This is a genomic window from Synechococcus sp. Lug-A (genome assembly GCF_024345655.1).
GTDB lineage: Bacteria > Cyanobacteriota > Cyanobacteriia > PCC-6307 > Cyanobiaceae > MW101C3.
This window is the reverse complement of sequence record NZ_JAGQBN010000006.1, coordinates 56,498-110,746: the sequence shown is the minus strand read 5'-3', so window position 1 is coordinate 110,746 and position 54,249 is coordinate 56,498. Positions and strand designations below refer to the sequence as shown.

The window sequence follows — 54,249 nt, the reverse complement described above, 5'->3', positions numbered from 1 at the left end:
GGTAGGAGCCAGCGAGGCCCGCACCCGGGACATGATCCGCCGCGCCGAGGCCATGGCCCCCTGCGTGCTCTGGATCGACGAGATCGACAAGGGCTTCGGTGGCGACAGCCGCAGCGACGGCGGCACCAGTCAGAGGGTGCTGGCCAGCCTGCTCACCTGGATGGCGGAGAAAACCTCCGCCGTGTTCGTGGTGGCCACCGCCAACGGGGTGGACAGCCTGCCCCCCGAGCTGATGCGCAAAGGACGCTTCGACGAGATCTTCCTGCTCGATCTGCCTGATGTGGCTGAGCGGCTGGCGATTCTCGATCTGCAGCTGCGCCGGCGGCGCCCCGACCACCGCATCCCCCTGGATGTGCTCGTGGACCGCACCGCTGGCTTCTCCGGCGCAGAACTGGAGCAGGTGGTGGTGGAGGCCATGCACCTCGCCTTCGGCGACCACAGGGAGTTCGGTGAGCCTGATCTGATTGCCGCCGCCAGTGATCTGGTGCCCCTGTCGCGCACGGCGCGGGAACAGTTGGAGGCGCTCAAACACTGGGCCGAGAGTGGCCGGGCCCGCCCGGCCTCCAGATTGCGCGGCGTAACGAAAACAGACGCCGAGTAACGAACCCCGACGCCGGGTAACGAAACCCGGGGAATGGCGAAGTCTCCGCAATATCCATCCCTACGGTTCCGTGCAGTTGTACAGAACACCGTGGATCGTCCCGCCGTCGCTACCCAGATCGCCGTGGCTTGTCTTGGTGCCGGTGTGGTGACCACCTTCGCCGTGGCCCAGGGTCAGAACCCCCTCACCGCCCTCGGCATCACCCTGTTTTCCGCTCTCGCCGCTGTGATGGTGGGCCAGGTTCTCTGAACCCACACAGGCCAGGGTTGACGGTCGCTGTGGCTGGTTAGGGTCGCCTGGATGATCCATCCAGTGCGGTTCGTTTGGTCATGGATGCTTCGAAGCCTTCGCTGAACGTTGAGGCCACGGCGACTCACGTTCAGCCTTCGCTCACACACCCAGAGCCTTCGCCCACACAGCTTCTGCCATCTGTCACCCCTCCGGACCCTGCCGCCACGACGTTGACCGTGGCGGTGTTTGATGCGAAGCCCTACGACCGGCTCCATCTCCCAGCGGCCACAGGCGCAGATGTGCAGCTTCGCTTTCTTGCCTTTCGCCTCACTGCGGATACTGCCGCCGCCGCTGAAGGGGCCAAGGCTGTCTGTGTCTTCGTCAACGATGTGGTCGACCGGGCCTGTATCCAGCAGCTGGTGGCGAGGGGCATCACACTGGTGGCCCTGCGTTGCACCGGCTTCAACAATATCGATCTGGATTCAGCCAGGGAACTGGGGCTCACGGTGACCCATGTTCCGGCCTATTCCCCCTATGCGGTGGCTGAACATGCGGTGGCGTTGCTGCTGAGCCTGAACCGCAAGGTGCACCGGGCGTACAACCGGGTGCGCGAGATGAATTTCTCGCTGCAGGGCCTCGTGGGGAGCGATCTGCATCGCAAGACGGTGGGAATCGTGGGTACGGGCAAGATCGGCAAGATCGTGGCGCGCATTCTTCACGGCTTCGGCATGGTGGTGGTGGCCTACGACCCCTATCCCGACCCCGCCTGGGCGGCGCGGGAGGGCATCACCTATCTCGATCCGATCACATTGGCCTCGATGAGTGATGTGATCTCCCTGCACGTTCCGCTCACGCCGGAAACCCATCACATCATTCGGCGCGAAACTATTGAGCGCATGAAGCCGGGCGTGATTCTCGTCAATGTGAGCCGTGGCGGCCTGATTGACACCTCCGCGCTGATCGAGGCGCTCAAGTCGGGCCGGCTCGGTGGAGTGGCACTCGATGTCTATGAGGAAGAGGAGGGGGTGTTCTTCGAGGATCTCTCCAGCCATGTGCTTCAAGACGATCTGCTCGCCAGGCTGCTCACCTTCCCCAATGTGCTGATCACCGCCCACCAGGCCTTCCTCACCCACGAGGCGCTCGGTGATATCGCCCACGTGACCGGTGTCAACCTGCGGGCACTGGCGGCGGCGCACCCCTTCCTGAAGGGCTCCGTGCTCACCTGACGACGGCATCGTTTCCCCCATGGATCCACACACCCCTGCCCAGCTGCGGCAGCTCATGCCAGCGCTGGCGAACAAGAGCTATTTCAACTACGGCGGGCAGGGCCCGCTGCCGACGCCCTCGCTCGCGGCGATCACCGCCAGCTGGCAGCGGCTGCAGGAGCTGGGCCCGTTCACGGCAGACGTCTGGCCCTGGCTGTCAGCCCAACTGAGCAGCCTGCGCGGGGTTCTGGCGGCCGGTTGCGGCGTTCCTCCCGATCGGTTGGCGCTCACCGAGAACGTGTCGAGTGGCTGCGTGCTGCCGCTCTGGGGGCTCCCCTGGCAGCCCGGCGACACCTTGCTGATCAGTGATTGCGAGCACCCCGGCATCGTGGCGGCCTGCCGCGAGCTGGCGCGCCGCGAAGGCCTCAGCCTCGACACCCTGGCGGTGAAGGAGATCCGCGGCGATTCCCCCGCTGCTGTGGATGACGCTGTGCTGGCGGCGCTCGAAGCCGCACTGACGCCGCGCACGCGCCTGGTGGTGCTCTCCCATCTGCTCTGGAACACCGGCCTGGTGATGCCGATCGCGGCCGTGGCCGCGCGGCTGCGGGAGCATGGGCGCCAGCCATGGTTGCTGGTGGATGCGGCCCAGTCGGTGGGAAGCCTGCCCGTGGCTGAAGCCGCCAGCCAGGCCGACATCTACGCCTTCACAGGCCACAAGTGGTGCTGCGGCCCTGAAGGGCTGGGTGGGGTGGCGCTGTCGGCGCGGCTGCTGGTGGAGTCGCAGCCCACGCTGGGAGGCTGGCGCAGCCTGGCGAACGAATCCCAGGGGGGCAGTGCCTGGCACACCGACAGCCGCCGCTTCGAGGTGGCCACCTCCTGCACGCCGCTGCTGGCAGGGTTGCACACCTCGCTGGCGTTGCTGGAGTCGCTGGGCTCGTGCGAGCAGCGGCTTTCGCTGATCCAGGAGCGCAGCGGCCAGCTGTGGCAGGGGCTGCAGGCGATTGATGGGATCACGCCGCTGCTGAGTGCAGCGCCACCCGCTGGCCTGGTGAGTTTCACCGTGGCCGGTCAGACCCCTCAGGCGGTGGTGGAGGCGCTGGGGAAGCAGGGACTTTGGCTGCGCAGCCTCGACGACCCGTCCTGTCTGCGTGCCTGCACCCATGTGACCACCAGCGCAGCCGAAGTGGAACGGCTGCTCGATGCCCTGTGTCAGCTGGTGTGAGGCGCCGGCGGTGACCCAGGAGGGCTCCGCCGGCGGTGACGTGAGCCAGGAGCGTTCAGCCGACCGTGTCGGAGGCCATCAGGGTGCGGTGAACCCAGCCCGCCAGCAGGGCGCCGGCAATCGGTGCCACCCAGAACAGCCACAGCTGAGCCATGGCATCGCCGCCGACCCACACCGCCACGGCGGTGCTGCGGGCGGGGTTCACGGAGGTGTTGGTGACGGGGATGCTGATCAGGTGAATGAGGGTGAGGCTGAGACCGATCGGCACCCCGGCAAAGCCGCCGGGAGCCAGGCGATCGGTGGCGCCCATGATCACCAGCAGGAACACGAACGTGAGGATCACCTCGATCACCAGCGCGGCCAGGAAGCCGTAGCCGCCGGGGGAGTGGGCTCCCCAGCCGTTGGTGGCCAGCGGATTGCCACCAGTGAGGGCGAAGCCCTGCCTGCCGCTGGCCACGAGCAGGATCACACCGCCGGCGACCACGCCGCCGAGCACCTGGGCGATCACGTAGGGAAGCAGCTGGGAGCCGGGAAACTTGCCGCCGGCCCACAGCCCGAAGCTGACGGCCGGGTTGATGTGACAGCCGGAGATGTGCCCGAAGGTGTAGACCATGGTCAGCAGGGTCAGACCGAAGGCGAGCGAGACGCCGAGGAAGCCCAGGCCCAGAGGGTTGGCGGCGGGGTTGTCGTAGGGGAACACCGCTGCCAGCACGGCGCTGCCGCAGCCTCCGAGCACCAGCCAGAAGGTGCCGATCAGTTCAGCGAAGAACTTCTTCGCCAGTGGAACACTGGAGGCCATGCGGGTTAAGCGGCGGTATCGCGGTTGATCTTCTCACCGCCTGGTGCTGGTTTTCGGCCGTTTGTGTGTTCAAACGCACAGTTTTCAGGGGGGCGGTCAGTGTGCCTGCCGGCCCCTGGCAGGGTCGTTTCCTCCTCAGACGGTTCTGAGCTGCAGCGCCTTCTGCGCTTCTTCCCGGTCGTCGAAGTGGATCTTGGTGGTGCCAAGAATCTGATAGTCCTCATGGCCCTTGCCGGCGATCAGCACCAGATCGCCGGGCGCGGCGCTGGCGATGCCGAGGGCGATGGCGGTGGCCCGGTCCCCCTCCACCACCAGGTCGGTGCCGGCGGGAATGCCGGCCACCACGTCGTCGAGGATGCGCTGGGGGTCTTCCGTGCGCGGATTGTCGGAGGTGACCACCACCCGATCCGCCAGCCGGGCGGCGATCGCCGCCATCTGGGGCCGCTTGCCGCGGTCACGGTCACCGCCGCAGCCGAACACGCAGATCAGCCGGCCGGAGCAGAAGGGCCGGCAGGCGGCCAGGGCGTTCTCCAGCCCATCGGGGGTGTGGGCGTAGTCCACCAGCACCGCCGGCAGGTCAGTGCCGGCACCACCAGCCAGCACCACCCGCTCCATGCGGCCGGGCACCCCGCGGAAGCTGTCGATCGCCGCCAGCAGCGGGGCCAGCTCCAGCCCCTGCTGCAGCAGGGCGCCCACCGCCTCCAGCAGGTTCATCAGGTTGAAGCGCCCCACCAGCGGCGAGCAGAACGGCCCTGAGCCCAGCGGGCTCACCAGGGTGCCGCTGACGCCATCGGCCCCGACCACCAGATCACGCACACCCAGCTCCGCCACGCCCGCCCCCGCCGGCGCTTCGGCCGGTGTCGCCAGGGAGCAGCGCCAGAGTCGCTCGCCGAGGGTTTCCGTCAGGCGCTCCGCCAGCTGCGCGCCCCACGGGTCGTCGATGTTCACCACGGCGCCCCCTGCCAGCCGCTCGGAGGCGAACAACAGCGCCTTGGCCTCGAAGTAGGCCTGCATCGACGGGTGGTAGTCGAGGTGGTCCTGGGTGAGGTTGGTGAACACGGCACCGGCGAAGCGGCAGCCCGCCACCCGCGCTTGATCAAGGGCATGGGAGCTCACCTCCATCGCCCCGACCCGGGCGCCTGCGGCCACCGCCTCGGCCAGTTGCCGCTGCAGCTCCTCGGCGAAGGCGGTGGTGTGCGAGGCGGTGGCGCTGTGTCCGGGCCAGCGGTTGCTGAGCGTGCCGAACAGGGCGACCGGCTGGCCGCAGGCGGCTGCTAGATGTTCGATCAGATGGGTGGTGGTGGTTTTGCCGTTGGTGCCGGTGACGCCGATCAGGGCCAGCTGCTGGCTGGGCTCCCCCCAGAAGGCCGCGGCCAGCCGTCCGGCGATTTCCGCCAGCGGTCCCTGCACCACCAGCACTGGGTCGGTGGCGGAGGGCGGGCACTGGGCGGCGGCCGCCGCGCCGATCACCGCAGCCACCGCGCCATTGCTCAGCGCCTTGGGCCAGAACACGCCGCCGTCCACCTGACCACCGGGCACCCCCACGAACAGGGTGCCGGCGCCCACATGGCGGGAATCGCAGCTCACGCCGGTGACGGTCTCATCCCCCAGGGTGCGGGGCACCTCCAGACCGCTCTGGTGCAGGAGGGAATGGAGAGGCTGGGTCATGGGGGTGGGGGCAGCCGCTGCCGTGGGATCGGGGTTCGCAGGGTTTTAGGCGGATTCGGGGGCATCCGATAGCGCTGCCAGACACTTCCTCAGCCAGCGGTCGAGGGCGGCCCCGCTGAGCCGCGGCGATGCCCGCGGCAATTCCTGCAGCTGATCGGCGCGCCGCACAGCCAGCACCGGAATCTCCAGCCCGTAACGGGCCTCGAGCGCGGGGTCGCTCGCCACATCCACCAGCACCAGGTCGGGACGGGGTTCAAGCGCCCGCAGCCGTTGCTCCAGCCCGTCGCAGAGGCAACAGCCGTCGCGCCGGTAGAGCGTCAGAGGGGGCAGGCCGGCCGTGGCGGTCATCAGCAAGGGAGGGTGTGGGGGGAGAGCTTCAATCGGGAACCGGATCGCAGCCGCACGGGGTGAAGGGGTGACAGCGCAGCAGGCGGCGGGCCGTGAGCCAACCACCCCGCCAGGGGCCATGGCGTTGGATGGCCTCCAGGCCATAGGCGCTGCAGCTGGGGATGAAGCGGCAGCGGGGCCCCAGCAGGGGAGACAGCCACTGCCGGTAGGCCTGGATCAGGCCCATAAGCACCCTCGCGACCAGGGCGGAGAGGGCGTTGGCCCCGAAAGATAGAGTGATGGGCTGGCGTTCCACTGCCGGGAGCTGCCGAGGGAAACCTCCAGCATGCTCCCAGGTCAACGGCGGCGCCGGTCCATCCCTTTGAACAGCTTTCCCCGATGTCCCGATACCGCGGCCCTCGCCTGAGGATCACGCGGCGCTTGGGAGACCTCCCCGGTCTCACCCGTAAGTCCGCCAAGCGGGCTTATCCCCCCGGTCAGCACGGCCAAGCCCGTCGCAAGCGCTCCGAATACGCCATCCGCCTGGAAGAGAAGCAGAAGCTTCGCTTCAACTACGGCATCTCCGAGCGCCAGCTCGTGCGCTACGTGAAGAAAGCGCGCGCCCAGGAAGGTTCCACCGGAACCAACCTGCTCAAACTGCTCGAGAACCGTCTCGACAACGTCTGCTTCCGTCTCGGCTTCGGCCCCACCGTGCCCGGCGCCCGCCAGCTGGTGAACCACGGCCACATCACCGTGAATGGCCGCGTCGTTGACATCCCCAGCTATCAGTGCCGAGCCGGTGATGTGATCATCGTGCGTCAGCGCAAGGCCAGCAAGCAGCTGGCTGAAGGCAACCTGGAGTTCCCAGGCCTCTCCAACATCCCCCCCAACCTCGAGCTCGACAAATCCAAGCTCTCGGCCAAGGTCAACGGCCGCATTGAGCGTGAATGGGTGGCGCTGGAGATCAACGAACTGCTGGTGGTGGAGTACTACTCCCGCAAGGTGTGATCCTCGGGATCCTCCCCCACCAGGATTTTTCTCACCACCACACCCCGCCCTCGGCGGGGTTTTTTCATGGTCGAGCTCTGGATTGCACTCTCACAGTTCCGCCAGGGCTGACTGAGCCGTCGCAGACGACGGCCAAGCCTCAGCCGGCGCGGCCAGCCGCCTTCAGCCGCTGATCAGCTGCTCCAAGGCGGCGGTCACATCCGGCTGGCGCATCAGCGCTTCCCCCACCAGCACCGCATCGGCGCCGGCGCTCTGCACCCGGTCGAGGTCGTCGCGGCTGAACAGCCCCGATTCGCTCACCAGCAGTGCTCCCCGCTGCCGCACCTGATCGCCGAAACGGACCATCAGTTGCTCGGTGGTGGCGAGATCGGTGTGGAAGCTGGTGAGGTCGCGGTTGTTGATGCCGATCAGGGTGTGAGCCGCCGTGATTGGCTCCGACCAGATGGGCAGGCGCAGCATCCGCTCCAGCTCGTCGGCGTCATGCACCTCCACCAGCACGGCCAGCCCCAGGGCACGGGCCACCTTCATCAGGTAAACCACGTCCTGGTCGGTGAGAATCGCCGCGATCAGCAGGGCCGCATCGGCGCCGGCGGCGCGTGCCTGGTGCAGCTGGTAGGGGGAAAGGATGAAGTCCTTGCAGAGCAGGGGCAGATCCACCACCTGGCGCACCTCAACCAGCACCTCAAAGCCGCCCTGGAAAAACCTCTTGTCGGTGAGCACCGACAGGCAGCTGGCGCCACCGGCCGCATAGCCCCTGGCAATGGCCACCGGATCGAAATCGGCGCGGATCACACCTTTGCTGGGGCTGGCTTTCTTGATCTCGGCGATCACCGCGGGCTTGCGGCAGCTCGCCCGCAGCGCGGCGACGAAATCACGGGTGGGGGGCAGGTCGCGCAGTTGGCGCTGCAGCGTTTCCAGCGGCACCCGCTCCCTGGCGGCGGCCACCTCGCGATCTTTCTCCCAGACGATCCGCTCGAGGATGTGCTGGGGCTCCTGCTCGGGATGGGGAATGCCGAACTGAAGATTGGCCACCTTCACCGGCGGATTGGGTGGACGGCGACGAATCTCCAAAGCCTCAGGGCATCAGGAGCCGATCGTAAGGGCGGGCACCGAGACGGCCCGTGAGTGGGCCAGGCCTCATCAGGCCACGGCCATGGCCGCCTGCTTGTAGGCCACCTCCACCACTTCACTGAGGGTGGGGTGGGTGTGCACTTCCGTGGCGAGGTCCCCCACCCGCTGGCGGCGGGCCACGGCGTTGGCGACCTCCTGAATCAGGTCGGCGGCGTGCAATCCATAGATGTGGGCGCCCAGCACCTCGCCGGTGTCCTTGCGGAACAGCAACTTCATCAGCCCATCGCTTTCCAGTTCCGCCAGCGCCTTGGAGTTGGCCTTGAAGTAACTGCGCACGCTGCCTAGCTCAAACCCCTCAGCCGCCGCCAGCGCCTTGGCGTCGGCTTCGCTCAGGCCCACCGAGCTGATCTCGGGATGGGTGAAGGTGGCTGCCGGGATCGAGCGGTAGTCGATCGCACGCGCATGGCCAAGGATGTTGTCCACTGCCACGGTGCCCTGGGCGGCGGCGGTGTGGGCCAGCATCATCTTTCCGGTCACGTCGCCCACGGCCCAGAGATGGGGCACGGGCGTCTCGCCCGCCAGCACCTGGAGCTGGTCGTTCACGGGGATGAAGCCGCGGTTGGTTTCCACGCCCACGCTGGCCAGGTGTAGATCCTTGCTCACCGGCACCCGCCCGGTGGCCACAAGCACCGCATCCACTTCCAGCACCTCCACCAGCTCCTTGGTCGCCATGGCGGCCAGTTCGATCCGTACCGGCGCCCCCGGGGTCACCTTGCGGGCCAGCAGACCGGCGCGGGTGTCGATGTCCCGGCCGTCGATCAGGTGGCGAGCGGCGATCTTGGCGATGTCGGGATCAAAGGTGGGCATCACCCGATCGAGCGCCTCGATCATCGTGACCTCGCAACCCAGTGCCGTGTACACATCGGCGAATTCCAGGCCGATGTAGCCGCTGCCCACGATGGCAATCCAGCGGGGCAGCCACTCCAGGCTGATCGCTTCGTCGCTGGTGAACACCGTGCGTCCGTCGGTTTCGATTCCGGGCGGCACGAAGGGATCCGAGCCGGTAGCCACGATCACATCGCGGGCGGTGAACACCTGCTTCACCCCGTTGCTCTGGCGCACCGCCACCCGCTGATGCCCGTCGAGGCGCCCCTTGCCCCGCAGGATCACGGCCCCCGACCGCTCCAGGGTCTTGGTGAGATTGGTGCGGATCGTGGCCACCAGCTGATTGGCGTGATCGGCGATCTTCTGCCGCTCGAAGCGCACCGGCGCGGCGTGGATGCCGAAACCTTGCAGGTGCTTGGCATCAGCCAGCTCCCGCACCCGGCCACTGGCGGCCAGCAGCGCCTTGGAGGGCACGCAGCCGCGGTTCACGCAGGTGCCGCCCATGTCACGCGATTCGATGATCGCCGTGCGCAGGCCATGGTCGGCCGCATGCTTGGCCGCATCGAAGCCGCCGTAGCCGGCGCCGATCACGATCACGTCGTAGTCGAAGGAAGAGGCGCTGCTGTCGCTCACCGGGGCGTGTCTCAGGGAGTGACCGGCATTCTCTCCTGTTGCTGGCGCCAGCGTTCAAGCAACAGGGGCCCGGCCGCCACGGCCACGTTGAGGGATTCCACGGCGGCGCTGTGGGGAATCGTGACCCGGTGGCTGCAACAGCTGAGCAGCTCGGCGCTCAGCCCTGCACCTTCGTTGCCCAGCAACAGCACGGTTGGCAGCGTCCAGTCGAGCTGCCAATAGGGAATCGCGGCAGTGTTGGCCCCAGAGGCGCTGGCCTCAGAGGCGGTGGGTGCGCTGCGGGCCATCACGGTGGTGGCCACCACCTGGGCCCCTTGCGCGCGGGCCTGCTGCAGGCGCAGGGCGAGGCCTTCGAGGCGCTCAAGCGGCAGGGTGAGGGCCGCGCCGGCGGAGGCGCGCACCACTTTCGGTTGCCAGGGGTCGGCGCCACCGGCCAACCACAGCGCCTCGACCCCGGCCGCCAGGGCCGTGCGCATCAAGGTGCCCAGGTTGCCCGGATCCTGCAATTGCTCCAGGGCCAGCACGAACCCCGGCCTGGCGGGTGCGGCGGGACGGGGCAGGGCCAGGCTCAGCACCACCCCATCGGGATGCTGGGTGGTGGCCGCGGCCGCCAGCACCGCCTCATCCACCGGCTGCAGCACCGCCGCCATCGACGGATGCTGGTGCAGCAGGGCCTGATGGGCCTCGATCCAGGCGGGTGTGGCGAGCAGTTCGCCCGCGGCCAGGCCAAGTCGGGCGGCTTCCTCGATCAGGTGGGTGCCTTCCAGCAGCACGCGTCCCTGGTCGCGCCGTCCACGGGATTCATGCAAGGCGCGGAAGCGCCCCACAACTGGATTGCGCCGGCTGGTGATCAGCGGACGAAAGAACGTTGCTGGCTCCCGCGACTCTGAAGGCTGGCCAGTGGCCTCATAGTGGCTCTGCTCGGCAGATTGGCCAGATTGTCTTGGCTCTGCAGATTGCAGTGGCTCACCAGGTTGGCTGGGGTCACCGGATTTCCGGAGTTCTTGGGCTGGCCAGGGGCCGCCGGCCTGCGGGAGTTCAGAAGACCTGATGTTTTCTGACATGCATGGAATCCTTCATCACCAGTTCGGTGGCATGAAGATCCATTCCTTTGACCGCCGCCACTTCGCCGCGGATGCCCTCCTCGCGGAGGTTTTCAACGAGCTTCTGCAGCACAATGTCCTCGACGGTGGTTTCGTCGAAACCGCCAGGGGTGAGGCGTTCAAGAAAGCGCCCGATCTTCCCCGCCACGACCTCGGAGGAATTGCTGATCTTGAGGACGATCATGGAAACGGGAGCGCGACGGAGGAGAACCCGGATTGGAGGTTCCTACAGGACAGAGGGAGTGGGCTGAAAAATGATGCGGATGGGGAGACTTGAACTCCCACGACATTGCTGCCACTAGTACCTGAAACTAGCGCGTCTACCAATTCCGCCACATCCGCTGGCGTGCCGCCGCAGCGACCGAGCAACCCTAGATCATCGCCTGCACGGCCGGCCACCGGCTACCGCGTCACGCCACGGGGTACTCCGGAAGACAGTTCAGGGGGCGGACGGCTAGACGGTGCGCCTCTGAATTGTCAAGATGCCGGCACCATCGGCTATGTAATCAGCCATGACCGTGACCGCCGCCGTGGCTCCCCAGCTGATGGTCAATCCCCGCCTGGAGATCCTGGGGGGACACCGTCTGGCCGGCGAGCTGCGCGTGAGCGGCGCCAAGAACTCGGCGCTGGTGCTGATGGCTGCCTGCCTGATGAGCACCCAGCCCCTGCGCCTGCGGAACATCCCTCCGCTCACCGACATCGCGGCGATGGGCGAGATCCTCGGTGCCTTCGGCGTGAAGGTGAAGCGCGGTCCCGACTGGATCGAGCTTGATGGGGCCCATCTCACCCACTCCACCGCCCCCTACGAACTGGTCAACAGCCTGCGGGCCAGCTTCTTCTGCATCGGCCCGCTGCTGGCTCGCCTGGGTGTGGCGAAGATTCCCCTTCCTGGTGGCTGCCAGATCGGTTCCCGTCCGGTCATTGAGCATGTGCGGGGCCTCAAGGCGCTCGGCGCCCAGGTCACCATTGATCACGGTGTGGTCTCGGCCGTGGTGCCCGGCCGCAGCCATCGGCTCCACGGCGGCCACATCCACCTGGAATGCCCCAGCGTCGGCGCCACCGAAACGTTGATGATGGCCGCGGCTCTGGCCGAAGGCGAAACGGTGATCCACAACGCCGCTCTCGAGCCTGAAGTGGTGGACCTGGCCGGCCTGCTGATCGCCATGGGGGGCAAGGTGCGCGGCGCTGGCACCCCCACGATCACGATTGTTGGCGTCGAGCGGCTCCATGGCGCCGATTACGCCGTGATTCCCGATCGCATCGAGGCCGGCACCTTTCTGCTGGCAGCGGCGATCACCCGTTCCGAGCTGCGCGTCGCCCCGCTGATCCCCGACCACCTCGGTGCCGTGATCAGCAAGCTCGAAGAAGCCGGCTGCTCGCTGGAAGCGGATGGGATCGGCATGACCATCCGCGCCGACCGGATTCAGGCCCTCGACCTGCGCACCCAGCCGTTCCCTGGTTTCCCCACCGACCTGCAGGCCCCATTCATGAGCCTGCTGGCCACGGCCTCGGGCACGAGCATGGTCGTCGAGACGATCTTTGAAAACCGCCTGCAGCATGTGGCTGAGCTGCAGCGCATGGGGGCTTCGATCCGCATGCAGGGCAATACGGCGTTCGTGGAGGGGGTGGCCCGGCTCAGCGGCGCTCCCGTGCAGGGAACCGATCTGCGCGCCTCGGCGGCGATGGTGCTGGCGGGTCTGGCCGCCGATGGCACCACCAGCGTGCAGGGCCTGGAGTTCCTCGACCGCGGCTACGCCGATCTGGAAGGGAAGCTCAACAGCGTCGGCGCGGTGATCCGCCGCGTGAATGGCTGAGCGGAGCTTCGGGCGGTTGCCCGTTGCTCGGGCGAGGGGCTGATTCCCGCCTCCCCCTACAGTCGTTGAGCGGGAGCGTGCCGGAATTGGTAGACGGACTCGACTCAAAATCGAGCGCCTTCGGGCATGTGGGTTCGAGTCCCACCGCTCCCATCCCTCCAGCCTCAGCCCCATGTCCGTAGAGATCGCCGCTCCACCGCGGCCCGCTCCCACGCTGGTGCTGGTGCCCGACCCGGTGATGGACACCTACGCCCGCTTCCCCCTGGAGTTGGCGAAGGGCAAGGGCGTCTGGGTGCAGGACACTGCCGGCCGCCGCTACCTCGACTGTGTCGCCGGCATCGCCACCTGCACCCTCGGTCACAGCGACCGTGTGATGCGCAAGGCGCTGTCACGGCAACTGGGCCGCCTGCAGCATGTGTCGAACCTCTACCGGATTCCCGAGCAGGAAGAGCTGGCCGCCTGGATCACCAGCCGCAGCTGCACCGATCGGGTGTTCTTCTGCAATTCCGGCGCCGAGGCCAATGAGGCGGCCATCAAGCTGGCCCGCAAACACGGCCACACCGTGCGGGGCATCGAGCGGCCGATCATCCTCACGGCCCAGGCCAGCTTCCACGGCCGCACCCTGGCGGCGGTGAGCGCCACCGGCCAGCCGAAATACCACCACGGCTTCGAGCCCATGGTGGAAGGCTTCCGCTTCTTCCCCTATAACGACATCGCCGCGTTCGAAGCGCTGCTGACGGCCTGCGAGGCCGACGGCCCCCGCGTTGCCGCCGTGCTGATCGAGCCGCTGCAGGGCGAAGGGGGGGTGAACCCCGGGGATCCCGCCTTCTTCCGTCGCCTGCGGGAGCTCTGCGACCGGCACAGCATCCTGCTGATCTTCGATGAGGTGCAGATCGGCGTGGGCCGCAGTGGTGCGCTGTGGGGCTACGAGCAACTCGGCGTCGAGCCCGATGCGATCACCCTCGCCAAGGGCCTCGGCGGTGGCATCCCGATCGGAGCCCTGGCCGTGAAGCGCTCGGTGGATCACTTCCGCCCGGGCGACCACGCCAGCACCTTCGGCGGCAATCCCTTTGCCTGCCGCGCCGCCCTCACTGTGGTGCAGGAGCTGGAGCGGCGCGCCCTGGTGCCGCACGTGGCGGCCATGGGCATGGTGCTGCAGTCGCTGTTGCGGGATCTGGTGGACCAGCGCCCCCACCAACTCGAGGGGGTGCGCGGCTGGGGGCTGCTGCAGGGTCTGGTGCTCAAGGCCGACAGCGAGCTCACGGCGCCGGCGATTGCCCTGCGGGCGATCGAAGCCGGCCTGCTGGTGGTGCCCGCCGGCCCGCGTGTGGTGCGCTTCGTGCCGCCGCTGGTGATCCGGCCCAAGCACCTGCGCCTGGCGGTCAGCCGCCTCGCGCAAACACTCGATGCGTTGGCCGGCGCCTGAAGCTCTCGAGCGCCACGGTTTCTCATCGGTTCCCACCCATCGACGACTTCGCCGACCTGATCGAACCGTTCAGCCGTCGCGGGGTGGACCTGGGCCTGGAGCGTCTGCGGGCGGCGCTGGCGGAGCTGGGCCATCCCGAACGCCGCTTCGCCGCCGTGCAGGTGGCTGGCACCAACGGCAAGGGCTCGATCTGTGTGCTGCTCCATGCGGCGCTTCAGGCCGCCGGCCATCGCTGCGGGCTCTACACCTCGCCCCATCTGGTGAGCTGGTGCGAGCGGATCCAGCTGGGGGCCGGTCCCATCGCTCCCGCCCACCTGCGCCATCTGCTGACGGCCCTGCAGCCGCTGGCGTGCCGTCACGATCTCACCCCGTTCGAGCTGGTGACGGCGGCGGCTTTCGTGGCCTTCGCCGAAGCCGGGCTGGAGATCGTGGTGCTGGAGGTGGGGTTGGGGGGACGGCTGGATGCCACCACGGTCCACCCTGATCGCCGCGTGCTGGGATTCGCCAGCATCGGCCTCGACCACGCTGAATTCCTTGGTGACAGCGAGGCGGCGATCGCCGCTGAAAAAGCCGGCGTGCTGCATGGGGCCGCTGCGGCCGTGTCTGGCCCCCAGCGGCCCGATGTGGCGGCCGTGCTGGCGCAGCGGGCGCAGCTGCAGGGCTGCCCACTTCACTGGGTGAAACCGCTGGAGCAACAGGGGCAGGAGCTGGTGGCGGGTCGGTTGCGCTGGCGCCATGGTCTGCCGGGCGACATGCAGCGCACCAATGCGGCGGTGGCGCTGGAGATGCTCCAGGTGCTGCGCCGCCAGGGCTGGCACCTCCCCGATGGGGCGATCAGCGCGGGGTTTGCCGCCGCCCGCTGGCCAGGCCGCCGGCAGCGGGCGCGCTGGGGCCAGCTGCCCCTGCTGCTGGACGGGGCGCACAACCTGCCGGCGGCCCAGGCGCTGCGGGCCGAACTTGACGGTGGCGGCAGGGGCAAGCCGGCGCCGCCCCAGCTCTGGGTGCTGGGCATGCTGGCCAACAAGCAGGGCCCGGAGATGGTGCACGCCCTGCTGGCCCCCGCGGATCGCTGCTGGCTGGTGCCCGTTCCCGGCCACGCCTGCTGGAGCGCCGCCGAGCTGCGCAGCGCCTGCCCCGAGCGGGCCAGCGCCCTGCTGGCTGCCGCCAGCCTGGAAGAGGGACTGGCGGCGGCGTCCACCGCCTGGAAGGCCGTTTCCGGGGCCCCGCCGGTGGTGGTGGCGGGCTCGCTCTACCTGCTGGGCAGCCTGCTGGCGGCTGGCACGCTGGACCTGGTCCCCGGGGCAGGGGAGAGTGAGGACGGCATGTCCGGGCTGGAGCGATGACAGTGAGGCATCAAGAGGGAATGACGCAGAGAGAGGTGGTGGTGCGTAAAGAGGCAGTGGAAGCGGCCACGCTGACGGGCTGGCGCTGGCTGGCGGTGCGCCCAGCCCTGGCCGTGAACACGCGCTTGGCCGCCCTGGCCGTGCTGGTAGCGGCGCTGCTGCTGGGTGCAGGCCTGGGGCCGCTGCCGGCTCTGGCGCTCGACACCTCCGCCGGGGTGGGCCTCCAGGAGCGCGCTCTGTTTCAGGACCGGGTCGATTACACGCTCACCAACCAGAGCGGCGTGGATTTCAGCGGTCAGCAGCTCGCCAACACGTCGTTTGCCGGCGCGCTGGGGCGGGATGCCGATTTCTCTGGAGCCGATCTGCACGGCTCGATCCTCACGCAGGGAGTGTTTTCGCGCTCCGATTTCCGTGGCGCCGATCTCTCCGACGCGCTGATGGACCGGGCTGACTTCAGTGAAACCGATCTGCGCGGTGCCCTGCTGCGCGGGGTGATCGCCGCCGGCAGCAGCTTCAGCGGCGCGCAGGTGGAGAACGCCGACTTCACCGATGCTCTGCTGGACCGCGCCGATCAGCGCGCGCTCTGCCAGCGGGCCAGCGGCACCCACCCGCTCACCGGCATCAGCACCCGGGCCAGCCTGGAGTGCGGCTGAGCGCAGGCAGCCCCGCCGTGTTTGGCCGGGGATGGCCGGGCGTCCGCGTGTCTGAATGTGGGCGGGGTGATCAGCAGCAGCTGGTCCAGCCGCGCAGTTTGCCGGGGTTGAGCAGCCCCGCTGGGTCGTAAGCCATCTTTGCGGCCACCTGGTCGGCATCGATCACCCCCAAGCCGCCGTCTTCCACCGTGAGGCTGTGGGGGTTGAAGAGCAGGGCGCCCAGGTCCCTGGCCTGCTCCATCAAGGCCTGCAGCGCCGCCCGATCCCGCCAGCGCACCAGAGGAATCGCCGCCAGACGTTGCTGGCCCTGCTGACGCACGCCCTCCAGGTGCCAGAGCAGGTCGTCGCCCCAGCGCTGCTTCAAGGCGGCGAGCGTCGGCCCTTCCGGCTGGGGCAACAGCATCTGCAGATAGGTCCAGCCCTTGTCCTGCGCCCGCAGATGCAGGGTGGTGTGGTTCCAGGTGAGTTCGCGCAGGGGCAACCCGCGGCTTTCCCCCTCCGCTGCTTGCCACACCAGGGCTCCGCCCAGTTGATCCAGCAGCGGCATCAGGGCCGGCAGGGCATGGGGGGCGGCGAGCAGCAGCAGCCGGTGGCCGCGGGCCGCCGGGCAGCCGCCGGGCAGGGGGAGCTGGCGGGCGATGGGTGCCTCCAGCAGGCAGAGTTCCTGCAGCACCAGGGCAGCGCAGGGCAGCAGCCTGGCGGCCTCCAGCGCCCTATCCCAGTCTGCAAAGTCGACCACCAGCTGCTGCCAGGTCTCGGCGGCGGCGGTGGGCACGGTCACCGCCGTGAGGATGCCGTTGGTGCCGTAGGCGTGATTGAGCGGCCGGCTGCCGGTGGCATCGAGTGTCAGCAGGCGCGGCTCGGGCTCCACCGTCACGATCTCCAGGCCCAGCAGGTTGCCGGGATCCCGCAGGAAGCCCCAGCGCAGGGAACCGATGCCTCCGGATCCCCCGGCGATGAAGCCCCCCAGCGTGGCGCTGCGGGAGGTGCTGGGGGTGAGCCGCAGGGCGCGGCCCCGGACCGCCAGTTGACGGTCGAGGTCGCCCAGCAGGCAGCCCGCCTCTGCGGTGAGCACGCCGCTGGCCGCATCGAACTGCCGCAGCTGTCGCAGGCCGCTGAGATCGAGCACCACGCCACCGGCGAGCGGCACGCACTGGCCGTAATTGCCGGTGCCGGCGCCCCGCACGGTGAGCGGCACCTGCTGCTGGGCGCAGGCCGCCGCCACCTGCTGCACGTGCCCCAGCTGCGTGGCCTTCACCACCAGCTGGGCGTGGTGACCGCTGAGCAGCGGCGTGAGTACCGGCGAATAGGTGAAGAAGTCGTGGGAGAGTTTCTCAAGCTCGCTGCCTGGCCCCACCAGCTCCGCAGCGGGGCCGCTGCCCGGGGGGCCGGCGGCGGCACGGAGCTGCCGGGACACCGCTTCGATCCGCTCTGCGCTCACGGGAGCGGGCAGGCCGGCGGGCAGGGCCACAGGGAGCAGCGCGACCGGTGCGCTGGCAGGGGAGGGGGTCACGGGGAACAGTGCGGTGGTTTCAAGCTGGCAGGCATTCAGGCTTTCAGGCTCTCAGGCTGGCAGCGCTTCGAGCAGTTGCTGCAGTGGCGACGGCGACGGGGCCGGCAACCAGCGACCCGCGCGCAGCACCCGCCGCGGTACAGGCCGGGCCAGCAGGTCGCTCCAGCCGGAGGCGCCCAGCAGCAGCAGATCAGCGGGTGCCCCTGGTCGCACCACCCCGTCCCAGGCCAATCCCATCAGGCGGCTGGAGGCGGTGGTGAAGGGCATCAGGCCCTGGCGCTGCCATGGGGCCAGGTGAGCGGCCGGCATGGAGAAGCGCAGCAGATCCAGGGGATCGAAGTCTCCGCCCGGATACCAGGGATCCTGCACGTTGTCTCCCCCCACCGCCACCGTCACCCCGGCGCGCTGCAGCTGGCGGATCGGTGCCAGCGGGCGTTGGGCGGGGGTGTGGCCGTCGCGGTGCCCCAGCAACCAGAGGTTGGTGGTCGGCAGCGCCACCACCGCCAGCCCCGCCTCGGCCATGGCGTCGGCGAGGGGCAGCAGGCGGCGCACCGGTAGCTGGGACATGCTGCAGCTGTGGCTGCAGCACACGGGCACACCGATACGGAGCTCGATCACGAGGCGGGCGGCCAGGGCCACACCGGCGCCACCGCCATCGGCGCTTTCGTCGATGTGGAGGTCCACGCCGCAACCCAGGCCATCGGCCAGGCGCAGCAGAGCCCGCAGTCCTTCGCCATCGGCGCCGTCGGGGGGGAACGGGGCGCCCAGCACGCCGCCCAGCAGCACCCCGCCGGCCGCGGCTGCACTCTCCCCCCGCCGGCCCAGCAACTGACGCGCCAGTTGCTCGCCTGCCGCGGTGGCCCAGTGTCGCACCGGCACCAGCGCCACCAGTTGCAGCGGCAGCCGCTCCGCCCACGCCTGCTGCAGATCGAGCAGGGCCTCCCAGCTCACCTCGGCGCCGGGGCCGAGACTGTCGACATGGCTTCGCATGGCCCGCAGGCCGTAGCGCCAGCCCTGGTCCAGGGCACGCTCCGCACGCGCGTGCACCTGTTCCACACTGCGTTCGTGATGCTCGCGCTGGTTGGCGGCCAGGGCGCCCGCCATCGTTCCCGTCCGGTTGGGATGGCGCTCCCAGCTGAAGGCCTTGTCGAGGTGGGCGTGGGGCTCCAGCAGGGGGGTGAGGGCGAGTGGCAGCCGTGCCTCGGCCTGTGCTGGATAGGGCTTGATCGCGGTGAAACGCCCTTCGGCATGCTCCAGCTCGACGGCTACCAGGCCATCGGCATCAGCTGCCGGCAGGTGGACGGCGCCTGGATCCAGAAGGCAGCGCGGCAGCCGCAGGGGCGGCAGGGGTGTGGCGCTCACGGTCTGGCGTCGCTGGTGGCGCCTGCGTCGTTCTCCTCTCTGCCGTCCTTCGAGGTGGAGAGGATCACGAAGTGCCCGGCGCCGGCCAGGGTGATGACCCGGTAGCGGGGAATGCGCAGGAAGGGCAACACCTCCTGGCCCCCGATCTCCGTCTGGTACAGGCTGAAGACGCCGAAGTTGTGCCGCGTCGTGCCCTGCCGGGCCAGGGCGCCAAGCACCTGCGACTGGCTGCGGATCAGCTCCGGGCAGTTCTGCACCACCAGCCGCAACGGCATCGGCAGCCCATCGGCGCCGCAGACCTCCTCCACCGCCAGTTCCACCAGCTGATCGCCGGCGAAGCTTTCGAAGTCGTTCGGTGGAGGGTTGGTGAACAGGAGGGCCAGGGCGGTGCCTCCGAGGCCAGCCGCTCCGGCCAGCAGCGGCCAGAGGCGCGAGGCGGATGGGGGCGCGGCGGGCAAGGGGCAGCAGGCGGGGCTACTTGATACATTGGCAAAGACCACGGCGGGCGTAGCCAAGTGGTTAAGGCAGCGGCTTGTGGCGCCGCCATTCGGGGGTTCAAGTCCCCTCGCTCGCCCTCAAAGCCGCCACCAGTCGATCGGCTGCTGCGCGGCTCCTCACCGGATCCCCGCAGGGGAGTCCGGTTTTTTTCTGCCCATCCGCGCAGGCCGCCGCCGCTTCCGCCTCCCCCAGCAGCGCCGTGTTGAGCGCTACGGCCCGCACCCGCACCGGCGGCAGGCCGCCCGGACGGCCCAGCGCCGCCAACTGCTCCACCGCCGCGATCAGCTGAGGCAGCGGGGGGATGGGGATGGTCGGATGCCGCGAGATCGCCCGCTGACCGGCGCGATGCACCAACAGCAGACCGGTTGGCTGGCTGCCGCGCAGCAGCGGCAGGGTGGCGGTGGAGCCCGGATGACAGAGCGAGCCCTGGCCTTCCACCAGCACCAGGGTGGCGTCGTTGCAGGCCGCCACGGCCGGGTCGCCGCCCCCACCGGCCTGGCAGGCCTCCAGCACCGCCCCCTCCACGGCCCCGGCGGCGTAATCCACGCGCACGGCATCGAGCGGCACCCCGCCGCCGCTGATCAGGATGCCCGCCTGGCCGGTGCCCACGAAGCGGGCGTCGAGGCCTTGGCGGCGGGCGGCGGCCACCAGCTCCAGGCAGGCGCTCATCTTGCCCACGGCCATGTCGGTGCCCACAGCGAGCAGACGCTGGCCGGGCAGGGCTGCGCAGCGTGCCGCAGCCACCTGCAGTCCTGGCGGCTCCTGCCGCAGGTCCCAGATCCACTGCTGGGGACCGCGCAGGGCCGCCAGCGCGGGGTCGTCGGCCAGGCGAGTGTGCAGCCCGCTGGCCACATGCAGACCGGCCTGAAGGGCGGCGGCCACATCGCGGCGCAGTGCTTCCGGCAGCAGGCCGCCCGAAGGCGCCAGCCCCACCACGGCCACCTCCGGGCCGTAGGGGAGAGCCTCCGCCAGGCTGGCCACCACCGGAATGGCGCGGGGGATGCCGGTGACCTGCTCCAGCGGCAGACCTGCCTGCGCCGGATCGATCACCGCCACGATCGGCCCGCTGCGGTAGCGCAACAGCGCCAGGCCCGTCTTGCCGGACAGATTGTCGAGGCCATCGTGCTGCAGCAGCACCACCCGGGCCGAGGCGCTCAGCACCGTGGCGGCTCCGGCGGGGAAGGGCCGGCGGCGGTCCCATCGGGGACGGCACCCTCTGAGGGGGGCTGACCCAGGCCCGGCCGGGAGCTGGGGCGCAGGATGTCGCCATCCCGCTCCGGCTCGCTGAAGGGGTCGTCCACCAGGTTGAGGTGGCTGTCCAGATCGGGCCAGCGCACCAGCGGCAGCAGCTGGGCGGCGGCCCCGTTGAGCAGGGCGCTGTCCGAGTAGCAGCCGAGCATCAGATCGAGGCCGAGGCGTCGGGCGGTCTGCGCCATCAGCCAGGCCTCCGACAGCCCGCCCGTCTTGAGCAGCTTCAGGTTCACCCCATCGACATGGGGGGCCAGCCGCAGCAGGTCCTGCAGATCCCAGCAGCTCTCGTCGGCCACGAGCGGGATCGGGCAGTGCAGGTCGAGAGCGGCGAAGGCGGCGGCATCGGCCTCCGGATCCTGCAGGGCGGGCAGCGGCTGCTCCACCAGCACCACCCCCTGCTGCGCCAGCCAGGGAATCAGCTGGCGCGCCGTGGGCAGGTCCCAGCCGCCGTTGGCATCCACCTGCAGCTCGGCGCCGGGGAACCCTGTGAGAGTGGTGGCCACCGCCTGCACCAGGGCCCGGTCGTGGTCGGCACCATCAGGGCTGCCGAGCTTGAGCTTCACCCGTCGCGGCCTGACACCGAGCCGCTCCTGCCAGCCCACCAGCCGGGCGCGCACCTGCTCCACCGTGCCCAGCCCCAGGGTGACGCTCGTGGGGGTACAGGCCTGGCGATCGAGACCCCAGAGGCGCCAGAGCGGCTCGCCCAGACGGCGGCCCCACCAGTCGTGCAGAGCCAGATCGACGGCGCAGCGGGCCGGCGGCGAAAGCCCCGCGAGCAGGGGCTGAAGGGCCTGCCGCTCGCTCGGATCGCGGGGGCGGCCGAGGGCGTCGGGGCTTTCCAGGCGCGGCAACAGGGCGTCCAGTTCCGCCGCCACGTCATCGGTGCTGAACCGTCGATGGCCGGTGTCGAAGCCGCCGGCCTCGCCCTGGCCGATGGTGCCGTCGTGCTCGATCTCCACCAGCACACGCTCCACCCCACGCGAGGTGCCGCGGCTGATCGTGAGCGGCACGGCCTTGGTAAGGGAAAAGCGGCGAAGACGAGCGTGCATGCTCGGAAAGGGGCGTGCATCGGTTCCCCCCACCGGCAGTCTCCGCCATGGCCGGTGGTTTGCGCCATCCCCGGCTCCTCGCGCCGTGATCCGCAGACGCACCCTGCCCAGGGATCCATGCCATGGCCGAAACTGGTGCGATGAGCGCGACCCCACCCACCAAAGGCAGCTACTGGATCACCACCTTCGGCTGCCAGATGAACAAGGCCGATTCCGAGCGCATGGCCGGAATCCTCGAAGCCATGGGCTACGCCGCAGGCAGCGATGAACATTCCGCTGATCTGGTGCTCTACAACACCTGCACGATCCGCGACAACGCAGAACAGAAGGTCTACAGCTATCTGGGCCGCCAGGCCCAGCGCAAACGCACCAATCCCCACCTGACCCTGGTGGTGGCGGGCTGCGTGGCCCAGCAGGAGGGAGCGGCGCTGCTGAGGCGCGTGCCCGAGCTTGATCTGGTGATGGGCCCCCAGCACGCCAACCGGCTCGGCACCCTGCTGGAGCAGGTGGCCAGCGGTCAGCAGGTGGTCGCCACCGACGACCACCACATCCTCGAAGACATCACCACCGCCCGCCGCGACAGCGCCGTCTGCGGCTGGGTCAACGTGATCTACGGCTGCAACGAGCGCTGCACTTACTGCGTGGTGCCCGCGGTGCGGGGCCAGGAGCAGAGCCGCACCCCGCAGGCCATCCGGCTGGAGATCGAGGGGCTGGCGGCACGGGGCTTCAAGGAGATCACCCTGCTGGGCCAGAACATCGATGCCTATGGCCGCGATCTGCCCGGCATCACCCCGGAGGGCCGCCGCGCGCACACCCTCACCGACTTGCTGCACGCGGTGCACGACGTGGAGGGGATCGAGCGGATCCGCTTCGCCACCAGCCACCCCCGCTACTTCACCGAACGGTTGATCGAGGCCTGTGCCGTGCTGCCCAAGGTGTGCGAGCACTTCCACATCCCCTTCCAGAGCGGCGACGACGACGTGCTCAAGGCGATGGCGCGGGGCTACACGGTGGAGCGCTACCGCCGCATCCTTGAGCGCATACGGGAACGCATGCCCGATGCGGCGATCAGTGCTGACGTGATCGTGGCCTTCCCCGGCGAAACCGATGCCCAGTTCCGCCGCACCCTGGCCCTGATCGAGGAGATCGGCTTCGACCAGGTCAACACCGCCGCTTACTCGCCCCGCCCCGGCACCCCCGCCGCTGACTGGCCCGGCCAGCTGAGTGAAGGCGTGAAGGTGGAACGGCTCCAGGAGATCAATGCCCTGGTGGAGACCACCGCCCGGGCGCGGAGCCTGCGTTATCTGGGCCGCACCGAAGAGGTGCTGGTGGAGGGGCGCAACCCCAGGCATCCCGATCAGTGGATGGGCCGCACCCGCACCAATCGGCTCACCTTTTTCCCCGCCGCTGCGGCTGACCCTGCGGCAGCCCGGGCACAGCAGGGAGCAGCACCGGGGGCAGGGACGATCCAACCGGGGTCGCTGGTGCCGGTCAAGATTGAGTCGGTGCGGGCGTTTTCGCTCTCCGGCCTGCCGCGTGTGCCGGCACTGAGCTGTTGAGCCGGCGGGCCGCGTCTTCCCAGCACTGATACGTTTGGCCTCTCGCTTTCGGCCCTGCGGCCTGACTGACGCCATGCCCTCAGCCCCGTGCACGATCGGACTGGTGTTCGGAGGGGTCTCCGGGGAGCACGCGGTCTCGATCCGCTCGGCGGTCACGGTGGCCGGTGCCCTGCGCCGTGGCGCCAACGTCGGCCGTTACCGCCTCTGCTGCTTCTACATCGACCTGCAGGGCCACTGGTGGCCGCCGGCGGTGGCCGATGCGGTGCTGGCCCAGGGCGTGCCACCGGCGGCCGACCAGTTGCCGGCCACCCCGGTGCGCGCCGGCTTCCAGGGCCTGCCCACCGGCGCCGCTGATGTGGAGGTGTGGTTTCCGGTGCTGCATGGCCCCAACGGCGAGGACGGCACCATCCAGGGGCTGTTCAGCCTGATGCAGGTGCCCTTCGTGGGATCCGGCGTGCTCGGCTCCGCCGTGGGCATGGACAAGCTGGCGATGAAGGCCGCCTTCGCCGCCGCCGGTCTGCCCCAGGTGGCTTACCAGGGCGTGGATGCCGCAGAACTGGAGGGCCAGGGTGTTCCCCTGAAGCTGCTCGAGCGACTGGAGCACCATCTTGGCTACCCCTGCTTCATCAAACCGGCCAACCTCGGCTCTTCCGTGGGCATCAGCAAGGCGATCGACCGCCCCAGCCTGCTGGCCGGGCTGCGGGAAGCGGCCCGCCATGACCACCGCCTGGTGGTGGAACGGGGCGTGAAGGTGCGGGAGCTGGAGTGCGCCGTGCTGGGCAAACGCCAGCTGCGCGCCTCGGTGGTGGGCGAGATCCGCTTCGACGCCGACTGGTACGACTACACCGCCAAGTACAGCGAAGGGCTCAGCCACACCCTGATCCCGGCGCCGGTGGCGGAGCCGGTGAGCGAGCGGGCGCGGGCCATGGCCATTGAGGCCTGCCGGGCGGTGGCGGCCGAGGGGCTCGCCCGGGTGGATTTCTTCTACGACGAGGCCAGCGGCGATCTCTGGCTCAACGAGATCAACACGCTGCCGGGCTTCACCTCCCAGAGCATGTATCCGATGCTCTGGGAGGCCACTGACCTCCCACTGGAGGGTCTGGTGCACGAGTTGGTTCAGTTGGCGAGAGAATCACGCCGTGATCTGCAGGCAGGAGCTCAGGCGGCATGACGCACGGATTGCTCTGGCTCCCCCTGCTGCTGGTGTTTGTATTGCTCACGGCCCTGGGCTGGCTGGAGCGCCGGCGGCAGCGTCTCTTCCGCGACTGGGCCTTGGGGGCGGAGCTGGCCAAGCTCGATGGCTGTGGGGCGGCGCTCCTGCGCGACGGCCAGCTGATCTGGAGCACGTTTGAAGCGGGGCAACTCAAGCCCCAGGGCGAGTTCCAGATCAGCAAGCTGGAATTGCTGGAGTTGATGGCGCTTGGATCCGGTGATGCGCCGCTCACCGAAGAAAGCCAGGGCAGCTGCCGGCTCAGGCTGGTGGGCAACGGGGTGCAGAAGGATGTGCCCTTCTCCGATGCCGAGCGTGCACGCCGCTGGATGCACGACCTGATGGCCCGCTCCCGTTGCGAGCTGTGAGCCAGGCCCCTCTGCCTCCTGGGGTGGAGCGGCGCCGCCAGTTGCGCCTTCAGCGCCGCAATGAGCGCCTGCGCAATGTCTGGCGTCTGCTGCTGCTCTCCGCTGGTGCCGCCGGTCTGGGGTACGGGCTGCTGCGCCAGGGCTGGTCGTTGCGGGGGCCGGATCAGGTGCTGGTGATCGGCAGTGAGCAGGTGAGCCGCGAGGAGGTGATCCGTGCCGCCCAGCTGCGCTTTCCACTCACCCTGTTGAGCCTGCAGCCACGGGAGCTCAAGGATCGGCTGGCGGCGACGTTGCCGGTGGAGCAGGTGGGCGTCCAGCGCCTGATGCTGCCACCCCGTCTGCGCATCGATCTGGTCGATCGCCAGGCGGTGGCCATGGCTGAACGCCGCACCCCTGCCGGCCTCCAGCGGGGCTGTGTGGACCGGCTCGGCAACTGGATGAACTGCGGCCCCCACCAGCTGACGGCCAAATCCGGCGGCGTCTCACCCAGCAGCCTGCTGGTGCTGGGCTGGCAGCCGGCCTACCGAGCGCCCCTGGCCCAGGTGTTGGCTGAACGGGAACAGCTGGGTGGAAACCTCAGCCAGATCCGCTTCGAGCCCACCGGCACAATCGTGCTGCTCACCCGCAACCTGGGCGAGGTGCGCCTGGGGCCCCCAGATGGCCAGCTCACCCGTCGCCTCGAGGTGCTGGAGCATCTGGAAGAGGAGCTTCCCGCCCGGGTGAAGGGCAAGCCGGTGAACACGATCGATCTGAGCGATCCCGACCGACCGGAACTGGGCCTCACCGTGCGCACGCCTGCGTCTGCCGCCCCTCGCCGTACCCCACCCACTACCAACTGAGACCACCGATGCCGTTGCAGCTGCCAGCCCGTGCGCTCAGGCCTTTCTCCTCACCTGACGGGCCCGGTTGCGAGAATGGAAGATTCGGGCGAATGTGTGGGATCAGACAATCCTTTTCCCGCACCTGAAGGACATAATGCTGTCCGAGATGAACGGTTCAGCGCGCTTGATGGAGACTGCACCGGAAGGCCTCCCCCTCGTCGACCACGTTGGCTCCAACGGACACGCCGTGACTTCTTCTCATCCCAGCAGCAACGGCATCGTTCCCAGCCAGACGGCCCGCATCGAGGTGATCGGCGTCGGGGGTGGAGGAAGCAACGCCGTGAACCGGATGATCGCTTCCGATCTGCAGGGGGTGGGCTTCCGCGTGCTCAACACCGACGCCCAGGCCCTGCTCCTCTCCCAGGCCCAGAACCGGCTGCAGCTCGGCCAGAAACTCACCCGCGGCCTCGGTGCTGGTGGCAACCCTGCCATCGGTCAGAAAGCGGCGGAAGAGTCCCGCAATGAGCTCCAGGAAGCGATGCAGGGTGCCGATCTGGTGTTCATCGCCGCAGGCATGGGGGGTGGCACGGGCACCGGTGCCGCACCGATCCTTGCCGAGGTGGCCAAGGAGTGCGGCGCCCTCACCGTGGGGATCGTCACCAAGCCATTCAGTTTCGAGGGTCGCAAGCGGCTACGCCAGGCTGAGGAGGGCATCGCCCGTCTGGCGGAGCACGTCGACACCCTGATCGTCATCCCCAACGACCGCCTGCGCGATGCCATTGCCGGCGCTCCCCTCCAGGAAGCCTTCCGTCACGCCGACGACGTCCTGCGCCAGGGCGTCAAGGGCATCAGCGACATCATCACCAAACCGGGCCTGGTGAACGTCGACTTCGCTGACGTGCGCTCGGTGATGACCCTTGCGGGCACCGCTCTGCTGGGCATCGGCGTGGGCTCGGGGCGCTCCCGCGCGATCGAGGCCGCTCAGGCGGCGATGAGCAGCCCGCTGCTGGAATCGGCCCGCATCGACGGCGCCAAGGGCTGTGTCATCAATGTGAGCGGCGGCAAGGACATGACCCTTGAGGACATGACCACCGCGGCGGAGGTCATCTACGACATGGTCGACCCCGACGCCAACATCATCATCGGCGCCGTCGTCGACGACCTCCTCGAGGGCGAGATCCACGTGACCGTGATCGCCACTGGCTTTGAGAGCGGTGCTCCTTACCGCTCAGAACGCTCCACCCCCTCCTTCGCCACGCCGCCAGCCGCCGAATCCCCCGCCGATCACCGCGGCGCCAAGATTCCTCCCTTCCTGCTCAACCGCCAGTCCCACCTCCGCGAGGAGTGAAGCGTCAGCCAGGTCGAGCGTTCCTTAGGGCGTCTGGCGATGAGCTACGGCCTGCGCGGATCTCAGTCGAGCTGATCCCGTTCTATCCAGGGCTAGCGGCGTAGCAGCTTGGTCGGCGGGTCTCAGCGGCGGAAGGCCTGCGTTGAAAGCCGAAACGCCTGTGTTGAAGAGGGTGACCCGGAGACCACGCCTGCCTGGAGCATCCCGTGTGGCTGCTCCCTTCCAGGCCTGACCAGATTTGGGCGTCCGGGCCGCGTGGGTCCGAGTCGTGGTGATGCTAGCAAGGGGGTGCCTGCGCCCTAGCTCGCGTGCCCCTGCGCCCTGCAGATCTGATCCAACGCAAGCAGGCCGGTCTGCCGATCCGGGTGCTCACTGCCTGGGATGCCCTCTCGGCGGCGCTGGTGCAGGCCGCCGGCGTGGAAGCGGTGCTTGTGGGCGATTCGCTGGCGATGGTGGTGCTCGGCCACGCCACCACCTTGCCGGTCACGCTGGAGGAAATGATCCACCACACCAAGGCGGTGGGCCGCGGCTTACAGGGCGCTGCGGCGGAGCGGCCCATGGTGATCTGTGATCTGCCCTTTCTCAGTTATCAGTGCGGCGGTGATCTGGCCATGGCTGCCGCCGGCCGGGTGCTGAAGGAAACCGAGGCGGCGGCGGTGAAGCTGGAAGGCGGTGAGGCGGAAACCGTGCAGGTGGTGGACCGGCTGGTGCGCAGTGGCGTGCCGGTGATGGGGCACCTCGGTCTCACCCCCCAGTCGGTGCACCAGCTGGGCTACCGGCGCCAGGCGAACGATCCGATCAGCCAGGAACGGTTGCGGCGCCAGGCCAGGGATCTGGAGGCGGCCGGCTGCTTCGCCCTGGTGCTGGAGCATGTGCCTGCCCCGCTGGCTTCCAGCCTGCGGAGCCAGCTCGCGATTCCTGTGATCGGCATCGGTGCCGGCGACGACTGCGACGGCCAAGTGCGGGTCACGGCCGATCTGCTCGGGCTGACCAGCCGGCAGCCGCCGTTCAGTCCGCCACTGATCGATGGGCGCCAGCTGGCGGTGCAGGCCCTGCGCCAATGGACGGAAGACTGGACGCCCGCTGCTCCCACCATTCGACCATCACCCGCAGCACCGCATTGCTGAGGGCGAGGCCGGCGGGATCGCTGAGCCGCCAGCGCCCCCCCTCGATCCGCAACAGTTCGCGGCAGTGGGCGCCTGAGAGCTGGGCCAACAGATCCTCGAGGTCGGCGTTGCTGAGGCCATGGCGGCGGGCCAGCTCGGCCATGGCCACCCCCTCGCGCCGCCGCAGCCCCACGATCATCAGTTCATCGAACGCCATGCCGCCACCGCTGGGCTCAGTTGCCGGCTGGTCTGTTTCTGTGGCTTTGGGCTGTTCCATCCCCTCTGTCAACCAGGCGGCATAGGCCGCGCGGGTACGGGGCCGGGCCAGCCGCAGGCCGTAAGGCGCCGAGGTGGCACCCATGCCGAAGCCCCACCAGCCCGCGCCGCTCCAGTACACGCGGTTATGGCGGGAAGCGTGGCCAGGCCTGGCGTAGTTGGAGATCTCGTAGTGGCCGTAGCCAGCCGCGCGCAGGCTCTCCCCGGTGAGATCCATCAGGTCGGCGCCCAGATCCGGCTCCGGCAGCTCCAGCTGGCCCTGCTGTTGCCGCCTGGCGAACACGGTGCCGGGCTCCACGATCAGGTCGTAGATCGAGAGGTGGGGCGGGCTCAGGGCAAGGGCCTGCTCCAGTTGCCCGCGCCAGTGGGCCAGGTCCTGCTGCGGCAGGCCCTGAATCAGATCCAGGCTCCAGCTGCGCAGGTCACCGTGCTGGCGCGCCTGCTGCAGCCAGCTGGCCGCTTCCAAAAGATCCTGGCGCCGGTGGCGCCGCCCCAGCCGCTCCAGCACCCCGTCATCGAAGCTCTGGCCCCCCAGGCTGACGCGGTTCACCCCCGCCGCCAGCACACCATCGAGCCGGGGGCGATCAAAACTGGCGGGATCCATCTCCAGGGTGATCTCGGCCCCGGCGGCGATGCCGTAGCGCTGCTTCAACGCCTCCAGCACGGTGCGGATCTGGCCAGGGGTGAGCAGCGAAGGTGTGCCACCCCCCAGATACACCGTGGAGAGCGGCGGGCCGGCGGGGCTGGCGGCGATTTCGCTCAACAGCAGCTTCAGGTAGGCCTGGATTGAGCCGGAGCTGGCGCCATCGGCCCGATCACCGAGCGGCACCACGGCGAAGTCGCAGTAGAAGCAGCGCCGCTGACAGAACGGGATATGCACATAGGCGCTGCGCGGCCCCCGGGATTCACCAGTGGTGGGGATGTCCATCGCCAAATGGTCGGTTACGACGCCCGGTCAAAGCGACCGGAATCGGGCATGCTGCAGGTCCTGAGCTGAGGGACCCCACAACCGAACCCATGGTGGATCCGCTCATCCTGCTGCTGTTTCTCATCTCCGGCGCCGCCACCGGCTGGCTGGGGGTGGATCTGCTGCCGGAAAACCTGCTGATCCAGGTCACCAATCTGGAGGGCCTGCGCTGGGTGCTGGGCGGTTTCGGTGCCTTCTTCGGTCTGTTGGCGGGCTTCTTCTTCCAGCTGCTGCGCCGCCGGCTGATGCGGCAGGTGCGCACCATGCCCACCGACCTGCTGGTGAGCCGGGCGGTGGGCTTGATCCTGGGGCTGCTGGTGGCCAACCTGCTGCTGGCGCCAATCCTGCTGCTGCCGCTTCCCTGGGAGGTGGTGTTCGTCAAGCCGTTGGCGGCGATCCTCAGCAACGTGTTCTTCGGCGTGCTGGGCTACAACCTGGCCGAGGTGCACGGCCGCACCCTGCTGCGCCTGTTCAACCCCTCCAGCGCCGAGGCGTTGCTGGTGGCCGAAGGGGTGCTGCAGCCCGCCACCGCCAAGATCCTCGACACCAGCGTGATCATCGACGGCCGCATCCGGGGGCTGCTGGAGTCGGGATTGCTGGAGGGCCAGGTGATCGTGGCCCAGGCGGTGATCGACGAACTGCAGCAACTGGCCGATTCCGGCAACGCCGAGAAAAGGGGCAAGGGCCGGCGCGGCCTCAACCTGCTGGCGGCGCTGCGGGAAACCTACGGCCGCCGCCTGGTAGTGAACAGCACCCGCTACGAGGGCAGCGGCGCCGACGAGAAGCTGCTCAAGCTCACCGCCGACACCGGCGGCACCCTGCTCACCGCCGACTACAACCTGGCCAAGGTGGCCCAGGTGCAGGAGCTCAAGGTGATGAACCTCAGTGCCCTGGTGGTGGCCCTGCGGCCTGAGGTGCAACCAGGCGATGCCCTGCAGCTCAAGATCGTGCGTGAAGGCAAGGAGGCCGATCAGGGCGTGGGTTACCTGGAAGACGGCACCATGGTGGTGGTGGAGGCTGCCCGCAAGCGCATCGGCCAGCGGCTGCCGGTCACTGTCACGGGCGCCCTGCAGACGCCCACCGGCCGCATGGTGTTCGCCCGCTGCGACCATGAGGATCCCCGACCTGCCGCCGAGGTCCGTCAGCCCGCAGGCCCCCGCTAGGCTCCCAAGAGGTTTTCCGGGCGTTCCCTGATGTCGGTGTCGGCTCCCTACTACGGCGATTCCGCCGTGATGCGCACACCGCCGCCCGACCTGCCGTCGCTGCTGCTCAAGGAACGCATCGTTTACCTGGGCCTGCCCCTCTTCTCCGACGACGACGCCAAGCGCCAGATGGGCGTGGACGTGACCGAGCTGATCATTGCCCAGATGCTTTATCTGGAGTTCGATAATCCCGAGAAGCCGATCTTCTTCTATATCAATTCCACCGGCACCAGCTGGTATTCCGGTGACGCGATCGGCTTTGAAACCGAGGCCTTCGCTATCTGCGACACGATCCGCTACGTGAAGCCGCCGGTGCACACGATCTGCATCGGCCAGGCGATGGGCACCGCCGCGATGATCCTCTCGGCTGGGGCCAAGGGGCACCGGGCGGCCCTGCCCCATGCGTCGATCGTGCTGCACCAGCCCCGCTCCGGCGCCCGCGGCCAGGCCAGCGACATCCAGATCCGCGCCCAGGAAGTGCTCACCAACAAGCGCACCATGCTGGAGATGCTTTCGGAAACCACCGGCCGCAGCGTGGAGCAGCTCAGCAAGGACTCCGACCGCATGACCTACCTCACCCCCCGCGAGGCTCTGGAATACGGCCTGATCGACCGCATCCTCACCACCCAGAAGGTGCCGGTGCCACTGGCTGGCGCCGTCTGATGCCGCGCGGGCCGGCCACTCCTGCCTGCTTGTTTCCGCCTTCCTGTTCCCGCAACGTTTTCCGCACCCTCACCACTCCCTCGCCATGCCCATCGGCACCCCCAGCGTTCCTTACCGTCTCCCCGGCAGCCAGTACGAGCGCTGGGTGGACATCTACACGCGGCTCGGCGTGGAGCGCATTCTCTTTCTGGGCTCGGAGGTGAACGACGGCATCGCCAACAGCCTGGTGGCGCAGATGCTCTACCTCGATTCCGACGACAACAGCAAACCGATCTACCTCTACATCAACTCGCCGGGTGGCTCGGTCACGGCGGGTCTGGCGATCTTCGACACCATCCAGTATGTGAAGTCGGAGGTGATCACCATCTGCGTGGGTCTGGCGGCCAGTATGGGCGCCTTCCTGTTGGCGGCAGGCACCAAGGGCAAACGGCTCGCCCTGCCGCACGCGCGGATCATGATCCACCAGCCCCTTGGCGGCACCAGCCAGCGCCAGGCCAGCGACATCGAGATCGAGGCGCGCGAGATCCTGCGCATCAAGGACATGCTCAACCAGAGTCTGGCGGACATGTCCGGCCAGAGCCTGGAGAAGATCGCCAAAGACACCGACCGCGACTACTTCCTCAGTGCCGCCGAGGCCAAGGCTTACGGGCTGATCGATCGGGTGATCGACCACCCCAGCGAGGTCTGAGCCCGAGGTCGGGTGGGGCGCGACCGTAAAGTCGCTGTTTGCCCTGCCCGATTCGCCGGATGGCCCAGCTTTTCTACGACTCCGACGCCGATCTGAGCCTGCTTGACGGCAAAACGGTGGCCATCATCGGCTATGGCTCCCAGGGCCACGCCCATGCCCTGAACCTCAAGGACAGTGGGGTGAATGTGGTGGTGGGCCTTTATGAAGGCAGCCGCTCGGCCGAGAAGGCCAAAGCCGATGGCTTGGAAGTGCTCAGCGTGGCCGAGGCGGCCGAGCGGGCCGACTGGATCATGGTGCTCCTGCCCGACGAAACCCAGAAGAAGGTCTACGACGCCGAAATCGCGCCCCATCTGAGCGCCGGCAAGATCCTCAGCTTCGCCCACGGCTTCAACATCCGCTTCGGCCTGGTGGTGCCTCCCAAGGACGTTGACGTGGTGATGATCGCCCCCAAGGGTCCCGGCCACACTGTGCGCTGGGAATACCAGAACGGCCAAGGCGTGCCCGCCCTGTTCGCGATCGAGCAGGACGCCAGCGGCCAGGCCCGGCCCCTGGCCATGGCCTACGCCAAGGCGATCGGCGGCACCCGCGCCGGCATCCTTGAAACCAACTTCAAGGAGGAAACCGAAACCGACCTGTTCGGCGAACAGGCCGTGCTCTGCGGTGGCCTCAGCGAACTGGTGAAAGCAGGCTTCGAAACCCTGGTGGATGCCGGCTATCAGCCCGAGCTGGCCTATTTCGAGTGCCTGCACGAAGTGAAGCTGATCGTGGATCTGATGGTGAAGGGCGGTCTCACCGCCATGCGCGATTCGATCTCCAATACCGCCGAATACGGCGATTACGTGAGCGGTCCGCGCCTGATCACCGACGACACCAAAGCGGAGATGAAGCGCATCCTCGCCGACATCCAGGACGGCACCTTCGCCCGCAATTTCGTGGCCGAATGTGAGGCGGGCAAGCCCGCCATGACCGCCGCCCGCGAGCGCGATGCCCACCATCCGATCGAGAAGGTCGGCAAGGGGCTGCGCGCCATGTTCAGCTGGCTCAAAGTGGCCTGATCCTGAGCAGCCAGCCATGCGCCGCGGCCTGCTTTCCCTGGCCTGGGGAAGTGCCCAGGCAAGCGCCAGCCTCACCCTGGCGTCCGCGGCCTGGCTGGTGAGCGGCCTCACGGCCTCGCCGCTGATCAACAGCCTCCTGCCCGTGCTGGCCACGGCGGCGGCACTGATGCCGTTACCGCAGCAGCCGTTGCTGGGCAGCCTGTTGCAACTGCTCGCCACCCTGCTGCTGCTGGCCATCGGGCTGCACGGCCAGAACCTCGACCCTGCCACGGCTACTGCCTCAGCCACTGGCGCAGCCTCTGCTGCGGTCGGCGGCGGTGTTGTCCTGCCCCTGGCGCTGGCCTTGCTGGCGGTGCTGCTGTTCGGACTGGGCCTGCAGATCGGCCAGCTGCCGCTGCAGCGGTTCCTCGTGGGAGTCCAGGGGATTTCAATGCGGCGTCTGCGCTCCGGCTCCGAGCTCGGCGCCCTGCTGGGCCACCTGCTCACGGCCCTGCTGTTTCCGATCGGCAAGGCGGTGCTGCAGTTCTCGCAGGCACTCGTGCTGCTGCTGCCGCTGCTGCCTGCTGCCCTGCTCTCGCGCCGCCCGGGTCGTCGCCACCTCCCCCCTCGCTCAGGCCCAGATCTCGCCTCAGCAGGATCCTCTACGGCCTTAACAGCTTCCGCCGTAGCCGCTTCCACCGCAGTGGAGGCGGCCGCTGGGGCCAACCCTGGCGGCGGCGTGTCCTTGAACTGGCGCTGCTGCCTGCAGGGGATTCTGTTCGGCAGCCTGTTCGGCTTGCTGCCCCTCTGGGTGCGTCAGCTCGGGGGGGGCAGCTGCTTCGATTTCGGCATGGTGCTCACCGCCTACGGGCTGGGACGCCTCCTGGCCGCCGCAGGACCCGCTGGCTCCCTGCCGTCCCCGCCTGCCCTCGTTGCCGCAGCGGCGCTCGCCGGGCCGTGGCGGTTGCATCCGGCCCGGGGCCTTCCCTACCTCCTGCTGGCCTTCACGCTGGCGGCCACCCAGTGGCTGCCGGGCTGGGGCTCCCTGGTGCTGTTCCTGCCGATGGGGGGCCTGGCCGCTTTGAGCGATGCCCGGCTGGTGGCCACGCTGGACACTCATCCAGATGACTCCGCCACGGACGAGCCGCTGCGGTGGCAGATCCTGGCGCGCTCCAGTGGTGTCGGAGCCCTGGCCGGCAGCCTGCTGATGGGCGGCACCGCCCAGTTGCTTGGTCTGCCTCTGGCGCTGCCCCTGCAGGTGCTGGCGTTCGCCGCCGCCGCCGTGCCCCTGTCACTGGCGGGCCGCCGCCGAGGACTGGCTTGAGCAGCAGCGGTGCAGCTGCTGCCCTGCTGGCCTGGCTGACCGTGGCAGCGGCCTGCGGCCTTGACCGCTGGCTCGGCGATCCCGCCGGCTGGCTGCATCCGGTGCAGGTGATGGGTTGGTGGATCAGCGTCTTGCGCCGGAGCGCCGAAGCCTGGGCCGGCGATCGGCCTGGGCGGCTTCGCCTGGCCGGTGCCTGCATCACCGTGCTCTTGGTGGGCGGCAGTGCTGGCGCCGGTTGGCTGCTGGAGGCGCTGGCCTGGCGTCAGCCGGCGCTGGGTCTGCCGCTGCTCTGGCTGGGCCTGACCAGCTGCCTGGCGGGAGCAAGCCTGGAGCAGGCGGTGCGGGCGGCGGTGGCGCCGCTGGAGCGGCATCCGGCCGAGGCCCCGCCCTCTCCCGAGGCACTGGCGGAGGCCAGGGGTCGCCTGGCGTGGATCGTGGGCCGTGACGTCGACCAGCTGGACGAGGCCGGCATCCTGCGGGCAGCCGCAGAAACCGCCGCCGAAAACAGCGTGGACGGGCTGTTTGCCCCGCTCTTCTGGCTGCTTGTGGGCGCCGGCCTCTGGCTGACGGCTGGATTGATGCCGCCCGCAGCGGGCCTGATGGTCTCCGCAGACGGTCTGATCGTGACTGGGCACACCCTGGCCCACGGTGTGCCCCCTGTGCCCGGGCCGCTGGCGCTCGGCTGGGCCTTCAAGGCCAGCAGCACGCTGGATTCGATGCTGGGGTACCGGCGTGGGCGGCTGCGCTGGCTGGGCACCGCCGGCGCCCGGCTCGACGACCTGCTCACCTGGTTGCCCTGCCGCCTGGTGGCACTCACCCTCCCGCTGTTGCAGGCCGGCCGTTCGCAGGCCGTGGCCCAGCTGCGGCTGGCCTTGCGGGAGGGCGGCCCTGACCCGTCGCCGAATGCGGGCGTGTCACAGGCGGCCTTCGCTGCCGCCGCCCACCTGCGCCTTGGCGGCGCCAATCACTACGGCGGTGTGCGGATCGACAAACCGGTGCTCGGGGCGGGCTGGCCGGCAGCAGACCAGGCAGGGGTGGAGCGCCTGTTGCGGCTGTCCCGGCAACTGGAGCTGCTGTGGCTGCTCGTGGCGTTACCGCTGCTGGTGCTCATCGCGGCCCTGAGACCGCGTTGACTCCTGGTTGTCACGCGCGGCTTGACTCTGGCTGCCTGCGACTGACGGGCTTCCAATGCCGTCAGACGCGGCTGGCTGCGCTCGGAAAACTCGGTTTGCCGGACGCTAACCAGTCTGCGTTGCTCAGTATGCGCCGCGGTCTCTCGGGAAGAGGACCACCCCCACAGTGCGCAGAATGATCGAAAGATCGGCGCGCAAGCTGCGGTGGCGGGCATAGGCCACATCCATCCGCACCCGTTCGGCGTAGCGGAGATTGTTGCGCCCCGACACCTGCCAGAGGCCGGTAATCCCGGGCCTTACTGCCAGCACCTCATTCATGCGGCGCCCGTAGCGCCTGAGCTCGTCCCTGACGATCGGCCGGGGACCCACCACGCTCATCTCACCTCGAAGCACATTGAGGAATTGGGGCAGCTCATCAAGGCTGGAGCGACGCAGAAAGCGGCCAATCGGTGTGATCCTGGGATCGGCCTTGAGTTTGAAATCCTTGCCGTATTCGCGTTTGAGTTCAGGGGATTGCTCGAGCAACGCCTGAAGCATGAGGTCAGCATCTTTACGCATGGTGCGGAATTTGATGCAACCGAAATCGCGGAAGCCCCGTCCGATGCGCCGCTGCACGTAGAACACTGGTCCAGGCGAACTCACCTTTACTAGGGCTGCCAACATCAGGAACAACGGACTACCGAGCCCTAGCACCGCCAGCGAAAAGACGATGTCACCGGTCCGCTTGACCACCCGGGATGTGGTGCTCTGGGCTTCGATCAATTGCGCCGCGGTGGGCCGATCGCGGGAAGTCGGCACGGCGGTGAGTGCGGATCTCCTGCCTGGCAGCGGGGTGATGGCGGAGGAAGTGGCGGACAGGGCGGCGGAGTGGGAAAGGGTGGAAGGGGTCGCTGATGCGGACAGGAACGGTGGCAGGGTGGCGGGTCTGTAGGGGTTGCTGCTGGCGTTCACCATCTCGCCCCTTGGTGTTGAAACTCTAAAAATCGTTTTGTTCTCCCACAAGCCAGCAAGGTCACTCAGACCAGAGGCACAGCCAGGGCCTCTCAGCACCCTTGAGGTCCACAGTTCTGGACGCAAACTGCCGCACGACGCAGCGCCCTGCTCACCATGGGGCTCCGTTCAACTCTGAGCGTTGCTTACCTTTGCGCGCTCTGGCAAGCCGCTCGGCTCCGGCAGCCTCAACTCAGAGTGTGCGTTCCCCTGGAGCCGTGGCTCAGCCCTGGGGCCATGGAAGGGGCTGACGGCCCTGATTCAGGCGGACCCCGTGCTGCTGCCAGTAGCGCTCCAGTAAGCCCAGCAGCCGCTCCCGGAAGCGCTCGGGGGCGAAGGTCTCGGCCCATGCCCGTTGCCGCTCGGGCGGGAACCGGGACCAGAGGCGTTGCTGTTCGAACTGCTCCAGGGCTGCCACGAGGCTGGAGCTGGTGGGCGCGTCGAACAACAGGCCGGTGGGGTGCGCGCTGCCGCTGTTGAGGCAACGGACACTGTCGAGCAGGCCCCCCTGCCCCAGACCGATCACAGGCGCTCCCGCCGCCATGGCCTCCACCGGCGCGATGCCGAAATCCTCCAGGCCGGCATGCAGAAATGCTCGGCAGCGACCCATCAGGCCGTTCACCTCCTCCTCCGAACAGCGCCCGAGGAAACGCACGCTCGGACCCGCCAGCTGCTCCAGGCGCTGCCGTTCCGGCCCGTCACCCACCAGCCACAACGGCAGACCGGTGCGGTTGAAGGCCTCCACCATCAGGTCCACCCGCTTGTAGGGCACCAACCGGCAGACGGAGAGATAGAAGTCGTCGCGGGGCAGATGGCAATCGAAGCGATCGACCGCCACCGGTGGGTGCAGCACCGCACTACGGCGGCCCCAGTAGCGCCGGATGCGGCGTGCGGTGAAGCGGGAGTTGGCGAGGATCCGATCGACGCGACCGGCACTGACCACGTCCCACTGACGCAGTTGGTGCAGCTGCCAGCGCAGCAGCGGCCCCAGCGGACTGCGGGCGATGGCGGAGCGCGACAGGTAGGCGTGCATCTGGTCCCAGGCGTAGCGCACCGGGGTGTGCACGTAACTGACGTGCAGCTGTTCGGGGTCGGTGAGCACGCCCTTGGCCACCAGATGGGAGCTGCTCAGCACCAGCGGATAGCCCCGCAGGTCGAGCTGTTCGATCGCCAGGGGCAGCAGGGGCAGATACTGCTGCACGTGACTGACCCCCCAGGGCAGTTGCTGGATGAAGGAGGTGCGGATCGTGCGCCTGTGCAGCCAGCTCTGGGACCGGCGGCTTTCCCCGTCCACAAGCGCGAACAGGTGGGGATGCAGCAGGGCGTCCATTTCCTGGACCACCAGCTCCGAGCCGCCCACGGACCGGGGGGTGAACCACTCGTGAACGAGGGCGATCTGGTCGGGCACCCTGGGCATGGCGGCACGGTAGGCGCTCCGATGGCCTGCGAGGTCACGAAAGCTCTCAGTGGATTGCCATCCCTGCCGCTGGTCTGGATGCTGAACCCAGTCCATGGTCGCCATGCCGATTCGCGATCTGCTTGAAGACGCCCTCGAGGAACCCTCGATCGGCGAGACCGACTGCTTCCAGTGGCATGCCACGGCTGTAGGCATCGCCGCGCTTTGGCGTGCGGGTCAACCGCCAGCTGTACCTCCCTTTGAGGTGGCACTGAAGGAAGGCCTGCTGGTGGGTCTGGATCTGAGCCGGGAGGAGCGTGAGTTTCACCAGCTCCGCAAGGGCCTGGTGCTGCTGTTCCATTCCTGAGGCCTGCGGAAAGCTACCGAGTTATTTCTCCGTCGGCGCAGCCAGCCGGATTGGTCTTAGTGCTCATAAGCCGGGGCCACCACGACACTGTTGCGTCCGCTGCGTTTTGCCGTGTAAAGCGCTTTGTCCATGCGAGCCAGGAAGGTATCCGCGTCGTCTTCCTCAAGGTGCAGCGAAGCGACTCCGAGACTCATGCTCACCGAGGTGGCAACATCTCCGCTAGAGATCCTTAGCTCCTGCACTTTGAACCGTAAAGATTCAGCGATCACCAGAGCTCGGTCCTGAGGGCAGTCAATCAACAGGATCACAAACTCCTCGCCTCCATAGCGAAAACAATAGTCAGTCGCCCGTATGCCTGTGCTGACCGCATGGGCTACGGCCTGAAGTGCTTTGTCTCCAAAGGGGTGTCCGAAGCGATCGTTAATCTCCTTGAAGTGATCGATATCAAGAAGAATCCCCGTCAAGGGATGCTGACTTCGCTTGGCTCTGGCCACTTCCTCTCCTAAACGCAAATGAAAATCACGCCGATTTCTGCAGCCAGTGAGCGCATCTGTCATGCTCAGCTCGGCCATCTGATCGCGAGAGCGAGCGAGCTCAAGCGTAAGCTGATTGATTCGTTGAATTCGCATGTTGATCAGATTGATCATTGTGGCGAATTCGCTGATTGCGGTTACAGCCAAGGTTGGCATCAGCATGCTCGATTCTCCTGAGAGTTCGGCCCGTGGCTCGGATGTCAATGGCTTCAATAGCTTCTGTATTTCATTCTCAAACATCCTTGCAAGCTGTTCGGTGATCAAGACCCCTACAAGCAACAACAAGCCAAGAAGGCCAAAAGTATGCAAGGATTCCCTCTGTAGCTTCCTGATGAGTGGGGCCGCTGGAGAGACAACGCGTGTGATCACCTCATTGGAGGCAAGGGGAGAAGTCCCTTGGGAATCCTCATTTAGCATTTGAACTTTTGTTTCCCAGTAGCTATTCAGTAGCTTCATGAGGGGAACATCGCCGTCTTGAGGGATCAAGATCGTGAGTCCATTCTGAGTGATGAATTTTGCGCTGCCATTCACGTACTGGTGATCCAGGATGTGGAAAAGAGCTGGGTTTGAATTGACTCTGCTGACTTTGGTCTGGCTGTATTGGGTGGTGACTTTGCGTTCTCTTTCAATTGCAACACGCTCTCTGCCAATCCAAAAATCTGATCCTTTGTCTTTCAAAAAGGAATCGGGAAGGGATCGGGAGGCATGAGCAATGTTGACCAAGTTGTTCAGTTCATCGCGTTGCGAGACTTTGACGAGTTGATTCGCAGACAGCCCCCATGTGATCAGTGAAGGCGTGAGCAAGGAGAGAAGGCCAAAGGCGAATATTGCCGTTCGTATGGAAACGCTCTGATCCGGCCTTGGTCGGATCCACAGCCGATAAACCAGGACCAGCAACACGGCCATCAAGGTATTGAGGACCCCATTGACGGCCTGTTTGAGAGCGATAAGGGTAGTAGGGGTAAGATCAACTCCCAGGAATAGGTGATAGAAAACGAATGTAAGTGGGATGCCAGCAAGAAGCCAAAACGTCAGATCGTGAAGGATGATGCGATCGTTGATAACGCGTTCCTGGGCCTTGGACTCCCTGTTTGTGGCAACCGATAGCCAGGTGATTTCAAGAACATAAATAATTGTTCCCCACGGATGCCCCCATGTGGCCCAGGTAACAAGTGCTGCGAGCCCGCCGATCGCCAATCCCCACCACTGCTGCCAGATGAGGAGTGCAAGAACGGCAAAGATCGAGCCAAAAAAGATATGAATGCCAATCGTAATTGGAACATTGATTAGGGTGCCAAAGATGGCCCCCCAGAGGAGTATGGCAAAGGCCGGGATCGTGGGATGTGGTTGGCGGGCCGGCAAAAAGTGTTTTCCGGAAGGAAATGGCTCCAAACTTAATATACATGCTTAATGATTGATGCGCCTGCCAAGTTTCGTATGGATCGTTACTGGGCCTCTTCTGCCGGCTGATTTTGTGCGCTCGCTTGCCTCCTCAGGAAGGCTTGTATGCCGTCAACAGGGCTTGTTGTTCGCCCTGTCCCCCGAAGCGCCTCTGCCCGTGAGCGCGTGCCTATGACCATTCCCTGAGAATGTGATCGGTGGCCTCCGTCAGAATGGAGAAACATGTCTCTTGGGCTTTCTGATGACCCCATCTGCCCAGTTCTGGAGCCACAAGCCCTGGTGGTGCCAGCCTTGGTCGATCGTCGGCACCGGCCTTGCTATAGGCGCGGCCAGCCTTGTGCTGCTGCCTCGTTGGTGGATCTCCGCACCGGTGGTGGCCGCCGTACTGGCGTGGTGGTGGCTGTTCCTGGTGCTGGTGCCTGCTGCTGCCGAAGATGGCCAGCTCATGGACGCTGGTGGTGTGACTGATCCGGGCGTCAATGAATCCCCGGACCTGGACCCGTGACCGGGTGTGACCAGCGGACGAACAGCTGTGGAAATGGCAACCGATCTGACAGCAGGGGAGTGCCCAGACCCTTGAATAGGGTGTCTCTCATAGCGCTAACGCAGGGACCCTGCCGATGGCGATCCGCATGAGCCCTGATCAGAGAACGACACCATGAGCTACGAACCGGGTACGAACGAGTGCCGGTTGCTGATCGACAGCAAAGCCCAGATTGAGCTGGCTCTGGCCAGCCTCGCCAAACTCGAGAACACCGATCACATCCGCCTGCAACTGCTGGCGGTGTACAACCAGCTCGAAGGCCTCCACGACCTCAGGCGGGCCAAGCGCCCGGGGCCGATTCCTGCTGGAGCTCTCCCGGATGAAACCGATTGACAAAGTCCTCCAGGGGCATCGGGCCGCAATGTCGGCTCCAAATGGACTCATCCTCGGAGCGCGACCACATCGAGATCCGCAGGGGCCAGCGGCCTGAGGCCCGGAACACGATCCGATAGCGGTAGAGGCAGCCAAGACAGTGATCAGGGGAGGGCACGGGCTCTCCTTCCCCATAGCGACGCAGAAAGCCCGTGAGCAGCCCACCGCCGCCGCCTCCTGCTCCTGGGTGTTCGGCTTCGCCGTCGAGGCTTGCCGTTTCCAACCGCAGAGCAGCGGCGGCCGGGTTGCCCGCGTGGGGCAGGTGCAGATGAAGGGCTCCCCAGCCAGGGAATCCCAGGAAGGAAAAAACGGCTCGGGTGGCCATCACGGCATGCGCAGAAGATCCACCCCTCCATTTCCCGCCCTGTCCCAGGGGATCGCGCGCCGGTGCTCCTCCTGTGCGTTCGTTCTGCTGCCGGGGGGGTTGGCAGGCCTGCTGGGTGCTGCCCTGCTCACTGGCTCGGCTCCCCCAGTTCCCTCGCCGCCGGCGTTCGCGGGTCTGCTGCGGGTGGGCTGGCCGGTATTGGCCGCCGACAGGCATCTGCGCAGGCTCGGCTGGCGCCCGGCCCCCGGGCGCCAGCCGGATGCGCTTGATCGCAAGCTGGCCGGCAACAGCCTGGCCAGCCTGAGTGACTGCTCGGGCACGGGCCTGGGTTTCTGCCGCTACGACTACCGCCGCGATGCCGTGAACCTCAGCGTGATCACGCTGCCAGAGCAGGCGATCTTGCAGCAGGTGATGCCGGCGCAGAAGCTGATCGAGGCGGGACAGGTTGAGCCGAAACCGCCAGGTGCAACAGGTGGTGCTCGCGTGGTGCGCTGGCTGCATGCCGATTCCGGGCGCACCTGGGGGCTGTGTCCCGGCAGCGAGCTGCCTCACCGGCTGGTGTCCTGCCCCGAGCCCTGAGCTCGCTCCTGCCGCATGGGCCCTGGCTTCACAGCGCCTGCGATGATCGCCTCAGTGGGGACGGCGGAGATGATTCCGGAAAACAAGCGCCGGCCGGCCTGGCTCAACTGGCTCTTCCTGCTGGCGTTCCTCTGGTCGTCGTGGCAGCTGGCCGGGCTCTGGCTGGCCCGGCTGAGCTGAGGCGGAGTCAGGCCAGAGCCCGGCCAGTCCTGTCCAGACCGGCCGCTCACGTCGATGCTCAAGTGGATTCGTCGGCAGGATCAGCCCCATCGCCCAGTGCCTGCCTCAACCGGCCCAGCAACACCTCGGTGGCCTGCTCCTGGCTGAGGCCGCGGCCACAGGCGGCATCCCGCCAGCTCCGGCTGGCCTGGATCAGTTCCTCCAGCGGACCTGCTCCAGCCCGCAGCGCTTCGAAGGCACCCAGAAGCCGTGCGCGCTCCGCCGCATCGGGGTCGCCGCAGACGATGTACTGCATTCCATCGCTGCCGGTGTAAAGCAGCGTTCCATCAGGCCCCAGTAACGGCGCGGTGGCTGGAATCGCCGGAGTGGGATCGGCCCCGTCCCGTTCCTGCAGATCGTCTTCCCATGCATCGCCATTTTGGTCATCGCCATCGGGGGCTTCGCCATCGGGGAGATCGGACGACCGGGGTGGGGACATGGGGAAGGCAGCAGGGGGACAGCGGTGCGGAGGCAAGCAGTCGATGGTCTGCCCATCATCACCGCCCCGTCACGGCCTGGAATCAGCTCGCCTGACGCGGGTTCAGCGAATGCCCCGTGAAGCGCACACAGAAACCGGTGGGCTCGCCGGTGACCAGCGACACGTCGCCGCCATGGGCGCGGGCGACCCGCTGGGCGATCGCCAGGCCCAGGCCGCAGTGCCCGTGGCCGCCGCGGGCCTGATCGAGCCGTTGGAACGGTAGGAGGGCCTGGGAGCGCTGGCTTTCGGCGATGCCCTTCCCCTGATCCCAGACCTCCATCTCGAAACCCTGCCGAGGCAAAGGGCGCAGCCGGAGCCGCACCGGCGGCTCCCCGTAGCTGAGGGCGTTGTCGATCAGATTGGCGACGGCCCGGCCCAGGGCGATCGGTTGCACCCAGGCCTGCACGGGGGTCAGGTCGAGCTCGAGCGGGCGACCGTCGTAGCGCGCCGCCAGTTCCGCCAGCAGCTCTTCGAGCGGCACCTCCACGGCCAGCTCGCTGCCGCCGCCGCCAGCGAACAGCAGGAACTGGCCAGTGATCCGCTCGAGATCGTCGAGATCCGCCTCCGCTTTGGCCCGCTCGCTGCTGACCAGATCCGGTCCCTTGCCCAGCGACAGGCGCAGCCGCAGGCGGGTGAGCGGACTCTTTAGATCGTGGGCAATGCCGGCCAGCATCGTGGCCCGGTCGCGTTCGCTGTTGTCCAGCCGTTCGAGCATGGCGTTGAAGTGCCCTGCCAGCCGCCGCACCTCCGGCGCTCCCCGCTGGGAGAGACGATCCGGTTGCGTTTCCAGGCCGACGCGGCCGAGCGCCCGCTCTAGCTGCCGCAGAGGCCGCTGCACTTCGAGCAGCAGAAACAAGGCGCCCGCCATGATGCTGCCGCTCACCAGCGAGAGTGTGACCAGCTGCGGATCGGGCGGCCAACCGAGCTGGGGACGGATAGCGGCATAGAGCCACACCGGCTCCAGCGGTGAGGCCAGCTCGATCCACACCCCGCGGTTCTCGCCCTCGGTGGGTACCACCACCGGACAGCGTGGCAGGCGGCGGCAGAGTTCGAGCTGCAGTTGGGCGGCCTGGCGGTCGAGCAGGGCATCGCTGGCCTGGCCCTGCCACCAAGGCCGACGCCGCGGCCGGGGTGGTTGCCCCACCCCGAGCTGCAGGCCGCTGAGCTGGGAAACCGTGGACGGTGGAAAACGCTCCAGTGCCAGCTCCGAAAGGCGCAGATTCAGGGCCACCTGCGGACCCATCTGGTCGATCTGGGAGCGGCCGAGGGTGGAGCCGAGCAACATCTGCAGCAGCAGCAGACTGAGCCCCCAGCCGCCGAGAAAGAAGCCCCCCAGGCGCCAGAGCAGCGCCGCCGAACGCAGGGAGGCCGCCATGACTCAGCGGCCCCGCGGGGCCCCATCCGGCACGAACACGTAGCCGTAGCCCCACACCGTCTGAAGGTAGCGAGGGCGGCTGGCATCAGGTTCGATCAGGCGGCGAACACGTGACACCTGCACGTCCATGCTGCGGCTGTCGGTGTCGCTGTCTGGACCGCGGGCCAGTTCGATCAGGCGTTCACGCGACAGTGGGCGGTGGGGATGCTGCACGAAAGCGGCCAGCAGGCTGAATTCCCCGCTGGTGATCGTGATGCTCTTGCCTTCCCGTTCAAGCGTTCGCGCCGAAAGATCCAGCACGTTGTCGCCGAATTCCACCAGCTCACCGCCGGCCACCGGAGTGCCGGCCGGCAGGTTGCCGCGGCGCCGCAGCACCGCCTCGATCCGGGCGGTGAGCTCCCGCGGCAGGAACGGCTTGGCGAGGTAATCATCGGCTCCCTGTTCAAGGCCGATGATCCGGTCCACGGCCTCGCCCTTGGCCGTGAGCATCACCACCGGCAGGTCGTCCTGGTTGTCGCGCAGACGGCGCAGCAGGGTGAGCCCGTCCTCGCCCGGCAGCATCAGATCGAGCACCACCAGATCGGGGCGCTGGAATTCGAGGCGCGCGATCAGCTGGCGGCCATCGTTGAGGCAGCGCACCTCGTAACCCTGATCGGTGAGATAGCTGCTGAGCAGCTGGCGAAGTTCGGGGTCGTCATCCACCACCCAGATGGTGTGGGCTCGGCTCATGGCTGGGAGAAGTCCCGTTCTGCACCGACTGTATGGAGGAATGACCAGAGCAAGCCTGAGGACACGGGCGAGGGACATGTTCAAAGATGACCCAAGCCGGGAACGGTCGGATCCGGTCATGGCTTGCTCAGAATCAGCTGGCTCGCGGTCACCCCATGACGCCACCTTCTCCATAAGGTGCTCGCATGCCACGGCCAGGCCCTCGATCCCGCCCCCAGCGCGCCGTTGTTCTGGCGCGATGCAACCCTGCGGCGCAGTGGCCCATGGTGCGCCTGCTTTCCCTGCTTGCCTTGTGGTGCCTGGTGGTCAGCCCCGCTGCGGTGCAGTGCCAGGAGACCTTGCAACTGCTGAGGTATCAACAGAAGCTGGAAGCCTGGTTTCAGCGGCTGGATCGGGATGGCGATGGCCGCCTGACCCCGGCCGAAGTGAGGGGACATCCGTTTCTGGAAATCAATTTCAATCGGCTTGATCAGGGCCGGCGGGGGTACTTACTGCCCTCGGACTTGGCCCCGAACCAGCGTCACTTCCTCGGCAACCGCTTGCAGGACACCTTTCGGCGCGCCGACACCAACCGCGACGGCCAGCTCAGTCCTGCTGAGGCGGCGGGGTTCCCATGGCTGTGGCGGCAGTTCACCGAAGCGGATCGCAACCGCGATCGCAGCGTTTCGTTGGAGGAGCTGTGGTGGTTGCGCCGTTCACTGTCCCCAGGACATTGACGCCGGCAGGATATGAAGGCGGTTTGCGGGTTAGTGCGGCGGTCGCGTGGGCGGACGGATCGTGGTGAGCTTGGCCATGGCCCGGCCCATGCCCGGCGGTAGCCGCAGGCTGTTGCCCACACCCGGAACCAGCAGGCGCACCAGCCGGAACACTCCGTTGCCCATCAACCACAGGGCACCGACGGCCAGCGCCACCACCACCAGCAGGCCCAGCAGCTGGGCCAGCCCGGCGAGCAACTGCAGCAGGCCCAGCCCGATCTGGCCGAGGCCAGCGAGCACGGCACTGATGACCTTGCTCACCAGCAGGAGCGAATCCAGCCGAGAGGGAAGTTGCAGCAGCGCCACCAGCAACCCCAGCCCGATAGTCGCGTTGAGCAAGGCGAGCAGGCACTCGCGCAAGGTTGAACGGGTGCGTCGCTTGCGAAACACCTTGCGAACCGTCTTGGGGGTGAACCCGGGATCGGGTTTGCGGTTCATCGCCACAGGCTCAGGTGTCGAAGGAGTACCCAGCGCCTCGCATCCAGCGCTCGAACTCAATCAACACCAGTTCGTTCGGACAATCCACCAGGCTGAGCCCTTCCACGGTGCAGTCGCCCTGGCCGCCGTGGTGAAGCGACAGGTGGAAGTCCTTGCCGCTGAGGCCGCACACTTCAGGATCGCTGCGCACCACCACATCCAAGGAGGCTCCGAGGCGAATCACGCGGCGCCGCAATTCCGACCAGCTCTTTGTCATCGGGCAGTGTTCAAGGCTTGGTTCTTTCCTTCAACGGATGGGATCCCGCCGGCGGAGTGTGCCAGTTCCGGCCATGGGACCTAGCCGTCTCCCCATGTGCCGTTGATCACACATTGAAAGAGTAATGGGTGTTCTGGGGGCCAGGTGTTGGGATCGCAACGCTCGGTGCTGGTTCAGGGGGCGGTTTGGGCCGGTGGGGTCGTCGGTGCACTGGTGGCGGCCGGTCGGGTCTCTCCTCCCGGGGCGACAGGCTTGGGCAGCGGCACCAGCAGGCTGAGCGAGGAGGTGATCACCAGCGCTGCCAACCCTGCCGCCGGGGAGAGCAACCGTCGCCGCAGCGGTACCCGCTCGAGGATTTCGCGGCGCTGCAGCGGCAGCTCGGTGGGAATTGTGAAGCCGAGCTGCACACGTGGATCGAGCCGCAACTGGTCGAGGCAGCGCACGAGATCTGCCAGCTCGGCGTCGTCGAAGTCGAGTTCGAGGGGAGGCGTGTCCGGCTGGCTGCTGAACAGCCGCAGGCGGTGCCGGCTCTGTTCGCCAGAGCCGAGGGGCTCGATCTGCACCGGTGAACCTTCACCACCGAAGCGGCGCGGCACCCCGCTCACCAGGTGGCGGGCATAGGGCAACACCACGCTCAGCAGGGCCTCAAGGTGGTTGCGTTTTCCCTCCAGCGACGGCCGCCCGATCAGGTCGAGTTCCCAGCCCGTCAGGATGCCGATCGCATCGCCGTCCTGGGAGGCGGACAGATCCGGAAGGCCATCAAGGCGCAGGCGGCAGCTTGTCTGCTCGTAGCGATAACTCTGTTTCATGCCGCGGCATCCATAAGGCTGGCCTTGAGACGGTCAAATCCCCCCGCGCCGGCGCCGAGGGCCAGACTCTGCACGAGCTGAAGACGGCGACGGGCACCCTCCGCGGGGTCAAGGAGCTTCTGAACCCCCCCGCGGCGGGGGTTCAGCCGTTCCCGCACCAGCTCCTCGAGGCGCTGGCGGAACAATTCCCAGCGCTGGACGCTCACCACATCCGGCTCAGACGATGACAGCAGCTGGCGGAGCATGGGATAGATGCGCTCGGCGAGGGCGCACAGCACCGAGATCAGCGCGTCGGTTTCGGTTTCGCTCAGTTCGCCCCGGCGGCAGGCCAGGCGCAGTGGGTTGTAGCAACGCCGTTTCCACAGCTCCACCCGGTTGGGGAAGAGGTCGCCGAAGCCCAGCTGGCGGGCCATGAACACCATCGCTTCCCCCCCGTTGAGATCGAGGGCTTCCACGCTCAACAGCATCAGATCCAGCCGTTCCAGTCCGCGCCGGTTGAGCCGGCTGGGGGATCGGGATTCAGTCAGGGTTGCATCGGCCATGGCTGCGATGATGCCAGCGCCTGAGCCGATCCGTCATCCGCCCCCGCCATGGCCGCCCTATCTCCTTCGCTCGAAAGGGCACAGCCGCCCGATCTGCGCCAGCTGGTGCGAGACATTCCTGACTTCCCCAAGCCCGGCATCCTGTTCCGGGATCTCACCCCGTTGATGCGTGATCCGCTCGGCTGGCAGGAGGTGATGCGCCAGCTGAGTGAGGTGTGCGAGCGGTTGCAGCCCGAACTGATCGTGGGGATCGAATCCCGCGGCTTCATCGTGGGCACTGCCCTGGCCACCGTGGTGGAGCTGGGCTTCGTGCCGGTGCGCAAACCCGGCAAATTGCCCGGGCAGGTTCGTGGCGTGGATTATGCGCTGGAGTACGGCACCGATCGCCTGGAGATCCAGCACGATGCCCTCGCCGATGGCGCTCGTGTGCTGATCGTCGATGACCTGCTCGCCACCGGTGGCACCGCCGCCGCCTGCGCTCAGTTGGTGGAGGAGGCCGGTGGGGCGCTCTGCGGCTTCGGGTTCGTGGCCGAGCTGGCCGGCCTGGAGGGCCGCCGGCGGCTGCCCGGTGGACATCCGGTGGAGTCGCTGATCATTTACAGCTGAGGGACGGCGGCAGGTCTGAACCGTCCTTAATCCTGGCTGTCCTGCCAGCCGAGCACCTGATCGAGCTGCTCCAGGCTGATCAACCCGAACCGCCAGAGAATCACCGGCAGCGGCGCCTGCTCCAGCTGGGCCTGCTTGACACCCAGGGCCAGGGCGTTTTCGCTCAGACCCAGCTCCCGGCGCAGGTAACGCACCAGCGCGGACGATGGCACCGGTTGGGGGGAGGTGCTCTTCACCATGGCCCGGAAGGGAAGCACCGGCTGGAGTTCGCCATCACTCTGACCAGCGCGCCAGTAGCTGGCAAGGACCGAGGGTCATGGTCCGGAGACTGAGGCGCCGCAGCAGCGGCAGCCGGCCCAGCAGACCCAGGCCGAGCTGGCGCACGCTGCGCTGTGGCCACTGCCGGTTCGAGAACAGCCGCACCAGGGCGTCGGTGGCCAGCAGGGTGAGCAGCACATCGGGCCAACGGCGACGGCCGTAGGCCGCCGGCAGCCGGCTGAGGCGCAGCCTGCCCCGGGCGGTGCGGGCCGCCAGTTTGTGCAGCACGGCCACATCTCGCCAGCAGAGGTTGAGGCCCTGCCCCCCCACCGGGTGGCAGCGGTGCATGGTCTCGCCCACCAGCACGGTGTTGCCCCGGTGAAAGCCCCCGCTCAGCTCCAGGGCGGCGGGGAATGCCCGCGGCGCGTCCAGGAGAGCGTCGGCCTGCAGGCCATCGGGCAGGGCGCCGGCCAGCCGGTCGAGAAAGGCCACGGGGTCGAGGCTCTCCAGCCGCCGCATGCGCTGGGCCGGGCCGCTCCACACCAGCTGAAAGCGATCGCCGCCCAGGGGCAGCACGGCGAAGGGGCCCTCGGCGCGGAACAGCTCCCAGGCCTGATCGCTGGCGGAGCCGCGCAGGCGCACCTGCACGCTCAGACACGACTGGCTGTAAGGAAGGCGCCAGTGGGCCAGACCCAGGCCCTGACGGGTGGAGGAGGCGGCGCCCTCGGCCGCCACCAGCAGATCCACCGGTGTCTGGCTGCCGGGGCTGCCGAGCGCCAGCTGCACGCGCCCATCACCCTCCAGCCGCCTCAGCAGCAGCTCCATCAGGGGCGTGTGGCGCACCACCCAGCCCACGGCGTCGCCGCTGGAGACTGAACCTGTGGACGCCGGGGCGGTGGAGGGTGACGCTGCCCGGCGGCCGAGATCGCGGGCGGTGAAGGGCACCTGTAGGCCCAGCTCGAGGTCGTGGAGTTCAAGGGCTCGGAACGGCGCCAGCGCCGGAGCGAGCTCCTCCCACAGCTGCAGGCGCTCCAGCAGTCGGCGGCTGGAATGGGTGAGCGCGTAGGCGCGGTTGCGGGCCAGCAGCTGGCTGGCGGTGAGCGGATCCTCCAGCTCCACCAGCCAGCCGGCCTCGGCCAAGGCCAGGGCGGCCAGGGCGCCGGTGGGACCGGCGCCGCGGACCCGGGCCTGCAGCTCGCTGGTCAGATGGTCGGAATGCCGGTCCAGGGAATCGCCCATGAAAAAAGCCGCAGCAGAATTCTGCTGCGGCTGGTTGAGGGGGCGTGGCCGGTGATCCCCACCGGCCCGTGCAGGCGGGCGATCAGCCGATGCCGAGCAGGCCGCGGGTGAAGGCCTCACCGCCGAGGGCGAACTCAGTGGCGAGCAGGGCGATGAAGCCGAGCATGGCCATACGGCCGTTGAGCTTCTCGGCGCGCTCATGGAAGCCCCAGCCGCTCTCGGCGCTCACCACTTCCATGCGGGGCTCGGTGGCGAAGGCATTGAGGCGGCCGCCGTCTTCGGTGGTGACGGTGGCGCCGCGAATGGTGGCGCGCTCAGTGGCGGAGACGGGGGCGGTGGTGGTGGCCTGGGCCATGGGGCTCCTCGGTGGTGATGGGATCAATGTAACAGAATATTGCGCAACGTAAACGGATGTCGCGAATGCTCAGGCGCATGCCCTCCCCAGTCCAAGCACCCCGGTGGAGGCGACCCGGTGTCTGCGCGGCCACGGCGCTGGCTGGCGGCGGGCTTCAGCGCAGGCGCCGCAGGCAGAGCTCCTCGAAGGCTGGGCGCAGCAGATAGGGGTACTCGCCGACCCAGAGCTTCAGCTGCGGCAACCAGGCGTCGGTGAGGGCGCCGATGCGCACGAAATCGGGCCGCTCGCTCAGGGCCAGGCAACGGATCACCATGCCCCGGCGGATCACCTTGTGCTTCTTTTCCATCGGGAAGCGGATCTGGCCCAGGTAACCGTCGTCGTCTTCCAGCTCCAGGCACAGCCAGGTGCGACGGTTCTCCACCAGCTCCAGCCGTCCGCGGGCATCGGCCTGCTCCTTCCGTTCCTCCACCAGCTCGCGGGTGAACAGATCGGCCACCACCCCTTCGAAGATCGCCCCTGCCGGGTAGCGGCGCAGCACGCTGTTCTTGCGCCCCGCCTCCAGGATCGGGCCCCAGAGCACATAGAGCAGGAACACGAAGCCCGCCACCAGCCACACCGGCCCGAAGCGGTAGGAGAACTGGCTCTGGGCGATCAGCAGCGAGATCACCCCACCGATCACGGCGATCAGCACCCGCTGCAGGATCTTGCGGGGGTTGCCGCTGCAGGCGTTGAACTGCGGACCGCTGGCCACCGCCGGGATCAGTTTCTGGAGCTCAGCGGGCTTGACGGGAACCAGCATGGCCTCAGAGCAGACGTTCGAGGCCGTAGACGAGCCCCTGCAGCTGCCGCACCCGGCGCACAGTGAGCAGCACGCCGGGCATGTAGGCGGAGCGGTCGATCGTGTCGTGGCGAAGGGTATAGGTTTCGCCCGCCGCGCCGAACATCACCTCCTGGTGGGCCACCAGACCGGGCAGGCGCACCGAATGGAGCCGCAGGCCGCTCTCGCGCCGGCCGCCGCGGCAGCCCGCCAGGGTTTCGGTCTCCTCCACCTGGGCGGCATTGAAGGATTTCCCCAGCTCCTCGATCAGCTCGGCGGTCTTGATGCAGGTGCCGCTGGGGGCATCGGCCTTGCGGTTGTGGTGCAGTTCGGTGAGTTCGGCGAAGTCGTAGAAGCGGGCGGCGGCCGCGGCGGCCTGCTGCAGCAGCACCATGCCCACCGAGAAGTTGGGGATCACGGCACCGCCGACGCCCGCCTTGGCGGCAAAACTGGCCAGATCCTCCAGCTGCGTGGGGGAGAGGCCCGTGGTGCCGATCACCGGGTGCACCCCGTAGGCGATGGCGGCGCGGGTGTGCTCGTACACCACCTTCGGATGGGTGAAGTCCACCAGCACGGCGCCGGCGCTCTGGTGGCGGGCCGCCTGGCTGGCCTGGCAGAGGCAACCTTCCAGATCGGCCGTGACCGCCAGCTCCAGCGGCCCCAGGCCCAGCCGCTCGCCCACGTCGTCGCCCTCGGCCCCGGGGGTGGTGTCGATGGCTCCCACCAAGGCGCAATCGGGGGCGGCCAGCACGGCCCTGATCACCTCCGCGCCCATGCGGCCGAGGGCGCCGGCCACCACCACGGGGATCGGCTCCGCCGAAGTGGCGGGCGGCATCGCAGGCGCCGGTGGTGGGGTGGCGGTCATGGGCGCAGACAGGCTCTTCGCTGGGGCGAGCCTATGGCCGTCGCGGGGCAGGCCGGCTGGGTACGGGCCTGTTACGCCTTGGCCGGAAACCCCACCTGCCGCCGCCGCTTTCCGTAGGCTCCTTCACATTGCTCAATCTGCACGCCCATGTTCACGCAGGTCCGCTCCGCCAGCCGTCGGGTCAGCCCGGCCGGATGCGCCGCTCCTGCTGGCTCGGACGGCCGCCCGGTGATGAAGGCGGTGTACGTGGTGCTCGAGCCCCAGTACCAGAACGCCCTCACCACGGCCGCCACCAGCCTCAACGAGCACAACCCGGCCCTGGCGGTGGAGCTGTGCGGCTACCTGATCGAGGAGCTGCGTGATCCGGAGAACTACGCCGCCTTCTGCGCCGATGTGGCGGCAGCCGACGTGTTCATCGCCTCGCTGATCTTCATCGAGGACCTGGCCCAGAAGGTGGTGGAGGCCGTGGCCCCCCACCGCGACCGGCTCAAAGCCGTGGTGGTGTTCCCCTCGATGCCCGAGGTGATGCGCCTCAACAAGCTGGGCACCTTCTCGATGGCGCAGCTGGGCCAGAGCAAGAGCGCCATCGCCAGCTTCATGAAGAAGCGGAAGGAGGCCAATGGGGCCGGCTTCCAGGACGCGATGTTGAAGCTGCTCAACACCCTGCCGACGGTGCTCAAGTACCTGCCGGTGGAGAAGGCGCAGGATGCCCGCTCCTTCATGCTGAGTTTTCAGTACTGGCTGGGCGGCACGCCGGACAACCTGCGCAACTTCCTGTTGATGCTGGCCGACAAGTACGCCTTTCCCCGCGGTGAGAGCGACCGGCCGCTGCTCGAGGTGGCCGAACCGGTGGTGTTCCCCGACCTCGGCATCTGGCACCCGATGGCGCCGGGGATGTTCGAAGACCTCAAGGAATACCTCAACTGGCAGGCCAGCCGGCTGGATCTGAGCGACAAGGCCCGCAGTGGCCCGGTGATCGGCCTGGTGCTGCAGCGCAGCCATATCGTCACCGGCGACGACGCCCACTACGTGGCGGTGATTCAGGAGCTCGAATACCGCGGCGCCACCGTGATCCCGGTGTTCTGCGGTGGTCTCGACTTCTCCAAACCGGTGAAGGCCTTCTTCTACGACCCGCTCAATCCCGAGCAGCCGATCGTGGATGGGGTGGTGAGCCTCACCGGCTTCGCCCTGATCGGCGGCCCCGCCCGCCAGGACCATCCCCGCGCCATTGAGGCGCTCTCCAAGCTCAACCGGCCCTACATGGTGGCCCTGCCCCTGGTGTTCCAGACCACCCAGGAGTGGGAAGAAAGTGACCTGGGCCTGCACCCGGTCCAGGTGGCCCTGCAGATCGCCATCCCTGAACTGGATGGCGCGATCGAGCCGATCGTGCTCAGCGGCCGCGACGACGCCACTGGCAAGGCCCACACCCTGCAGGACCGGGTGGAGGCGATCGCCGAACGGGTGATCCGCTGGGCTTCGCTGCGCACCAAGCCGCGCATCGACAAGAAGCTGGCGATCACGGTGTTCAGCTTCCCGCCCGACAAGGGAAATGTGGGCACCGCCGCCTACCTCGACGTGTTCGGCTCGATTCACCGCGTGCTGGAGGAGATGAAGCGCAAGGGCTACGACGTGCAGAACCTGCCGCGGGATGCCAAGGCGCTGATGGAAGCGGTGATCAACGACCCCGAAGCGCTGCAGGGTGCTCCGGAGCTGGCGATCGCCCACCGCATGAGCGTGGAGGAGTACGAGCGCCTCACTCCCTATTCCGAGCGGCTCGAGGAGAACTGGGGCAAGCCGCCCGGCAACCTCAACTCCGATGGCACCAACCTGCTGATCTACGGCCGCCACTTCGGCAACGTGTTCGTGGGGGTGCAGCCCACCTTCGGCTACGAGGGCGATCCGATGCGGCTGCTCTATTCCCGCAGCGCCAGCCCCCATCACGGTTTTGCCGCCTACTACACCTACCTGGAGAAGGTGTGGGGCGCCGATGCGGTGCTGCACTTCGGCACCCACGGCTCGCTGGAGTTCATGCCCGGCAAGCAGATGGGCATGAGCGAAACCTGCTACCCCGATTCGTTGATCGGTGCCCTGCCCAACCTCTACTACTACGCGGCCAACAACCCTTCGGAGGCCACGATCGCCAAGCGGCGCGGCTACGCCGCCACGATCAGCTACCTCACCCCTCCAGCTGAAAACGCCGGCCTCTACAAGGGGCTCAAGGAGCTGGGCGAGCTGGTGGGTTCCTACCAGCAGCTGCGTGAGAGCTCCAGGGGTGTGCAGATCGTCAACGCGATCGTGGAAACGGCGCGTCAGTGCAACCTCGACAAGGACGTGACCCTGCCGGAGGGGGAAGCCAGCGCGCTCGATCTCGATGGCCGTGACGCCGTGGTGGGGGCGGTGTACCGCCAGTTGATGGAGATCGAGAGCCGGCTGCTGCCCTGTGGCCTGCACACGATCGGCAAGCCCCCCACCGCCGAGGAGGCGATCGCCACCCTGGTGAACATCGCCGCCCTTGAGCGGGAAGAGGAGGGCTACCGCAGCCTGCCGGCCCTGCTGGCCGAAAGCCTCGGCCGCACGATCAGCGATGTCTACAAAGGCAATGACGCCGGTGTGCTGGCGGATGTGGAGCTCAACCAGACG

Annotated in this window: 58 protein-coding genes, 3 tRNA genes and 1 other RNA gene (2 of these 62 only partly in view); 31 read left to right on the top strand and 31 right to left on the bottom strand. The window is 67.8% G+C overall.

All coding sequences use genetic code 11. The features are described 5' to 3' along the window. From KBY86_RS06310 to KBY86_RS06295, 4 genes are all read left to right on the top strand, one after another. Positions 1–601, top strand: the 3' end of a protein-coding gene (locus KBY86_RS06310) for an AAA family ATPase (RefSeq protein WP_255099758.1). It extends 902 nt beyond the left edge of the window; 601 of the gene's 1,503 nt are visible here — the last part of the coding sequence; its start codon lies off the left edge, out of view; it ends in the stop codon at positions 599–601. Between the two features lie 90 nt (positions 602–691). Continuing rightward, positions 692–850 carry a hypothetical protein gene (locus tag KBY86_RS06305; protein WP_198948196.1) on the top strand — a complete coding sequence of 53 codons (159 nt, stop codon included), beginning with the start codon at positions 692–694 and terminating at the stop codon, positions 848–850. A 212-nt stretch (positions 851–1,062) separates the two neighbouring features. Further along, complete coding sequence (locus KBY86_RS06300) at positions 1,063–2,058, top strand: 2-hydroxyacid dehydrogenase (protein ID WP_261346073.1); 996 nt, start codon at positions 1,063–1,065, stop codon at positions 2,056–2,058. 19 nt (positions 2,059–2,077) lie between these two features. Continuing rightward, positions 2,078–3,259 carry an aminotransferase class V-fold PLP-dependent enzyme gene (locus tag KBY86_RS06295; RefSeq protein ID WP_255140600.1) on the top strand — a complete coding sequence of 394 codons (1,182 nt, stop codon included), beginning with the start codon at positions 2,078–2,080 and terminating at the stop codon, positions 3,257–3,259. A gap of 55 nt (positions 3,260–3,314) precedes the next feature. Here the strand turns inward: KBY86_RS06295 and aqpZ are convergent, their stop codons facing one another. From aqpZ to yidD, 4 genes are all read right to left on the bottom strand, one after another. Further along, a complete protein-coding gene (gene aqpZ, locus KBY86_RS06290) occupies positions 3,315–4,058 on the bottom strand; it encodes an aquaporin Z (RefSeq protein WP_255140599.1) in 744 nt (247 codons plus the stop codon). Between the two features lie 135 nt (positions 4,059–4,193). Then, positions 4,194–5,726, bottom strand: a complete 1,533-nt coding sequence (locus tag KBY86_RS06285; RefSeq protein WP_255140598.1) for a UDP-N-acetylmuramoyl-L-alanyl-D-glutamate--2,6-diaminopimelate ligase — start codon at positions 5,724–5,726, stop codon at positions 4,194–4,196. 45 nt (positions 5,727–5,771) lie between these two features. Next, positions 5,772–6,074 carry a glutaredoxin family protein gene (locus KBY86_RS06280; protein WP_094510459.1) on the bottom strand — a complete coding sequence of 101 codons (303 nt, stop codon included), beginning with the start codon at positions 6,072–6,074 and terminating at the stop codon, positions 5,772–5,774. A gap of 28 nt (positions 6,075–6,102) precedes the next feature. Further along, positions 6,103–6,354, bottom strand: coding sequence for a membrane protein insertion efficiency factor YidD (gene yidD / locus KBY86_RS06275; protein ID WP_399221201.1), 252 nt, complete (start codon positions 6,352–6,354; stop codon positions 6,103–6,105). 98 nt (positions 6,355–6,452) lie between these two features. On the opposite strand from yidD, the gene rpsD reads away from it, so the two are divergent. Next, complete coding sequence (gene rpsD, locus KBY86_RS06270; protein WP_255140596.1) at positions 6,453–7,061, top strand: 30S ribosomal protein S4; 609 nt, start codon at positions 6,453–6,455, stop codon at positions 7,059–7,061. A gap of 162 nt (positions 7,062–7,223) precedes the next feature. On the opposite strand, the gene trpC is transcribed toward rpsD, so the two are convergent. The 5 genes from trpC to KBY86_RS06245 form a co-directional block, all read right to left on the bottom strand. Then, complete coding sequence (trpC, locus tag KBY86_RS06265; RefSeq protein ID WP_255099753.1) at positions 7,224–8,132, bottom strand: indole-3-glycerol phosphate synthase TrpC; 909 nt, start codon at positions 8,130–8,132, stop codon at positions 7,224–7,226. Positions 8,133–8,201: 69 nt separating this feature from the next. Beyond that, a complete protein-coding gene (gene lpdA, locus KBY86_RS06260) occupies positions 8,202–9,650 on the bottom strand; it encodes a dihydrolipoyl dehydrogenase (RefSeq protein WP_255140594.1) in 1,449 nt (482 codons plus the stop codon). Positions 9,651–9,661: 11 nt separating this feature from the next. Continuing rightward, the gene (locus KBY86_RS06255) at positions 9,662–10,459 is read right to left on the bottom strand and encodes an RNA methyltransferase (RefSeq protein WP_255140593.1); all 798 of its coding nucleotides are present in this window, start codon (positions 10,457–10,459) and stop codon (positions 9,662–9,664) included. A gap of 229 nt (positions 10,460–10,688) precedes the next feature. Continuing rightward, entirely contained in the window at positions 10,689–10,937 is a 249-nt protein-coding gene (locus KBY86_RS06250; RefSeq protein ID WP_094510338.1) for a hypothetical protein, read from the bottom strand. A gap of 74 nt (positions 10,938–11,011) precedes the next feature. Then, positions 11,012–11,095, bottom strand: a tRNA-Leu gene (locus KBY86_RS06245). A 170-nt stretch (positions 11,096–11,265) separates the two neighbouring features. Between KBY86_RS06245 and murA the strand changes: the two genes are divergently transcribed. From murA to KBY86_RS06220, 5 genes are all read left to right on the top strand, one after another. Further along, positions 11,266–12,567 (top strand): UDP-N-acetylglucosamine 1-carboxyvinyltransferase, encoded by a 1,302-nt coding sequence (gene murA / locus KBY86_RS06240; RefSeq protein WP_094510339.1) that lies wholly within the window; start codon positions 11,266–11,268, stop codon positions 12,565–12,567. Between the two features lie 71 nt (positions 12,568–12,638). Further along, positions 12,639–12,720, top strand: a tRNA-Leu gene (locus tag KBY86_RS06235). A gap of 85 nt (positions 12,721–12,805) precedes the next feature. Then, positions 12,806–13,993, top strand: a complete 1,188-nt coding sequence (locus tag KBY86_RS06230; protein WP_255140619.1) for an aspartate aminotransferase family protein — start codon at positions 12,806–12,808, stop codon at positions 13,991–13,993. A gap of 83 nt (positions 13,994–14,076) precedes the next feature. Then, positions 14,077–15,336: a folylpolyglutamate synthase/dihydrofolate synthase family protein gene (locus tag KBY86_RS06225; protein ID WP_255140592.1), complete on the top strand. Its 1,260-nt coding sequence runs from the start codon at positions 14,077–14,079 to the stop codon at positions 15,334–15,336. Between the two features lie 20 nt (positions 15,337–15,356). After that, positions 15,357–15,989, top strand: coding sequence for a pentapeptide repeat-containing protein (locus tag KBY86_RS06220; protein WP_255140591.1), 633 nt, complete (start codon positions 15,357–15,359; stop codon positions 15,987–15,989). 70 nt (positions 15,990–16,059) lie between these two features. Here the strand turns inward: KBY86_RS06220 and KBY86_RS06215 are convergent, their stop codons facing one another. From KBY86_RS06215 to KBY86_RS06205, 3 genes are read right to left on the bottom strand one after another with little or no spacing between them, the layout of a single operon-like run. Then, complete coding sequence (locus KBY86_RS06215; protein ID WP_255140590.1) at positions 16,060–17,502, bottom strand: FAD-binding oxidoreductase; 1,443 nt, start codon at positions 17,500–17,502, stop codon at positions 16,060–16,062. A 51-nt stretch (positions 17,503–17,553) separates the two neighbouring features. Further along, positions 17,554–18,864, bottom strand: a complete 1,311-nt coding sequence (locus KBY86_RS06210; RefSeq protein WP_255140589.1) for an amidohydrolase family protein — start codon at positions 18,862–18,864, stop codon at positions 17,554–17,556. Then, entirely contained in the window at positions 18,861–19,379 is a 519-nt protein-coding gene (locus KBY86_RS06205) for a DUF4359 domain-containing protein (RefSeq protein WP_255099746.1), read from the bottom strand. The genes KBY86_RS06210 and KBY86_RS06205 overlap by 4 nt, the downstream gene beginning before the upstream one ends. Between KBY86_RS06205 and KBY86_RS06200 the strand changes: the two genes are divergently transcribed. Further along, positions 19,366–19,438: transfer RNA gene (locus KBY86_RS06200), tRNA-His, on the top strand. The genes KBY86_RS06205 and KBY86_RS06200 overlap by 14 nt on opposite strands. Here KBY86_RS06200 and KBY86_RS06195 read toward each other — a convergent pair. Together KBY86_RS06195 and KBY86_RS06190 are read right to left on the bottom strand one after the other, a co-directional pair. Continuing rightward, the gene (locus KBY86_RS06195) at positions 19,420–20,523 is read right to left on the bottom strand and encodes a DUF1611 domain-containing protein (RefSeq protein ID WP_094510343.1); all 1,104 of its coding nucleotides are present in this window, start codon (positions 20,521–20,523) and stop codon (positions 19,420–19,422) included. The genes KBY86_RS06200 and KBY86_RS06195 overlap by 19 nt on opposite strands. Next, positions 20,517–21,662 carry a dipeptide epimerase gene (locus KBY86_RS06190; RefSeq protein ID WP_255099745.1) on the bottom strand — a complete coding sequence of 382 codons (1,146 nt, stop codon included), beginning with the start codon at positions 21,660–21,662 and terminating at the stop codon, positions 20,517–20,519. Before KBY86_RS06190 ends, KBY86_RS06195 begins: the two co-directional genes overlap by 7 nt. Before the next feature lie 122 nt (positions 21,663–21,784). Here KBY86_RS06190 and miaB point away from each other — a divergent pair, with 122 nt between their 5' ends. The 5 genes from miaB (at position 21,785) to ftsZ (ending at position 26,968) form a co-directional block, all read left to right on the top strand. Beyond that, positions 21,785–23,221, top strand: coding sequence for a tRNA (N6-isopentenyl adenosine(37)-C2)-methylthiotransferase MiaB (miaB, locus tag KBY86_RS06185; protein ID WP_315855839.1), 1,437 nt, complete (start codon positions 21,785–21,787; stop codon positions 23,219–23,221). 73 nt (positions 23,222–23,294) lie between these two features. Beyond that, positions 23,295–24,392, top strand: coding sequence for a D-alanine--D-alanine ligase family protein (locus KBY86_RS06180; protein ID WP_094510346.1), 1,098 nt, complete (start codon positions 23,295–23,297; stop codon positions 24,390–24,392). Continuing rightward, positions 24,389–24,799, top strand: a complete 411-nt coding sequence (locus KBY86_RS06175; protein WP_094510347.1) for a hypothetical protein — start codon at positions 24,389–24,391, stop codon at positions 24,797–24,799. The genes KBY86_RS06180 and KBY86_RS06175 overlap by 4 nt, the downstream gene beginning before the upstream one ends. Next, the gene (locus KBY86_RS06170; protein ID WP_255140588.1) at positions 24,796–25,638 is read left to right on the top strand and encodes an FtsQ-type POTRA domain-containing protein; all 843 of its coding nucleotides are present in this window, start codon (positions 24,796–24,798) and stop codon (positions 25,636–25,638) included. Before KBY86_RS06175 ends, KBY86_RS06170 begins: the two co-directional genes overlap by 4 nt. Before the next feature lie 169 nt (positions 25,639–25,807). Continuing rightward, the gene (gene ftsZ, locus KBY86_RS06165) at positions 25,808–26,968 is read left to right on the top strand and encodes a cell division protein FtsZ (RefSeq protein WP_399220081.1); all 1,161 of its coding nucleotides are present in this window, start codon (positions 25,808–25,810) and stop codon (positions 26,966–26,968) included. Between the two features lie 171 nt (positions 26,969–27,139). Here ftsZ and ffs read toward each other — a convergent pair. After that, an RNA gene (gene ffs / locus KBY86_RS06160) (signal recognition particle sRNA small type) lies at positions 27,140–27,236 on the bottom strand. 46 nt (positions 27,237–27,282) lie between these two features. Between ffs and panB the strand changes: the two genes are divergently transcribed. Next, entirely contained in the window at positions 27,283–28,095 is an 813-nt protein-coding gene (panB, locus tag KBY86_RS06155; RefSeq protein WP_094510463.1) for a 3-methyl-2-oxobutanoate hydroxymethyltransferase, read from the top strand. Here the strand turns inward: panB and hemW are convergent. After that, complete coding sequence (gene hemW / locus KBY86_RS06150; RefSeq protein WP_255140586.1) at positions 27,977–29,278, bottom strand: radical SAM family heme chaperone HemW; 1,302 nt, start codon at positions 29,276–29,278, stop codon at positions 27,977–27,979. The two genes, panB and hemW, sit on opposite strands and share 119 nt — an antisense overlap. Positions 29,279–29,367: 89 nt before the next feature. Here hemW and KBY86_RS06145 point away from each other — a divergent pair, with 89 nt between their 5' ends. The 6 genes from KBY86_RS06145 to KBY86_RS06120 all read left to right on the top strand — a co-directional run bounded on the left by KBY86_RS06145 (position 29,368) and on the right by KBY86_RS06120 (position 35,361). Next, positions 29,368–30,480, top strand: coding sequence for a PIN/TRAM domain-containing protein (locus KBY86_RS06145; protein ID WP_094510350.1), 1,113 nt, complete (start codon positions 29,368–29,370; stop codon positions 30,478–30,480). Between the two features lie 30 nt (positions 30,481–30,510). Continuing rightward, positions 30,511–31,182, top strand: coding sequence for an ATP-dependent Clp protease proteolytic subunit (locus KBY86_RS06140; RefSeq protein WP_094510351.1), 672 nt, complete (start codon positions 30,511–30,513; stop codon positions 31,180–31,182). An 85-nt stretch (positions 31,183–31,267) separates the two neighbouring features. Next, the gene (locus KBY86_RS06135; RefSeq protein WP_094510352.1) at positions 31,268–31,870 is read left to right on the top strand and encodes an ATP-dependent Clp protease proteolytic subunit; all 603 of its coding nucleotides are present in this window, start codon (positions 31,268–31,270) and stop codon (positions 31,868–31,870) included. A 59-nt stretch (positions 31,871–31,929) separates the two neighbouring features. Next, positions 31,930–32,925: a ketol-acid reductoisomerase gene (ilvC, locus tag KBY86_RS06130; protein ID WP_094510353.1), complete on the top strand. Its 996-nt coding sequence runs from the start codon at positions 31,930–31,932 to the stop codon at positions 32,923–32,925. Positions 32,926–32,941: 16 nt separating this feature from the next. Beyond that, the gene (locus KBY86_RS06125; RefSeq protein ID WP_255140585.1) at positions 32,942–34,228 is read left to right on the top strand and encodes a hypothetical protein; all 1,287 of its coding nucleotides are present in this window, start codon (positions 32,942–32,944) and stop codon (positions 34,226–34,228) included. Then, a complete protein-coding gene (locus KBY86_RS06120; RefSeq protein ID WP_255140584.1) occupies positions 34,225–35,361 on the top strand; it encodes a CobD/CbiB family cobalamin biosynthesis protein in 1,137 nt (378 codons plus the stop codon). The genes KBY86_RS06125 and KBY86_RS06120 overlap by 4 nt, the downstream gene beginning before the upstream one ends. A gap of 123 nt (positions 35,362–35,484) precedes the next feature. Here the strand turns inward: KBY86_RS06120 and KBY86_RS06115 are convergent, their stop codons facing one another. Together KBY86_RS06115 and KBY86_RS06110 are read right to left on the bottom strand one after the other, a co-directional pair. Then, positions 35,485–36,315, bottom strand: coding sequence for a sugar transferase (locus KBY86_RS06115; RefSeq protein ID WP_255140583.1), 831 nt, complete (start codon positions 36,313–36,315; stop codon positions 35,485–35,487). 259 nt (positions 36,316–36,574) lie between these two features. After that, positions 36,575–37,768, bottom strand: a complete 1,194-nt coding sequence (locus tag KBY86_RS06110; protein ID WP_094510466.1) for a glycosyltransferase — start codon at positions 37,766–37,768, stop codon at positions 36,575–36,577. 103 nt (positions 37,769–37,871) lie between these two features. Here KBY86_RS06110 and KBY86_RS06105 point away from each other — a divergent pair, with 103 nt between their 5' ends. Beyond that, positions 37,872–38,114 carry a hypothetical protein gene (locus KBY86_RS06105; RefSeq protein ID WP_094510467.1) on the top strand — a complete coding sequence of 81 codons (243 nt, stop codon included), beginning with the start codon at positions 37,872–37,874 and terminating at the stop codon, positions 38,112–38,114. 56 nt (positions 38,115–38,170) lie between these two features. Here KBY86_RS06105 and KBY86_RS06100 read toward each other — a convergent pair whose 3' ends face one another. After that, positions 38,171–40,039 carry a GGDEF domain-containing protein gene (locus KBY86_RS06100; RefSeq protein ID WP_255140582.1) on the bottom strand — a complete coding sequence of 623 codons (1,869 nt, stop codon included), beginning with the start codon at positions 40,037–40,039 and terminating at the stop codon, positions 38,171–38,173. 250 nt (positions 40,040–40,289) lie between these two features. On the opposite strand from KBY86_RS06100, the gene KBY86_RS06095 reads away from it, so the two are divergent. The 4 genes from KBY86_RS06095 to KBY86_RS06080 all read left to right on the top strand — a co-directional run bounded on the left by KBY86_RS06095 (position 40,290) and on the right by KBY86_RS06080 (position 42,048). Continuing rightward, the gene (locus KBY86_RS06095) at positions 40,290–40,553 is read left to right on the top strand and encodes a DUF6737 family protein (RefSeq protein ID WP_233132723.1); all 264 of its coding nucleotides are present in this window, start codon (positions 40,290–40,292) and stop codon (positions 40,551–40,553) included. 153 nt (positions 40,554–40,706) lie between these two features. After that, positions 40,707–40,925 (top strand): hypothetical protein, encoded by a 219-nt coding sequence (locus KBY86_RS06090; protein WP_094510356.1) that lies wholly within the window; start codon positions 40,707–40,709, stop codon positions 40,923–40,925. Between the two features lie 463 nt (positions 40,926–41,388). Beyond that, entirely contained in the window at positions 41,389–41,868 is a 480-nt protein-coding gene (locus tag KBY86_RS06085; protein WP_255140581.1) for a hypothetical protein, read from the top strand. Between the two features lie 42 nt (positions 41,869–41,910). Beyond that, complete coding sequence (locus KBY86_RS06080) at positions 41,911–42,048, top strand: hypothetical protein (protein WP_158217395.1); 138 nt, start codon at positions 41,911–41,913, stop codon at positions 42,046–42,048. Positions 42,049–42,106: 58 nt separating this feature from the next. On the opposite strand, the gene KBY86_RS06075 is transcribed toward KBY86_RS06080, so the two are convergent. The 3 genes from KBY86_RS06075 to KBY86_RS06065 form a co-directional block, all read right to left on the bottom strand. Beyond that, entirely contained in the window at positions 42,107–42,526 is a 420-nt protein-coding gene (locus tag KBY86_RS06075; RefSeq protein ID WP_094510357.1) for a hypothetical protein, read from the bottom strand. Between the two features lie 82 nt (positions 42,527–42,608). Then, complete coding sequence (locus tag KBY86_RS06070; RefSeq protein WP_094510358.1) at positions 42,609–43,940, bottom strand: ATP-binding protein; 1,332 nt, start codon at positions 43,938–43,940, stop codon at positions 42,609–42,611. Positions 43,941–43,943: 3 nt separating this feature from the next. Then, positions 43,944–44,669 (bottom strand): response regulator, encoded by a 726-nt coding sequence (locus KBY86_RS06065; RefSeq protein WP_094510359.1) that lies wholly within the window; start codon positions 44,667–44,669, stop codon positions 43,944–43,946. Between the two features lie 263 nt (positions 44,670–44,932). Here KBY86_RS06065 and KBY86_RS06060 point away from each other — a divergent pair, with 263 nt between their 5' ends. Then, positions 44,933–45,385, top strand: a complete 453-nt coding sequence (locus tag KBY86_RS06060) for an EF-hand domain-containing protein (RefSeq protein WP_158217396.1) — start codon at positions 44,933–44,935, stop codon at positions 45,383–45,385. A gap of 30 nt (positions 45,386–45,415) precedes the next feature. On the opposite strand, the gene KBY86_RS06055 is transcribed toward KBY86_RS06060, so the two are convergent. From KBY86_RS06055 to KBY86_RS06040, 4 genes are all read right to left on the bottom strand, one after another. Then, entirely contained in the window at positions 45,416–45,862 is a 447-nt protein-coding gene (locus tag KBY86_RS06055) for a hypothetical protein (RefSeq protein WP_198948199.1), read from the bottom strand. Positions 45,863–45,872: 10 nt separating this feature from the next. Next, on the bottom strand, positions 45,873–46,118 hold the full coding sequence (locus KBY86_RS06050) for a hypothetical protein (protein ID WP_094510361.1): 246 nt from the start codon (positions 46,116–46,118) through the stop codon (positions 45,873–45,875). A 173-nt stretch (positions 46,119–46,291) separates the two neighbouring features. Then, on the bottom strand, positions 46,292–46,927 hold the full coding sequence (locus tag KBY86_RS06045) for a DUF4335 domain-containing protein (RefSeq protein ID WP_094510362.1): 636 nt from the start codon (positions 46,925–46,927) through the stop codon (positions 46,292–46,294). Then, entirely contained in the window at positions 46,924–47,469 is a 546-nt protein-coding gene (locus KBY86_RS06040; protein ID WP_094510363.1) for a DUF3038 domain-containing protein, read from the bottom strand. The genes KBY86_RS06045 and KBY86_RS06040 overlap by 4 nt, the downstream gene beginning before the upstream one ends. 48 nt (positions 47,470–47,517) lie before the next feature. Between KBY86_RS06040 and KBY86_RS06035 the strand changes: the two genes are divergently transcribed. Continuing rightward, the gene (locus KBY86_RS06035) at positions 47,518–48,075 is read left to right on the top strand and encodes an adenine phosphoribosyltransferase (protein WP_255099730.1); all 558 of its coding nucleotides are present in this window, start codon (positions 47,518–47,520) and stop codon (positions 48,073–48,075) included. 26 nt (positions 48,076–48,101) lie between these two features. Here the strand turns inward: KBY86_RS06035 and KBY86_RS06030 are convergent, their stop codons facing one another. The 5 genes from KBY86_RS06030 to dapB form a co-directional block, all read right to left on the bottom strand. Then, the gene (locus KBY86_RS06030; RefSeq protein ID WP_094510365.1) at positions 48,102–48,314 is read right to left on the bottom strand and encodes a DUF2949 domain-containing protein; all 213 of its coding nucleotides are present in this window, start codon (positions 48,312–48,314) and stop codon (positions 48,102–48,104) included. Positions 48,315–48,348: 34 nt separating this feature from the next. After that, entirely contained in the window at positions 48,349–49,572 is a 1,224-nt protein-coding gene (locus KBY86_RS06025; RefSeq protein WP_255140580.1) for an FAD-dependent monooxygenase, read from the bottom strand. An 82-nt stretch (positions 49,573–49,654) separates the two neighbouring features. Further along, positions 49,655–49,927, bottom strand: coding sequence for a high light inducible protein (locus tag KBY86_RS06020; protein WP_094510367.1), 273 nt, complete (start codon positions 49,925–49,927; stop codon positions 49,655–49,657). 154 nt (positions 49,928–50,081) lie between these two features. Next, positions 50,082–50,726, bottom strand: coding sequence for a hypothetical protein (locus tag KBY86_RS06015; protein WP_094510368.1), 645 nt, complete (start codon positions 50,724–50,726; stop codon positions 50,082–50,084). A 4-nt stretch (positions 50,727–50,730) separates the two neighbouring features. Then, positions 50,731–51,609 (bottom strand): 4-hydroxy-tetrahydrodipicolinate reductase, encoded by an 879-nt coding sequence (gene dapB, locus KBY86_RS06010; protein ID WP_369802969.1) that lies wholly within the window; start codon positions 51,607–51,609, stop codon positions 50,731–50,733. 147 nt (positions 51,610–51,756) lie between these two features. Here dapB and KBY86_RS06005 point away from each other — a divergent pair, with 147 nt between their 5' ends. Further along, positions 51,757–54,249 carry the 5' portion of a magnesium chelatase subunit H gene (locus KBY86_RS06005; protein WP_255140579.1) on the top strand. The gene runs 1,530 nt beyond the window's last position, so the window shows 2,493 of its 4,023 coding nt (coding positions 1–2,493); its start codon is at positions 51,757–51,759; its stop codon lies beyond the right edge, outside the window.

What these genes read in the sequence shown, in the direction of transcription:
- KBY86_RS06295 (WP_255140600.1), top strand. Translation starts at nt 2,078, where the DNA reads ATGGATCCACACACCCCTGCCCAGCTGCGGCAGCTCATGCCAGCGCTG.
- aqpZ (WP_255140599.1), bottom strand. Translation starts at nt 4,058, where the DNA reads ATGGCCTCCAGTGTTCCACTGGCGAAGAAGTTCTTCGCTGAACTGATC.
- KBY86_RS06285 (WP_255140598.1), bottom strand. Translation starts at nt 5,726, where the DNA reads ATGACCCAGCCTCTCCATTCCCTCCTGCACCAGAGCGGTCTGGAGGTG.
- KBY86_RS06280 (WP_094510459.1), bottom strand. Translation starts at nt 6,074, where the DNA reads ATGACCGCCACGGCCGGCCTGCCCCCTCTGACGCTCTACCGGCGCGAC.
- rpsD (WP_255140596.1), top strand. Translation starts at nt 6,453, where the DNA reads ATGTCCCGATACCGCGGCCCTCGCCTGAGGATCACGCGGCGCTTGGGA.
- KBY86_RS06250 (WP_094510338.1), bottom strand. Translation starts at nt 10,937, where the DNA reads ATGATCGTCCTCAAGATCAGCAATTCCTCCGAGGTCGTGGCGGGGAAG.
- murA (WP_094510339.1), top strand. Translation starts at nt 11,266, where the DNA reads ATGACCGTGACCGCCGCCGTGGCTCCCCAGCTGATGGTCAATCCCCGC.
- KBY86_RS06230 (WP_255140619.1), top strand. Translation starts at nt 12,806, where the DNA reads ATGGACACCTACGCCCGCTTCCCCCTGGAGTTGGCGAAGGGCAAGGGC.
- KBY86_RS06220 (WP_255140591.1), top strand. Translation starts at nt 15,357, where the DNA reads ATGACGCAGAGAGAGGTGGTGGTGCGTAAAGAGGCAGTGGAAGCGGCC.
- KBY86_RS06190 (WP_255099745.1), bottom strand. Translation starts at nt 21,662, where the DNA reads ATGCACGCTCGTCTTCGCCGCTTTTCCCTTACCAAGGCCGTGCCGCTC.
- miaB (WP_315855839.1), top strand. Translation starts at nt 21,785, where the DNA reads ATGGCCGAAACTGGTGCGATGAGCGCGACCCCACCCACCAAAGGCAGC.
- KBY86_RS06180 (WP_094510346.1), top strand. Translation starts at nt 23,295, where the DNA reads ATGCCCTCAGCCCCGTGCACGATCGGACTGGTGTTCGGAGGGGTCTCC.
- KBY86_RS06175 (WP_094510347.1), top strand. Translation starts at nt 24,389, where the DNA reads ATGACGCACGGATTGCTCTGGCTCCCCCTGCTGCTGGTGTTTGTATTG.
- ftsZ (WP_399220081.1), top strand. Translation starts at nt 25,808, where the DNA reads ATGGAGACTGCACCGGAAGGCCTCCCCCTCGTCGACCACGTTGGCTCC.
- hemW (WP_255140586.1), bottom strand. Translation starts at nt 29,278, where the DNA reads ATGGACATCCCCACCACTGGTGAATCCCGGGGGCCGCGCAGCGCCTAT.
- KBY86_RS06145 (WP_094510350.1), top strand. Translation starts at nt 29,368, where the DNA reads ATGGTGGATCCGCTCATCCTGCTGCTGTTTCTCATCTCCGGCGCCGCC.
- KBY86_RS06140 (WP_094510351.1), top strand. Translation starts at nt 30,511, where the DNA reads ATGTCGGTGTCGGCTCCCTACTACGGCGATTCCGCCGTGATGCGCACA.
- KBY86_RS06135 (WP_094510352.1), top strand. Translation starts at nt 31,268, where the DNA reads ATGCCCATCGGCACCCCCAGCGTTCCTTACCGTCTCCCCGGCAGCCAG.
- ilvC (WP_094510353.1), top strand. Translation starts at nt 31,930, where the DNA reads ATGGCCCAGCTTTTCTACGACTCCGACGCCGATCTGAGCCTGCTTGAC.
- KBY86_RS06125 (WP_255140585.1), top strand. Translation starts at nt 32,942, where the DNA reads ATGCGCCGCGGCCTGCTTTCCCTGGCCTGGGGAAGTGCCCAGGCAAGC.
- KBY86_RS06115 (WP_255140583.1), bottom strand. Translation starts at nt 36,315, where the DNA reads ATGGTGAACGCCAGCAGCAACCCCTACAGACCCGCCACCCTGCCACCG.
- KBY86_RS06110 (WP_094510466.1), bottom strand. Translation starts at nt 37,768, where the DNA reads ATGCCCAGGGTGCCCGACCAGATCGCCCTCGTTCACGAGTGGTTCACC.
- KBY86_RS06105 (WP_094510467.1), top strand. Translation starts at nt 37,872, where the DNA reads ATGCCGATTCGCGATCTGCTTGAAGACGCCCTCGAGGAACCCTCGATC.
- KBY86_RS06095 (WP_233132723.1), top strand. Translation starts at nt 40,290, where the DNA reads ATGACCCCATCTGCCCAGTTCTGGAGCCACAAGCCCTGGTGGTGCCAG.
- KBY86_RS06090 (WP_094510356.1), top strand. Translation starts at nt 40,707, where the DNA reads ATGAGCTACGAACCGGGTACGAACGAGTGCCGGTTGCTGATCGACAGC.
- KBY86_RS06080 (WP_158217395.1), top strand. Translation starts at nt 41,911, where the DNA reads ATGATCGCCTCAGTGGGGACGGCGGAGATGATTCCGGAAAACAAGCGC.
- KBY86_RS06075 (WP_094510357.1), bottom strand. Translation starts at nt 42,526, where the DNA reads ATGTCCCCACCCCGGTCGTCCGATCTCCCCGATGGCGAAGCCCCCGAT.
- KBY86_RS06070 (WP_094510358.1), bottom strand. Translation starts at nt 43,940, where the DNA reads ATGGCGGCCTCCCTGCGTTCGGCGGCGCTGCTCTGGCGCCTGGGGGGC.
- KBY86_RS06065 (WP_094510359.1), bottom strand. Translation starts at nt 44,669, where the DNA reads ATGAGCCGAGCCCACACCATCTGGGTGGTGGATGACGACCCCGAACTT.
- KBY86_RS06060 (WP_158217396.1), top strand. Translation starts at nt 44,933, where the DNA reads ATGGTGCGCCTGCTTTCCCTGCTTGCCTTGTGGTGCCTGGTGGTCAGC.
- KBY86_RS06055 (WP_198948199.1), bottom strand. Translation starts at nt 45,862, where the DNA reads ATGAACCGCAAACCCGATCCCGGGTTCACCCCCAAGACGGTTCGCAAG.
- KBY86_RS06050 (WP_094510361.1), bottom strand. Translation starts at nt 46,118, where the DNA reads ATGACAAAGAGCTGGTCGGAATTGCGGCGCCGCGTGATTCGCCTCGGA.
- KBY86_RS06045 (WP_094510362.1), bottom strand. Translation starts at nt 46,927, where the DNA reads ATGAAACAGAGTTATCGCTACGAGCAGACAAGCTGCCGCCTGCGCCTT.
- KBY86_RS06040 (WP_094510363.1), bottom strand. Translation starts at nt 47,469, where the DNA reads ATGGCCGATGCAACCCTGACTGAATCCCGATCCCCCAGCCGGCTCAAC.
- KBY86_RS06035 (WP_255099730.1), top strand. Translation starts at nt 47,518, where the DNA reads ATGGCCGCCCTATCTCCTTCGCTCGAAAGGGCACAGCCGCCCGATCTG.
- KBY86_RS06030 (WP_094510365.1), bottom strand. Translation starts at nt 48,314, where the DNA reads ATGGTGAAGAGCACCTCCCCCCAACCGGTGCCATCGTCCGCGCTGGTG.
- KBY86_RS06025 (WP_255140580.1), bottom strand. Translation starts at nt 49,572, where the DNA reads ATGGGCGATTCCCTGGACCGGCATTCCGACCATCTGACCAGCGAGCTG.
- KBY86_RS06020 (WP_094510367.1), bottom strand. Translation starts at nt 49,927, where the DNA reads ATGGCCCAGGCCACCACCACCGCCCCCGTCTCCGCCACTGAGCGCGCC.
- KBY86_RS06015 (WP_094510368.1), bottom strand. Translation starts at nt 50,726, where the DNA reads ATGCTGGTTCCCGTCAAGCCCGCTGAGCTCCAGAAACTGATCCCGGCG.
- dapB (WP_369802969.1), bottom strand. Translation starts at nt 51,609, where the DNA reads ATGACCGCCACCCCACCACCGGCGCCTGCGATGCCGCCCGCCACTTCG.